The sequence below is a fragment of the Kitasatospora sp. NPDC056273 genome, assembly GCF_042268845.1.
GTDB lineage: Bacteria > Actinomycetota > Actinomycetes > Streptomycetales > Streptomycetaceae > Kitasatospora.
Genome location: NZ_JBHJSJ010000015.1, coordinates 1 through 55664 on the forward strand (window position 1 = coordinate 1; position 55664 = coordinate 55664).

General features: G+C 73.6%; 51 protein-coding genes and 1 pseudogene. 24 read left to right on the top strand and 28 right to left on the bottom strand.

Annotation, left to right across the window (positions count from 1 at the left end; all coding sequences use genetic code 11):
• The 7 genes from ACFCY1_RS15845 to ACFCY1_RS15875 form a co-directional block, all read right to left on the bottom strand.
• On the bottom strand, positions 1 to 413 hold a 413-nt coding region (locus tag ACFCY1_RS15845; RefSeq protein ID WP_375874912.1), incomplete at its 3' end, for a hypothetical protein.
• A gap of 64 nt (positions 414 to 477) precedes the next feature.
• Positions 478 to 1179, bottom strand: a complete 702-nt coding sequence (locus ACFCY1_RS15850; RefSeq protein ID WP_375874913.1) for a DUF402 domain-containing protein — start codon at positions 1177 to 1179, stop codon at positions 478 to 480.
• Positions 1176 to 2018: a hypothetical protein gene (locus ACFCY1_RS15855; protein ID WP_049652491.1), complete on the bottom strand. Its 843-nt coding sequence runs from the start codon at positions 2016 to 2018 to the stop codon at positions 1176 to 1178. Before ACFCY1_RS15855 ends, ACFCY1_RS15850 begins: the two co-directional genes overlap by 4 nt.
• The gene (locus tag ACFCY1_RS15860) at positions 2015 to 3883 is read right to left on the bottom strand and encodes a GMC family oxidoreductase (RefSeq protein WP_375874914.1); all 1869 of its coding nucleotides are present in this window, start codon (positions 3881 to 3883) and stop codon (positions 2015 to 2017) included. The genes ACFCY1_RS15855 and ACFCY1_RS15860 overlap by 4 nt, the downstream gene beginning before the upstream one ends.
• On the bottom strand, positions 3880 to 4374 hold the full coding sequence (locus tag ACFCY1_RS15865; protein WP_074003538.1) for a hypothetical protein: 495 nt from the start codon (positions 4372 to 4374) through the stop codon (positions 3880 to 3882). The genes ACFCY1_RS15860 and ACFCY1_RS15865 overlap by 4 nt, the downstream gene beginning before the upstream one ends.
• 233 nt (positions 4375 to 4607) lie before the next feature.
• Positions 4608 to 5690, bottom strand: coding sequence for a TIGR03617 family F420-dependent LLM class oxidoreductase (locus tag ACFCY1_RS15870; RefSeq protein ID WP_375874915.1), 1083 nt, complete (start codon positions 5688 to 5690; stop codon positions 4608 to 4610).
• A gap of 91 nt (positions 5691 to 5781) precedes the next feature.
• Positions 5782 to 6411 carry a TetR/AcrR family transcriptional regulator gene (locus tag ACFCY1_RS15875; protein ID WP_375874916.1) on the bottom strand — a complete coding sequence of 210 codons (630 nt, stop codon included), beginning with the start codon at positions 6409 to 6411 and terminating at the stop codon, positions 5782 to 5784.
• A 128-nt stretch (positions 6412 to 6539) separates the two neighbouring features.
• Here ACFCY1_RS15875 and ACFCY1_RS15880 point away from each other — a divergent pair, with 128 nt between their 5' ends.
• Positions 6540 to 8081 (top strand): carboxylesterase/lipase family protein, encoded by a 1542-nt coding sequence (locus tag ACFCY1_RS15880; RefSeq protein WP_375874917.1) that lies wholly within the window; start codon positions 6540 to 6542, stop codon positions 8079 to 8081.
• A gap of 159 nt (positions 8082 to 8240) precedes the next feature.
• On the opposite strand, the gene ACFCY1_RS15885 is transcribed toward ACFCY1_RS15880, so the two are convergent.
• On the bottom strand, positions 8241 to 8921 hold the full coding sequence (locus ACFCY1_RS15885) for a type 1 glutamine amidotransferase domain-containing protein (protein WP_375874918.1): 681 nt from the start codon (positions 8919 to 8921) through the stop codon (positions 8241 to 8243).
• 237 nt (positions 8922 to 9158) lie between these two features.
• Between ACFCY1_RS15885 and ACFCY1_RS15890 the strand changes: the two genes are divergently transcribed.
• Positions 9159 to 10070 carry a LysR family transcriptional regulator gene (locus tag ACFCY1_RS15890; RefSeq protein WP_375874919.1) on the top strand — a complete coding sequence of 304 codons (912 nt, stop codon included), beginning with the start codon at positions 9159 to 9161 and terminating at the stop codon, positions 10068 to 10070.
• A gap of 54 nt (positions 10071 to 10124) precedes the next feature.
• Here ACFCY1_RS15890 and ACFCY1_RS15895 read toward each other — a convergent pair whose 3' ends face one another.
• The 4 genes from ACFCY1_RS15895 to ACFCY1_RS15910 all read right to left on the bottom strand — a co-directional run bounded on the left by ACFCY1_RS15895 (position 10125) and on the right by ACFCY1_RS15910 (position 14038).
• On the bottom strand, positions 10125 to 10958 hold the full coding sequence (locus tag ACFCY1_RS15895; protein ID WP_375874920.1) for an ABC transporter permease subunit: 834 nt from the start codon (positions 10956 to 10958) through the stop codon (positions 10125 to 10127).
• On the bottom strand, positions 10955 to 11950 hold the full coding sequence (locus ACFCY1_RS15900) for an ABC transporter ATP-binding protein (RefSeq protein WP_375874921.1): 996 nt from the start codon (positions 11948 to 11950) through the stop codon (positions 10955 to 10957). The genes ACFCY1_RS15895 and ACFCY1_RS15900 overlap by 4 nt, the downstream gene beginning before the upstream one ends.
• Positions 11951 to 12105: 155 nt before the next feature.
• A complete protein-coding gene (locus tag ACFCY1_RS15905; RefSeq protein ID WP_375874922.1) occupies positions 12106 to 13533 on the bottom strand; it encodes an RtcB family protein in 1428 nt (475 codons plus the stop codon).
• A 49-nt stretch (positions 13534 to 13582) separates the two neighbouring features.
• A complete protein-coding gene (locus ACFCY1_RS15910) occupies positions 13583 to 14038 on the bottom strand; it encodes an archease (protein WP_375874923.1) in 456 nt (151 codons plus the stop codon).
• Between the two features lie 266 nt (positions 14039 to 14304).
• Between ACFCY1_RS15910 and ACFCY1_RS15915 the strand changes: the two genes are divergently transcribed.
• Complete coding sequence (locus ACFCY1_RS15915; protein ID WP_375874924.1) at positions 14305 to 16077, top strand: DUF4157 domain-containing protein; 1773 nt, start codon at positions 14305 to 14307, stop codon at positions 16075 to 16077.
• A gap of 58 nt (positions 16078 to 16135) precedes the next feature.
• On the opposite strand, the gene ACFCY1_RS15920 is transcribed toward ACFCY1_RS15915, so the two are convergent.
• Positions 16136 to 17326 carry an ATP-binding protein gene (locus ACFCY1_RS15920; RefSeq protein ID WP_375874925.1) on the bottom strand — a complete coding sequence of 397 codons (1191 nt, stop codon included), beginning with the start codon at positions 17324 to 17326 and terminating at the stop codon, positions 16136 to 16138.
• Positions 17327 to 17448: 122 nt separating this feature from the next.
• The gene (locus ACFCY1_RS15925) at positions 17449 to 18114 is read right to left on the bottom strand and encodes a response regulator transcription factor (protein WP_117486477.1); all 666 of its coding nucleotides are present in this window, start codon (positions 18112 to 18114) and stop codon (positions 17449 to 17451) included.
• Positions 18115 to 18288: 174 nt separating this feature from the next.
• Here ACFCY1_RS15925 and ACFCY1_RS15930 point away from each other — a divergent pair, with 174 nt between their 5' ends.
• The 8 genes from ACFCY1_RS15930 (at position 18289) to ACFCY1_RS15965 (ending at position 27344) form a co-directional block, all read left to right on the top strand.
• Positions 18289 to 18780: a hypothetical protein gene (locus ACFCY1_RS15930; RefSeq protein WP_241852966.1), complete on the top strand. Its 492-nt coding sequence runs from the start codon at positions 18289 to 18291 to the stop codon at positions 18778 to 18780.
• Positions 18770 to 19861: an efflux RND transporter periplasmic adaptor subunit gene (locus ACFCY1_RS15935; RefSeq protein ID WP_375874926.1), complete on the top strand. Its 1092-nt coding sequence runs from the start codon at positions 18770 to 18772 to the stop codon at positions 19859 to 19861. Before ACFCY1_RS15930 ends, ACFCY1_RS15935 begins: the two co-directional genes overlap by 11 nt.
• A complete protein-coding gene (locus ACFCY1_RS15940) occupies positions 19858 to 20568 on the top strand; it encodes an ABC transporter ATP-binding protein (protein ID WP_074003550.1) in 711 nt (236 codons plus the stop codon). Before ACFCY1_RS15935 ends, ACFCY1_RS15940 begins: the two co-directional genes overlap by 4 nt.
• Positions 20565 to 21761 (top strand): ABC transporter permease, encoded by a 1197-nt coding sequence (locus ACFCY1_RS15945; RefSeq protein WP_074003551.1) that lies wholly within the window; start codon positions 20565 to 20567, stop codon positions 21759 to 21761. Before ACFCY1_RS15940 ends, ACFCY1_RS15945 begins: the two co-directional genes overlap by 4 nt.
• A gap of 146 nt (positions 21762 to 21907) precedes the next feature.
• Entirely contained in the window at positions 21908 to 22300 is a 393-nt protein-coding gene (locus ACFCY1_RS15950) for a hypothetical protein (protein WP_074003552.1), read from the top strand.
• 5 nt (positions 22301 to 22305) lie between these two features.
• On the top strand, positions 22306 to 24762 hold the full coding sequence (locus ACFCY1_RS15955) for a DUF4132 domain-containing protein (protein WP_375875027.1): 2457 nt from the start codon (positions 22306 to 22308) through the stop codon (positions 24760 to 24762).
• Positions 24763 to 25271: 509 nt separating this feature from the next.
• A complete protein-coding gene (locus ACFCY1_RS15960) occupies positions 25272 to 25604 on the top strand; it encodes a hypothetical protein (protein ID WP_375874927.1) in 333 nt (110 codons plus the stop codon).
• 594 nt (positions 25605 to 26198) lie between these two features.
• On the top strand, positions 26199 to 27344 hold the full coding sequence (locus ACFCY1_RS15965; protein ID WP_375874928.1) for a hypothetical protein: 1146 nt from the start codon (positions 26199 to 26201) through the stop codon (positions 27342 to 27344).
• A gap of 119 nt (positions 27345 to 27463) precedes the next feature.
• Here the strand turns inward: ACFCY1_RS15965 and ACFCY1_RS15970 are convergent, their stop codons facing one another.
• Entirely contained in the window at positions 27464 to 27898 is a 435-nt protein-coding gene (locus ACFCY1_RS15970; RefSeq protein WP_375874929.1) for an SMI1/KNR4 family protein, read from the bottom strand.
• 37 nt (positions 27899 to 27935) lie between these two features.
• The gene (locus tag ACFCY1_RS15975) at positions 27936 to 28601 is read right to left on the bottom strand and encodes a TetR/AcrR family transcriptional regulator C-terminal domain-containing protein (protein ID WP_375874930.1); all 666 of its coding nucleotides are present in this window, start codon (positions 28599 to 28601) and stop codon (positions 27936 to 27938) included.
• Between the two features lie 68 nt (positions 28602 to 28669).
• Here ACFCY1_RS15975 and ACFCY1_RS15980 point away from each other — a divergent pair, with 68 nt between their 5' ends.
• The gene (locus ACFCY1_RS15980) at positions 28670 to 29932 is read left to right on the top strand and encodes a beta-ketoacyl-[acyl-carrier-protein] synthase family protein (RefSeq protein ID WP_375874931.1); all 1263 of its coding nucleotides are present in this window, start codon (positions 28670 to 28672) and stop codon (positions 29930 to 29932) included.
• 43 nt (positions 29933 to 29975) lie between these two features.
• Here ACFCY1_RS15980 and ACFCY1_RS15985 read toward each other — a convergent pair whose 3' ends face one another.
• Complete coding sequence (locus ACFCY1_RS15985) at positions 29976 to 30881, bottom strand: S41 family peptidase (RefSeq protein WP_375874932.1); 906 nt, start codon at positions 30879 to 30881, stop codon at positions 29976 to 29978.
• 386 nt (positions 30882 to 31267) lie between these two features.
• On the opposite strand from ACFCY1_RS15985, the gene ACFCY1_RS15990 reads away from it, so the two are divergent.
• Positions 31268 to 31909 carry a hypothetical protein gene (locus tag ACFCY1_RS15990; protein ID WP_143204585.1) on the top strand — a complete coding sequence of 214 codons (642 nt, stop codon included), beginning with the start codon at positions 31268 to 31270 and terminating at the stop codon, positions 31907 to 31909.
• Between the two features lie 33 nt (positions 31910 to 31942).
• Positions 31943 to 32518 (top strand): RICIN domain-containing protein, encoded by a 576-nt coding sequence (locus ACFCY1_RS15995; protein ID WP_049653595.1) that lies wholly within the window; start codon positions 31943 to 31945, stop codon positions 32516 to 32518.
• A 215-nt stretch (positions 32519 to 32733) separates the two neighbouring features.
• Here ACFCY1_RS15995 and ACFCY1_RS16000 read toward each other — a convergent pair whose 3' ends face one another.
• Entirely contained in the window at positions 32734 to 33270 is a 537-nt protein-coding gene (locus ACFCY1_RS16000; RefSeq protein WP_375874933.1) for a DUF4240 domain-containing protein, read from the bottom strand.
• A 324-nt stretch (positions 33271 to 33594) separates the two neighbouring features.
• Positions 33595 to 34242: a transglycosylase family protein gene (locus ACFCY1_RS16005; RefSeq protein ID WP_375874934.1), complete on the bottom strand. Its 648-nt coding sequence runs from the start codon at positions 34240 to 34242 to the stop codon at positions 33595 to 33597.
• Positions 34243 to 34717: 475 nt separating this feature from the next.
• Here ACFCY1_RS16005 and ACFCY1_RS16010 point away from each other — a divergent pair, with 475 nt between their 5' ends.
• From ACFCY1_RS16010 to ACFCY1_RS16020, 3 genes are read left to right on the top strand one after another with little or no spacing between them, the layout of a single operon-like run.
• Positions 34718 to 35044, top strand: coding sequence for a hypothetical protein (locus tag ACFCY1_RS16010; RefSeq protein ID WP_375874935.1), 327 nt, complete (start codon positions 34718 to 34720; stop codon positions 35042 to 35044).
• Positions 35045 to 35061: 17 nt separating this feature from the next.
• Complete coding sequence (locus tag ACFCY1_RS16015; RefSeq protein WP_375874936.1) at positions 35062 to 36468, top strand: hypothetical protein; 1407 nt, start codon at positions 35062 to 35064, stop codon at positions 36466 to 36468.
• A 52-nt stretch (positions 36469 to 36520) separates the two neighbouring features.
• Positions 36521 to 37093 (top strand): hypothetical protein, encoded by a 573-nt coding sequence (locus tag ACFCY1_RS16020; protein ID WP_375874937.1) that lies wholly within the window; start codon positions 36521 to 36523, stop codon positions 37091 to 37093.
• A 246-nt stretch (positions 37094 to 37339) separates the two neighbouring features.
• Here ACFCY1_RS16020 and ACFCY1_RS16025 read toward each other — a convergent pair whose 3' ends face one another.
• On the bottom strand, positions 37340 to 38128 hold the full coding sequence (locus tag ACFCY1_RS16025) for a TIGR04222 domain-containing membrane protein (protein ID WP_375874938.1): 789 nt from the start codon (positions 38126 to 38128) through the stop codon (positions 37340 to 37342).
• Positions 38129 to 38648: 520 nt separating this feature from the next.
• Between ACFCY1_RS16025 and ACFCY1_RS16030 the strand changes: the two genes are divergently transcribed.
• Both ACFCY1_RS16030 and secD read left to right on the top strand, forming a co-directional pair.
• Positions 38649 to 39083 (top strand): hypothetical protein, encoded by a 435-nt coding sequence (locus tag ACFCY1_RS16030; RefSeq protein WP_375874939.1) that lies wholly within the window; start codon positions 38649 to 38651, stop codon positions 39081 to 39083.
• Positions 39084 to 39260: 177 nt separating this feature from the next.
• The gene (gene secD, locus ACFCY1_RS16035) at positions 39261 to 41594 is read left to right on the top strand and encodes a protein translocase subunit SecD (protein WP_375874940.1); all 2334 of its coding nucleotides are present in this window, start codon (positions 39261 to 39263) and stop codon (positions 41592 to 41594) included.
• Positions 41595 to 41908: 314 nt separating this feature from the next.
• On the opposite strand, the gene ACFCY1_RS16040 is transcribed toward secD, so the two are convergent.
• Together ACFCY1_RS16040 and ACFCY1_RS16045 are read right to left on the bottom strand one after the other, a co-directional pair.
• Positions 41909 to 43057, bottom strand: a complete 1149-nt coding sequence (locus ACFCY1_RS16040) for a protein-L-isoaspartate(D-aspartate) O-methyltransferase (RefSeq protein ID WP_375874941.1) — start codon at positions 43055 to 43057, stop codon at positions 41909 to 41911.
• A 1037-nt stretch (positions 43058 to 44094) separates the two neighbouring features.
• A complete protein-coding gene (locus tag ACFCY1_RS16045) occupies positions 44095 to 45159 on the bottom strand; it encodes an aldo/keto reductase (RefSeq protein ID WP_375874942.1) in 1065 nt (354 codons plus the stop codon).
• Between the two features lie 117 nt (positions 45160 to 45276).
• Here ACFCY1_RS16045 and ACFCY1_RS16050 point away from each other — a divergent pair, with 117 nt between their 5' ends.
• Complete coding sequence (locus ACFCY1_RS16050; protein ID WP_375874943.1) at positions 45277 to 46179, top strand: helix-turn-helix domain-containing protein; 903 nt, start codon at positions 45277 to 45279, stop codon at positions 46177 to 46179.
• A 49-nt stretch (positions 46180 to 46228) separates the two neighbouring features.
• Here ACFCY1_RS16050 and ACFCY1_RS16055 read toward each other — a convergent pair whose 3' ends face one another.
• From ACFCY1_RS16055 to ACFCY1_RS16065, 3 genes are all read right to left on the bottom strand, one after another.
• A complete protein-coding gene (locus ACFCY1_RS16055; protein ID WP_375874944.1) occupies positions 46229 to 46867 on the bottom strand; it encodes a hypothetical protein in 639 nt (212 codons plus the stop codon).
• 69 nt (positions 46868 to 46936) lie between these two features.
• Positions 46937 to 48517, bottom strand: coding sequence for an alpha/beta fold hydrolase (locus ACFCY1_RS16060; protein ID WP_375874945.1), 1581 nt, complete (start codon positions 48515 to 48517; stop codon positions 46937 to 46939).
• A 284-nt stretch (positions 48518 to 48801) separates the two neighbouring features.
• On the bottom strand, positions 48802 to 49911 hold the full coding sequence (locus ACFCY1_RS16065) for an FAD-dependent oxidoreductase (RefSeq protein WP_375874946.1): 1110 nt from the start codon (positions 49909 to 49911) through the stop codon (positions 48802 to 48804).
• Positions 49912 to 50035: 124 nt separating this feature from the next.
• Between ACFCY1_RS16065 and ACFCY1_RS16070 the strand changes: the two genes are divergently transcribed.
• A complete protein-coding gene (locus tag ACFCY1_RS16070) occupies positions 50036 to 50629 on the top strand; it encodes a TetR/AcrR family transcriptional regulator (protein WP_375874947.1) in 594 nt (197 codons plus the stop codon).
• 156 nt (positions 50630 to 50785) lie between these two features.
• Entirely contained in the window at positions 50786 to 51334 is a 549-nt protein-coding gene (locus ACFCY1_RS16075) for a hypothetical protein (RefSeq protein ID WP_375874948.1), read from the top strand.
• Positions 51335 to 51641: 307 nt separating this feature from the next.
• Here ACFCY1_RS16075 and ACFCY1_RS16080 read toward each other — a convergent pair whose 3' ends face one another.
• Entirely contained in the window at positions 51642 to 52139 is a 498-nt protein-coding gene (locus ACFCY1_RS16080; RefSeq protein ID WP_049651192.1) for a phosphoribosyltransferase, read from the bottom strand.
• Positions 52140 to 52278: 139 nt separating this feature from the next.
• Positions 52279 to 53274, bottom strand: a complete 996-nt coding sequence (locus tag ACFCY1_RS16085; protein ID WP_375874949.1) for a helix-turn-helix transcriptional regulator — start codon at positions 53272 to 53274, stop codon at positions 52279 to 52281.
• Between the two features lie 135 nt (positions 53275 to 53409).
• Here ACFCY1_RS16085 and ACFCY1_RS16090 point away from each other — a divergent pair, with 135 nt between their 5' ends.
• Positions 53410 to 53808 (top strand): VOC family protein, encoded by a 399-nt coding sequence (locus ACFCY1_RS16090; RefSeq protein ID WP_074003579.1) that lies wholly within the window; start codon positions 53410 to 53412, stop codon positions 53806 to 53808.
• 15 nt (positions 53809 to 53823) lie between these two features.
• Here ACFCY1_RS16090 and ACFCY1_RS16095 read toward each other — a convergent pair whose 3' ends face one another.
• Positions 53824 to 54714 carry a helix-turn-helix transcriptional regulator gene (locus ACFCY1_RS16095; protein WP_375874950.1) on the bottom strand — a complete coding sequence of 297 codons (891 nt, stop codon included), beginning with the start codon at positions 54712 to 54714 and terminating at the stop codon, positions 53824 to 53826.
• A 161-nt stretch (positions 54715 to 54875) separates the two neighbouring features.
• On the opposite strand from ACFCY1_RS16095, the pseudogene ACFCY1_RS16100 reads away from it, so the two are divergent.
• Positions 54876 to 55654 (top strand): annotated as a pseudogene (locus ACFCY1_RS16100) (NAD(P)H-dependent oxidoreductase).
• Positions 55655 to 55664 lie beyond the last annotated feature (10 nt).

Below are 55664 nucleotides of genomic sequence, written 5' to 3' on the forward strand. Positions count from 1 at the left end.
TCCCGGCCCCCGCCCCCGGGCTTTGCCCCGCGGGGGCCCAGCCTCCCGGCCGACAGCTCCGGTCGGCGGGCCAGCTCCAGGACGGCCGCGTACGGGCGGTCGCCCTCCCGCAGGCGGTCCCCGACGAGATCGACCAGGCCGTCCAACGCCTCGCCCGTGAGGGCGGGGTGAGCCGCGAGCAAGCGAAGGAGGCGATTGTCGTTCCACACCTGCTGCCGGCGCCCGGCCAAGGCCGCCAGCAGGTCGGTGGGGGCGGCCGGGTTGTCGGCGATCGCGTGCCAGACGAACGGGTACTCGCCGATGGCCAATCGGCGCAGGACGTCGGGATTCGAGGTCCGTTCGGCGAGCCGCCGGTAGTCGCCGCCGTCATGCAGGTGCTTGAGCGCCTCCATGTCGTCCGTCGGGTCCGTCATGCCCATCGTGTCCGCCGCGGCCGTCACGTCTGCCCCTCGCCGTCCTTCGTGCAGGGGCGCGACCCTAACAGTCCACTGATCCGCCCTCATCCCACTTTCCGGCGGGGGTGCTGAGGGCGGTGGCCGGGAGGGTGGGCAGCGGTCCCTCCGGCGGGAGCGTCCAGGCGTCCGGGTCGGCGGCGAACGGGCCGCTGCGGTCCCGGAGCTGGGCGAGGGCGAGCTCCCGGGCCCGGTCCAGCTGCCGGTGGGTGGCCTCGTCAACGACGCCGAGGCGCCGGGCCTGGGCGTACTCGTCCTCGTCCTTCCAGCTGTACGACGACAGATCGGGGGTGATCACGAGGTCCAGGAAGAGGTCGAGGGTGTCGATGCCGATGGCCGTCCGGCGGTACGGGCGCTCGAAGTTGACGTACCAGCGCAGCGGCCGGCCGTCGGGTGTCAGAAAACGGTGCACGCTGAACGGCACTCCGGCGGTGAAGCGGCTGAGCACCACGGTGTCGCGCCAGGTCCAGTGGTCGAGTTCCCACCGGCCGGAGGCGAGGTCGTGAACGCAGTCCAGGCGCAGGGCGTCGTCTCCGGCGTGCGCGGCGACGGTCCAGCTGGCCGGGGCCAGGCTCTCCGTCCCCGGGCGGGCGGTGAGGGTCAGGACGTCACCGTCGTCCGCGAGCACGGTGTAGGGCATGGCCGACCAGACCCGGCCGTGGGCGACGTCCCGCCGTACGGCGGTGCCGCTCGGGGCGAAGACGGGAGCCGAGCCCGGGGCCGTCACCGGACGTAGTAGGCGCGGTTGTGGGCGGCGACGGGCGGGGACTGGTAGGTCCAGACCCCGGCGGCCGGGGCGTCGGCGATCAGGTGGGCGAGGTCGCGGGCGGACTCCTCGGCGGGGTTGCCGAGGTCGAGCCGGACGCGGTCGGCGGTGCGGTCGTCCAGCGCGTAGTAGCGGTAGGGCTGGTAGACGTTGAGCGGTCCGGCCAGCAGCTTGCCCTCGTCGTCGGTGCCGTAGCCGGTGATCGGGGTGTTGTTGACGGACTCGGGGGTGAGGCCCACCAGGTTCACGTCCAGGGCGAGGAGTTCCTCGTCGTGGCGGCTCAGCCCGTCCGGCCCGAGGGCGGCCCGACGGCAGGAGACCGACCAGCGTTCGCGCACGTCGGGCGCGTTGAGGGAGGGCAGGGTGGTCTCGAACCAGCCCGGGTGCTTGGGCTCGGCGTACAGCCGGCGCCCGGCGTCGATGGCGAGCGGGTTGTCGCAGAGCACGTGCAGCCGCGCGATGCCGAGCAGCTTGGTCTGGTCGTAACCCCGGGCGTACTGGCCGTAGTTGACCACCGGCATCCGCTCCTCGGCGAAGACCGGGTGGGCGATCAGGTTGATCTCCAGCTCCTGGGTGATGCCGCCGCCGTTCGGATACTGGGCGAAGTAGAGCTGGAAGTTGAGCGAGACGCAGGCCCCGCCGTCGAAGGCGGCGACGCTCAGCCCGGGGTGGCGCTTGGCGAGCAGTTCACTCGCCCGCGCACGGTCGACCAGGTAGTCGACACCGACGTTGTGCAACGCACCGTAGTGGAAGGGCAGGTGGTACGGCTCCGGTACGGGCGGCAGCGGCAGGCCGGTCATGAGGGCTCCGAGGACGAGGGGGACGAGGAGGACGGCGAGGAGAACGGTGAAGGGGACGACGACGGGGACAACGCGGGTGAGAACACGGGCGCTACGGGGACACGGCTGGCGGCCGGGGGCGCCACCGCCGCCGGGCGGTGCAGCTCCAGCAGGTCGCGGTGCATCCGCTCAGCGCTGCGCAGCGCGAGGGCGGCCATGGTGAGCGAGGGGTTGGAGGTGCCGAGAGAGGGCATCGACCCGCAGCCGACGGCGTACAGGTTGGGGTGCTCCCAGCACCGCTGCCAGTGGTCGACCACCGAGTTCGCGGGCGAGGAGCCCATGATGTGGGTGCCACCGGCGTGGCCGGCGCCCCGGTAGCCGTGGACGGTTCCCCGGTGTTCGAGCCGTCCCGGCCATCCGGCCGCCGGGTAGGCGGTGTGGTCCTCGGCGCCGAGCAGCGCGAACAGCTGGTCGGAGACGGCCCGGGCCGAGGCCATGCCCTCGCGGACGTACTCGGAGACGTCGTAGCGGATGGCCGGGCTCGGCAGGCCGAGCGGGTCGCGCCGGTCCCGGTCGAGGGTGACCCGGTTGGCCGGGTCGGCGGGCTGCTCCAGCTCGAACTGGAGCGAGAACTGACGGCCCAGCCGGTCGCCGAGCCGCTCCCGGAGCTCCTTGCCCCGGAGGCCCGCCGCGAGCAGCGACGCCGCCTCGGCCTCCGGCGCGCCGCCCGCCCAGGACCAGCCCCAGTTGCCGATCTCGATCCGGAACGGCGCCCGGCGGTCCCGCCCGGGTCCGAAGCGGAACGCCTCCAGGCCGCTGGTGGAGCCGGGCCCCCGGTAGGGGCCGACCGGTCGGGGCATCAGCCCCCAGGTGAGCAGGGCCGGGTGGTCCATCAGGTTCCGGCCGACCTGATCGCTGCGGTCGGCCAGACCGGAGAGGAGCAGCAGCCGGGCGTTCTCGATCGCGTGCGCGGCGAGGACGACCAGGTCCGCCGTCACCCGGTGGGTCGTGCCGCCCGCGAGGTACTCAACTTCCCGGGCCCGCCCGGTCTCCGGGTCGGCCAGCACCCGGCTGACGACGGCCTCCGTGCGCAGTTCGACCCCGGCCGCCCAGCGGGCCTGGGTACGCATCGGGGTGTACTTGGCCCCGCTCGGGCAGGCCGGGACACAGCTGGAACTGCCCGCGCAGAGCGGCCCGTCGGCGGAGCCGGGCCTGGTCGGCACGCCGTTGCGGGCGTGCGGGGTGGCGGTGACGGCGAGCCGGGCGGGGCCGGGCACGGCGGGGTCGCGGACGGTCCGGCCGTCGAGGGCCCGGGCCAGCTGCCGGTCGAGGTAGCTGGCCGGGATGGCCCGCATCGGGAAGTCGTAGCCGTCCGGGATGGGCAGTCCGACGGCACGGCGCTGCTCCTCGGCGTCGGCGGCGACGCCGAGTTCCCGTTCGGCCTCGCGGTAGTGGGGTTCCAGGTCGTGGTAGCCGATCGGCCAGTTGCGGCCGTGGCCGAGGTCGCCGGTGCGGAAGTCCTCGGGGTGCATGCGCGGGGTGAGTCCGGTCCAGAGCAGCCCGGTGCCGCCGTTGGCGCGCAGGTAGCCGCTGGCGTAGGGCAGCGGCCCGTACTGGCGGAGGTGGCCGGTGGCGGTGAAGCCGCCGTCCGGGTTCCCGGTGAGGTCGGTGACGTCGGGTGACGGCGCCTCGGGGCTGTGCGGGTAGGGCGAGGTGGGCGGTCCGCCGCCGGCCGCGCGGTGGGCGGTGGCGGCCTCGGCGCCGGTGGGCGCGGCCCGGCCGGCCTCCAGGACGAGGACCCGCCAGCCCTGTACGCCCAGGCGGTGGGCGACCAGTGTCCCGGCGAAGCCCGCGCCGACCACGACGGCGTCCCAACGGGCGGTCACCGGCCCTCACCGCCGTTCTCCGGTGCCACTGCCCCGGTGCCCCGCGATGCGGTGCCTCCCGACGTCGCGGCCCCGCCCAGGATCTCCGCCCCTCCCCGGACCTCGGGGCCCGGAACCTCGGCGCCCCGGGGCGCGCCGGCCCAGCTGCCGTGCCCGGGGGCGGCGGCGCCGGGCGGGACGGCGTGGAAGGTCCGCCAGACCAGCCCCTGGTCGTGGGCGCGGGCGGAGGAGGGCGCCTCGCCGGGCCAGGCGCCGACGTACCAGAGGTGGACCAGGGCGTGCTCGTCGCGGACCCGGTGGGCCAGCGTGGTGCGGTGGTGCTCGTCCGCCATGCCGGTGGAGCGCAGTTCGGGCACGTCGAAGCCGGTCAGCTCGGCGCAGACGCGGAGGAACTCGTCCGGGTCTGCCAGGGCGTCGACGTACGCCTTCGCTCCGGGGTCCCAGCGCTCCGCCAGGTCGTAGTCGGCCGGACGGTTGTCGGACACGGACACGCGGACACCCCCACGATCGGCAACGGGTGGCCGAGGCATGACAGGCCGTACGGCGCAACGGTCCGTACGGCACGACAGGCCCCGCACAACGCGGCAGGTCCGGGGCCGCCGGTCCTCGCGGGGACGGCCCTGCCTGCCACCGCGATCCTGCCGCCCGCCCTCACCACCGGAAACACGTTGCACGAATCTGCCCGGACTTCATCATCCTGTGCCCGGTCGGCCGTCCATCCCGATCATCCGGCGTCCGCTTCCGGTCGGCCCAGCGCCCGCACCGCCGCCAGGACGTCCAGGCCCAGCTCCGGGTCGGCGTCCTCGGGGAGGCTGACGGACAGCCGGGTGACCAGCCCCGCGTAGCGGCGGTGGATCTCCCCCGCGACCTCCTCGACCGGACCGCAGACCGCGAAGGCGTCGAACACCTCGTCGTCGATCAGCGCGGCCATCTCCGCCCAGCGCCCGCGCACCGAGTGGGTGTGCAGCTCCTCCTGGAGCCCCTCCCAGCCGTGCTGCGCCAGCACCGGGCGGTAGGCCGGCGTGGAGGCGTAGAACGCGAGCCGCTCGCGGGTGGCGGCCCGGTTGGCCGCCAGCTCCTCCTCGGTGCGGCCGGTGGCGGTGAGCACGTTGCCGACGATCTCGAACGGCCGCTTCGTCCACGCGGCGCCCTCCGCCTCGGCCCGGGCCCGTTCCTCGGTCAGGCCCGGCAGCACCTGCTCGGCCAGGTAGGCGGTGGAGGAGAACGGGTGGCTCAGGAAGCCGTCGGCCACCGCCCCGGCGGTCCGGGTCATCAGCGGCCCGACGCCCGCCAACAGGATGCGCGGCACCCCGGACGGGACCGGGTCCGGCGAGAACACCGGCGTCATCACCGTGTGGGTGTAGAACTCGCCCCGGAAGCGCAGCCGTTCGCCGGTCTGCCAGCTGTGCCAGATCGCCCGCACCGCGTGCACGTACTCGCGCATCCGGGCGGCCGGGCGGTCCCAAGGCATCCCGAAGCGCTTCTCGATGTGCGGCTTGACCTGCGAGCCCAGCCCGATGACGGCCCGTCCGCCGGAGGCCGCGTGCAGCCCCCAGGCCTGGTAGGCGAGCGTCATCGGGGTCCGCGCGAAGGCCACCGCGATGCCGGTGGCCAGCTCGATCGACTCGGTCCGGTCCGCCGCCCGGGCGAGCTGGAGGAACGGGTCGTACGCGGTCTCGGCGACCACCAGCCGGTCCATGCCCCGGTGTTCGGCCCGCTCGGCGGCGGCCAGGATGCCCGCCGGGTGTCCGGAGGCGGTGGCGTCGAGGCGCAGGGCGGGGGGTCGGAGGGCGGCGGGTCGGTCCATGGCGGTGCTCCTGGTCGCGGGCGGCGGTGCTACCCGGGTAGCCTGCCACGCCTCGCCCAGGGCCCCGGGCCCTGGACCGACCGCCGCCCCCTCACCGACCGCCGACGGCACCGCCCGCACCATCCGGCGCCGCGAACAGCCGGTCCAGGTGCCGGTCGACGGCCGTGAGCACGGCGGCGGGCTCGACCACGTCCAGCTCCAGCAGCGTGGTGAACCCGGTGAGCGCGAGCAGCAGGTCCGTCTCCACCACCGGGTCGCGGTCGGCCGCGAGCTGCCCGTCGGCGATCGCCTGCCGGACGATCCGCTCGACCATCGCCCGCCCCTGGAGCAGTCCGCCGCGCGCCCGCGCGTGGACCTCCTCGTCGTGCAGCGCCTCCAGCACGTAGGCGGCGCTCATCCGGCTGGTCGCCCGCGCGTCGGCGTGCAGGGGCAGCAGCTCGACCAGCATCGCCCGCAGCACGTCGCGCGGGTGCGGCCGTTCGCCGAGCTCCGCCAGTGCCCGGCCGACCCGCAACCCGCTCTGCTCGCCGGCGAAATCCATCGCGAAGGTGAGCATCTGCGCCCGGGAGCCGAAGTAGTGCTGGAGCTGCCCGAGCGAGATGCCCGCCTCCTGGGCGACCTCGCGCATCGTCAGGTGCGTGGCGCCGCGCCGCTCCACGACCCGCCACAGCGCACGGGCGATCGTCTCGCGGCGTTCCCGGTGGTCGACCTGCTTGGGCATCGGCGGCGGCTCCTCGGATTCTCCCCGCGGGCCGCGGAGGCCGCGGACCCTGCGGGATCTTTTCCATACGCTTGACATAATACAGCTGACCTATAACGTGGGAAGCCTTCCGAGGGAGGAGCGTCCACATGTCGGAGCAGCCCGTCATCCGCACCACCGAAGGACTCGTCCGCGGCCGCTGGGAGCCGCGGCGCGAGCCGGAACAGCACCCGGAGCAGCACCACGAGCAGCGAGGCGGCCGGGAACTCGCCGTCTTCCGCGGCATCCGCTACGCCCAGCCGCCCGTCGGAGCCCTCCGCTTCGCCGCCCCCGCCGCCCCCGAGCCGTGGGACGGCGTCCGCGAGGCCGTCGCCTTCGGCCCCGTCGTCCCCCAGTCCGGGCCGATGCCCGCCGGGTCCGGCGAGTCGTCCGAGGACACCGACTGGCTGACGCTCGACGTCTGCACGCCCGATCCGGGCGCGGCCGGGCTGCCGGTCCTGGTCTGGATCCACGGCGGCGGGTTCATGTCCGGCACCGCCGGCGACCCGCTGTACGACCCGACCGCCCTAGCCTCCGCCGGGCTGGTCGTGGTGGCCGTCAACTACCGCGTGGGCGCCGAGGGCTTCGCCCTGCTGGAGGGCGCCCCGGCCAACCGGGCCTTCCTGGACCAGATCGCCGCCCTGCACTGGGTGCGGCGCAACATCGCCCGGTTCGGCGGGGACCCGGCCCGGGTGACCGTCGCCGGGCAGTCCGCGGGCGCCGGCTCGGTCGCCGCCCTGCTGGCGATGGACCCGGCCCGCGGCCTGTTCCGGCGGGCCGTCGCCCACTCGGTGCCGGGCAACCACTGCACGCCCGCGCTGGCCGCCGAGGTCACCGCCGAGCTCGCGAAACTGCTCGGCACCGTCCCCACCGCCGCCGCGCTGGCCGAGGTGCACCCCTGGCGCCTGGCCTCGGCGGTCACCGAGCTGAATGCCGCGCTGCCGGACCACGTCGCACGCTGGGGCCGACTGGCACGGAGCGGCATCGCCACCGTCCCGGTGGTCGACGGCGAGGTCCTGCCGGGCTCCCCGTGGTCGGCGCTGACCGCCGGCGTGGACCTGCTGGTCGGTCACACCCGGGACGAGTTCCGGCTGTTCAGCGTCCTCAGCGGCCGACACGGCGGCTTCACCGAGGAGGAGGCGCGGCGCATGCTGAAGGCGTTCGCGCCGACGCCGGGCGGCCCGGACGCCTACCGGTCCGCCCTCCCCGGCGCGACGCCCTCCGAACTCCTCGAAGCCGTCGGCTCCGACGCCCTGTTCCGGGTGCCGTCCCTCCGGCTGGCCGAGGCCAACGCGGCCGCCGGCGGCACATCGTACCTCTTCGAGCTCGCCCTGCCCGCCCCCGCCCTCGGCGGCGTCCTCGGCGCCTGCCACGGCCTGGACGTACCGCTCGCGTTCGGCAGCCTGGACAGCCCGACGGCGCGGCAGTCGCTCGGCGACCCGCCCCCGCCGGAGGCCGTCCGGGTGTCGGCGGAGCTGCGCCGGGCCTGGGTCCGGTTCGCCACCACCGGCGACCCGGGGTGGCCCGCCTTCGATCCGGACCAGCAGCTCACCCGCGTCCTGGACGCCCGCTCGGAGACCGTCCGCTACCCGGAACAGGCCGCCCGCCGGATCTGGGCGGGGCACCCCCTCACCGCCTACGACCTGCACTGACGGCGGCCCGGCCGGGCGGGGAGCCCGAGGGCGGGCACCGAGGACGGCCGTACGGCGCGGGCACCCGCCCGCGCCGTACCCGCCGTGGGCTCCTCACCCGTTCAGACAGCTCCCGTGCACGGGCGACCGCACAGACCGGCCGTTCCGCCGCTACTTCCCCTACTTCCCCGCGTCCTTCAGCAGCCGCAGCAGCCCGGTCGCCACCAGGGCCGAGGAGGCCGGGTTCTGACCGGTCACCAGGTTGCGGTCGACCACCGCGTGCGGCGCCCAGGGCTCGCCCTCCTCGAAGTCCACGCCGAGCCCGACCAGCCGGTCCTGGAGCAGCCACGGCGCGCGGTCCGCCAGGCCGGCCTGGGTCTCCTCGGCGTTGGTGAAGCCGGTCACCCGGTACCCGGCGAAGGGCGAGCCGCCGTCCTCGGTCCGCGCCGCGAGCAGCGCGGCCGGGCCGTGGCAGACCACTCCGAGCGGGCGCCCGGAGGCGAGCACCCGGGTGAGCAGCCGGCCGGAGTCGGCGTCGACCGCCAGGTCCTCCATCGGGCCGTGGCCGCCGGGGTAGAACACGGCGTCGTAGTCGGCCGGGTCGACCTCGGCCAGCACCAGCGGCTGCCGGAACTCGGCGATCCCCGCCAGTTCCTCGGCCATCGCCGGGTCGGTCAGACTGGCCCGGTCCGCGACCGGGACGACACCGCCGGGGGTGGCGACGGCGACCCGGTGGCCGGCCTCGGTGAAGGCGCGGTACGGGACGACCGCCTCCTCCGCCCAGAAGCCGGTCGGGTGCTCGGTGCCGTCGTTCAGGGTCCAGACCTTCGAACCGGTCAGGACGAACAGGATGTCGGCCATGGGGTGTGCCTCCGGGGGTGCCGCGGTCTCCGCCACGACGGTCCGCCGCGGCGCTCACGCGGTCGACGCTAGACGCGCCCGGCCCGCGGGAACCAATGGGCCACGCGATGCGAGGCATCGGGATTCCGATACCTCACCCGGACCGTCGAGCCGGTCGCCGCGCTCAGCGCCGAACCCACCATCGGGGCCACCATCGGGCCCACCGCCGAGCCATCGGAATCCCGTACGCTCACGGGCATGAGCGATCGCCCGGCCACCGGCTCCGGCCCGCTGGACCTCAACCAGCTGCGGACCTTCCTCGCCGTACACCGGGCGGGCTCCTTCACCGCGGCCGCGCACCTGCTGGGCCTCTCCCAGTCCACGGTGACCGCGCAGATCCGGGCACTGGAGCAGCGGCTCGGCCGGGAGCTGTTCGAACGCCGGGCCCGCGGGGTCAGCCCGCTGCCGTACGCCGACGACCTCGCCGCCCGCCTGGCCGGGCCCCTGGACCGGCTCGCGGACCTCGCCGACGGGCGCGGCGGCGGCACACCGGAGCCGGTGCACCTGGCCGGGCCGGCCGAGTTCCTCGGCACCGTCCTGCTGGCCGAGCTGGCCCCGCTGGTCGCGCAGGGCGTCCAGCTGCGGGTGACCGGCGGGCTCACCGACCCGCTGCTGGCGGAACTGCGCGCCGGGCAGCACGACCTGGTGGTCGCCACCCGGCGTCCGCGCGGCCGGACGCTGCTCGCCGAACCGCTCGCCGACGAGGAGTTCGTCCTGGTCGCGGCCCCGGTCTGGGCCGAGCGGCTGGCCGGCCGGGAGCTGCCCGACGCGCTGGCCGAGGCACCGCTGCTCAGCTACGCCGAGGACCTGCCGATCGCCCGCCGCTACTGGCGGCACGTCTTCGACCGGCGGCTGCACGCCCGGGCCGCGGTCACCGTGCCGGACCTGCGGGCGCTGCTCTCGGCGGTGACCGCGGGCGCGGGCTGGAGCGTGCTGCCCGGCTACCTGTGCCGGGCCGAACTCGCCTCCGGGGCCCTGCGGTTGCTGCACGAGCCGGCCGATCCGCCGATCAACACCGCCTACCTGGTGCGCCGCCCGGCCGGCTCGGCCAACCCGCACGTGGCCCTGGTCCGCGAACACCTGCTGGCCGCGGCCCGCACCTGGGGCTGACCGGCCGCACCCCCGCCGACCAGCCGCCCACCAGCCACACACCGCGCCCCGGGATCAGACCGCCAGGTCCCGCCGCTCCAGCAGCCGGAAGGCCGCCACCAGCCCGAGCAGCCCCACCCCGAGCAGCACGCCGAACGCCGCCCACGGCACCCCTCCGTGGCCGAGCACGTCGCCCGGCGCGTAGTAGTGGAACGGGCTGAGGTAGCGCAACGACCGGGCCGGGGACCAGGCCAGCGCGACGAAGTTGAGCGCGAAGCCGACCGCGCCGAAGGCGACGGCCGCGCCGACCACATGGGCCCGCCGCCGGCTGACCGCGGAGACCGCCAGCACCGGTCCGGTCAGGCAGAACGCGAGGGCGCAGCCGAGCAGTCCGGCGGTGAACACCGCGCCCTCCGGGACGGCCTCGCGCAGCGGCGCGGAGGCGGCCACCCCGAGCGCGAGGGTCAGCGTGGCGGCGGCGTTGAGCAGCACCGAGGCGGCGACCAGGGCGCCGGTCCGCTCGGCGAGCAGTCGGCGGCGGGAGACCGGGCGGGTCATCAGCAGCTCGATGGTGCCGGACTCGACGTCGGCCGCGACGGCGGCGGCGCCGAGCGAGCCGATCACGGTCAGCTGGAGGGCGATCCAGAACGGGTGGGTGAGTCCGGCGCCGAGCAGGCCGGGGTAACTGGCGATGGAGACGTCGCCGTTGGAACCGCTGAAGGCCTTGAACGCGCCGGGCGGGGTGCGGCCGCCGCCGAACAGGTCGCCGGGCGGGATGGTCCCGGCGATCACCACGATCAGGGCCTCGAAGACGACCATGCCGAACAGCAGGGAGAGCAACATCCGGCGCCGCCGGTGCAGGGCGAGCCAGACCAGCGGGAGGCGGCGGTTGACGGTGCCCGGGTTCACGGCCGCTCCTCCGGTTCCGGCCGGCTGCCGCCGGTCGAAGGCTCCTCGGCCCCGACGGACCGGTAGAGGTCGAGGAAGGCCTCGTCCAGGCCCGCCTCCTCCACCGTCAGGTCGGCGACCGGCAGTTCGGCGAGCAGGGTGCGCACCGCCGCGACCACCTCGTCCGGCGGCACCAGCAGCTCGACCCGCGGGCCGTCCCAGCGCGGGGACCACCGCTCGGCGGCGCCCAGCGGCCGGGCGCCCCGCCCGTCGTCGAGGAGCAGCCGGACCCGGCGGGCCCGGGCCTGGCGCAGTTCGGCCACCGAGCGGACGGTGACCAGCCGGCCGTGGCGGACGATGGCGACCCGGCCGCAGGTCCGCTGCACCTCGGGCAGCACGTGGCTGGAGAGCAGGACGGTCCGCCCGGCCGCGGCCTCCTCGGCGAGCAGTTCGTAGAAGGTCTCCTGGACGAGCGGGTCGAGCCCCTCGCTCGGCTCGTCCAGCACCACCACCGGCGGCCGGTGCTGGAGCGACTGGACGAGTCCGAGCTTCTGCTTCATGCCGCGCGAGTACTGCCCCACCGGCCGGGCCAGGTCGGCCCGGGAGAGCTTCAGCCGCTCGCACAGCTCGCGCTGGCGCGGGACCGGGGCGCCCTGGAGGGCGGCGAGCAGGTCGAGAGTCTGCTGCCCGGTGAGTTCGGGGTAGAGCCGCAGTTCGCCGGGCAGGTAGCCGATCAAGGGGGCGAGCAGGCCGTGGTCGGCCACCGGGTCCAGACCGAGCACCCGCACCTGCCCGTCGCTGGGGCCGAGCAGGCCGACCAGGCAGCGCAGCGTGGTGGTCTTGCCGGCGCCGTTGGGGCCGAGCAGGCCGAACACCTCGCCGGCCTCGACCGACACGTCCAGCTGTTCGATGCCGACCGTACTGCCGTAGCGCTTGGTGAGCGCCCGCAGTTCGATCACCGGACCGCCTCCGGTGCCCCGCCGGTCGACGGCTGGATCCGGACTTCCCGGCATGACCACCTCCTGTGAGGGACGCGCCCGACGGTGCCGGACGGGCTCCAGCGACGGGATGCGATCCGTCGCCGGACGCGCCCCGGTGACGGACGCGTCCGACATCCAAGCGCGCCCGGCCGGGCGAGTCGAGGGACGCGGCCGAAACGGAGGGTGTCTCACCCCTTGCACACCCCCAGCGGCACCAGCCGGGCGACCTGCCGGGCGAGCCCCGCCGCCTCGGTCACGGCGGCCACCGCGTCGACGTCCTTGTACGCCTCGGGGGTCTCCTCGGCCAGCGCCCGCCAGGAGGCCGGCCGCACCGCGATCCCCCGCGCCTCCAGCTCGCTCTTCAACCGCTCGCCGCGCACGGTGCGCAGCGCCTGGTGGCGACTCAGCACCCGCCCGGCGCCGTGGCAGGCGGAGCGGAAGGCCTCGTTGCCGGGCAGGCCGACCATGACGTACGAGGCGGTGCCCATGGTGCCCGGCACCAGCACCGGCTGCCCGGCCCCCACCAGGTCGGCGGGCAGGTCGGGGTCGCCCGGCGGCAGCGCCCGGGTGGCGCCCTTGCGGTGCACGCACAGCGTCCGGAGCTCGCCGTCCACCTCGTGGGTCTCCAGCTTGGCGAGGTTGTGCGAGACGTCGTAGACCAGCTCCAGCCCGACGCCGAGCACGGTGGCGAAGGCGCGGCGGGCCGCCTCGGCGAGCAGCTGCCGGTTGGCCCGGCCGTAGTTGGCGGCCGCGGTCATGGCGCCCAGGTAGGCACGGCCGCGCGGGGAGTCGACCGGGGTGCAGGCGAGCTGGCGGTCCGGGAGCTCGATCCGGTAGCGGTGCAGTTCGCGGTCCATGGCGCGGACGTGGTCGGTGCAGATCTGGTGGCCGAGGCCGCGCGAACCGCAGTGGATCATGACGCAGACCTGGCCCGGCCGCAGTCCGAAGGCGGCGGCGGTCCGCGGGTCGTGCACCCGGTCGACGGCCTGCACCTCCAGGAAGTGGTTGGCCGAGCCGAGGCTGCCGACCTGCTGCAGCCCGCGCTCGACGGCCCGGGTGCTCACCTCCCCGGGAGCCTCGCCGGCCAGCACGCCGCGGTCCTCGCAGCGTTCCAGGTCGCGCGGCACACCGTGGCCGTGCTCGACGGCGTAGCGGGCACCGCCGATCAGCAGCTCGTCCAGTTCCTCCGGTCCGCCGAGCCGCCACAGGCCGCCCCGGCCCAGGCCGCGCGGGACGGTGCGGTCCAGCAGGTCCATCAGGCGGCCGATCCGCTCCGGGTCGAGTTCGTCCCGGCCGACCCCGGCCGCCAGCAGCCGGACCCCGCAGGAGATGTCGAAGCCCACCCCGCCCGGCGAGACCACCCCGCCCCGCTCAACGTCGGTCGCGGCGACCCCGCCGATCGGGAAGCCGTAGCCCCAGTGCACGTCCGGCATCGCGTAGGAGGCGCGGACGATCCCGGGCAGCGTCGCCACGTTCGCCACCTGCTCCAGCGCCTTGTCCCCGGCGGCCTGCGGCAGCAGCGCGGCGCTCGCGAACACCACCCCGGGCACCCGCATCGGCGGGCGCGGCTCGATCCGCCAGCGGTACCGGCCGGCCTCGGTCAGTGCGATCTCCACCTCGCTCACCCCGCTCCCGCGGCTCCGGCCCACCGCGCCGGGACCGGGCTCAGACGTCCACCGTGGCCTGGCAGGTCCAGCCGTCCGGCCCGGCGCTCAGGTCCAGGTCGTGCAGTGAGACGGCCTTCGGCACGGCGCCGACCAGGACGGCCGTGGCGGCGTCGGCCATCCGGAACCGGACCGCCACCCGACGGGCGCCGTCCAGGCCCTCGATCGGGCCGACCGCCACCGCCACCGGCAGCTCGCCGTCGACGTCCATCCGGTAGACGACCTCCTCCAGGACGCCCGCCAGCAGGTCCGGATCGCTCACCGCGAGGACCGTGCAGCCGCGCTCACCGACGATCCGCGCGCCGGCCAGGTCGGCGAAACTGCCGACGACGCCGTACACCAGCTCGCCGATACAGCCCTCCGCCGTCGGCGCCCAGGCCTCGACCCGCAGGTCGGCCGTGTGCGGCACACTCCGGTGCCCGCCGGCGGACCGGCCGACAGGCTCGTCTCCGTCCACGAGCGACGCCTCCCGCACCCGTTTCCCTCTCCCCTCCAGCCTCGTCCCGCAGCCCACCCGGGGGCAAGCGCGGCCGATCCGGCGGCCGGGTGCCGCAGCAGGCCCGCGCGCAGGGCGATGGCGTACGGCCGAACGGTGGCCGTGCCTGCGCGACGGGCAGCGCGTCGTGCCCGATCAGGCAGCCCGGACTGCCTTCACGCCTCTGGTGGAGCCCCTGCCCGTCTGTTAGTCAGGAGGGTGACCGCCTGCCGTGCGAGAGGGAGACCATGCACGCCCAGCACAGCGCGAAGACCGATGAGGCCGAGCGCAGCCGTCCACCGGCGAGCAAGCCCGCGATCGGGGGCGCGCCGCCTCTCCTGGCCCTCCAGCGCAGCGTCGGCAACGCGGCGGTCGTCCGGATGCTCCGCCGGACCGGACGGCCAGGGGCTCAGGAAGAGCCCCGGCAGGGCGGCGAATTCGACTACGGGCAGGCCGAACACGCCGTTCAGCGCTCCACCGTCCAGGACGTCCTGCGCTCCCCGGGGCGTCCGCTCGACCACGGCACGCGCACCGAGATGGAAGGCCGGCTCGGCGCGGACTTCTCGGACGTCCGCATCCACACGGACGCCGCCGCGCGGGCCTCGGCAGTGGACGTGGGCGCCCGCGCCTACACCTCCGGCCACCACGTCGTCATCGGCGAGGGCGGAGGCGACAAGCACACCCTCGCCCACGAACTCACCCACGTCATCCAGCAGCGCCAGGGCCCCGTCGCCGGAACGGACGACGGCACCGGGCTGAAGGTCTCCGACCCCTCCGACCGCTTCGAACGCGAGGCCGAGGCCAACGCCGTTCGCGTCATGCGGCGGTCGGTGCATCCGCCGGCGCGGACCGAGGGCGGAGCCGCCGTCGGCACCCGTACCGACGTAGCGGTGCAGCGCGCGACGGCGGAGGAGGACCGCGAGGTCGCGGCGAACCTCGCGGAGGCCGCCGGCGGGCGCCTCGGGAGCACCGAGCCGTGGGCGCGCGAGACGTTCGATCCCCATGACACGGAGATCGGCGCGGACAGGACCGGTGTCCACATCGCCAGCGTCCAGGCCCCCACGGACAAGGTGATGAAAGCGGGTGCGCAGTGGTCGGCCGTCGAGCTGGATAAGAAGAAGAAGCTCCTGGGCGAGGCGCTGGACACCGCGTTCCTCGAATGGAGCAAGCGGTACGACCCCGAGCAGGTGTACATCTTCACCGCGCCGGAGTACTACTTCAGCGGCCAGGGCACCCACTTCCTGAGCGGGGACCAGGCGGCCGGCGTGGACGAGTGGCTCGCCGACCGCCTGGCGATCCTGCCCAGCAACTACCTGGTGGTGCCGGGAACCATCGGCCGCCGACGTTCCCTCGACGCGCACGAATCGGACCAGGCGCGCGCCGACCAGCAGGAGGGCCGGAAGCGGCTCAAGGAGAACATGGGTGCCGACAACGGATACGCCAAGGACTCGGTAGCGGAGCTGGAGGAGATCTGGGAGCAAGGCCCTGACCCCGACGGGTCGGGCAACGTGACCGTGTTCGACAACTACGCGCGTGTCTTCCAGGGCGGCCAGGATCCGAAGACCTACACGAAGCGTTTCGAGGCGCCGGACTGGGGAGGAGCTCCGGACCGTTCACAGGAGGAGATGGAGCAAGGCTTCTTCGCCATCGGGCAGGAGAACTTCGAGACCACGGTGAAGGGCGTTCAGGTCCGCCTCCAAATTTGCTCGGACAACGCCGCGGAGAGCCTCTGGAACGAACCGTACGAAGGCGTCCACATCCTGGTGGCGGCGAACTTCGGCGACGCGGGCGAGAGCCAGGCCAACATGCACGGGGACACCTTCGTCGTGGCCGACTCGGGACATTCCCAGCTCTTCGAGGCCGACAATCCGGTCCCGCCGGCGGACAGCGTCAAGGACCTCCGGTACCACGCTGCCGAGAAGCGGAAGATGACGGGCAAGAGCCCGGAGGCGACCAGCACGAAGGGACCGGTCTCGCTGAACTTCTACCGCACGGCGACCCGGGAACCCACCACCCAGTAGGCGCTGGGGCGGTGGGCGAGGCCGACCGCGTGCCCTGCGGGTGCCCCTGGCCGCCGGGTCAGGCCGTGGGGAACTCGACCCGGACGCGCAGTCCGCCCGTGCTGCCGGGGTCGGCGGTGACGGTGGCGTGGTGGGCGCGCGCGATGGAGGCGACGATGGACAGGCCCAGGCCCGCGCCCTCACGCGGGCTGTGCCGACGCTCCTGGAGGCGGCGGAAGGGCTCGAAGAGATAGGGGACCGTCTCCGGCGGCACCTGGGGGCCGGAGTTGGCGACCTCCAGGACGCCGTCGCGCACGTCGACGTCGACCCGGCCGCCGTCGTGGTTGTAGCGCAGGGCGTTGCCGACCAGGTTGCGTACCAGGTGTGCCAGCAGCACCGGATCACCGTCGACGGACACGGGGGCGGTGTCCGTCCGGACGGTGACGCCGTTCGCCCGGGCTTCCTCCGGGGCGGCGCACTCGGCGGCCACCGCGCGGGCCAGCTGGTCCAGTGCGACCGGTTCGCGGTGGTCCAGCCTCTGGTCGGAGACGGACAGCAACAGCAGGCCCTCGATGAGCCGTTCGCTGCTCTCGGAGACCTCGATCAGTTTGCGGCGGACCCGGGCGACGGCGGCCGGGTCCCCGGTGGCCAGCCCGATCTCGGCCGCGGCCCGCTGCACCGCGAGCGGAGTGCGCAGTTCGTGTGCGGCGTTGGCCGCGAACCGCTGCTGCGCACCGACCAGTTGCTCCATGCGGTCGAGCATGTCGTCGAAGGTGTCGGCGAGCTGTTTGAGTTCGCCCGGGGGTGCGTCGAGGGCGATCCGCTCGTGCAGGTTCTCGCCCGAGAGCCGCCGCGCCGTGTTGGTGATCACCGCCACCGGGCGCAGCACCCGTCCCGACATCCACCAGGCCAGTGCCATCGAGATGACGGCGAAGGCGGCCAGGGCGATCAGGGAGACGGTCAGCAGCTGGTTCTGGGCGGCCTGCTCGGCGGCCTGGGTGACGACCTTGACGGCCTGGAAGTGGGACTGTCCGCCGTCGGCGGGGTCGGTTCCGGCGGGGGCGCTCCCGGGTGGGGCGTTCGCGGGCGCGGCGGTTCCCACCGTGAGGGTCTTCGCCGCCGCGGCGGGGTCCGGGGTCGCCAGTGTGGCCAGTCGCGGTTCGACGGCGACGGCCGTGCTGATCGAGGTGTACAGCCCCTCCCGGACCAGGAAGTTGACCAGGACGATGAGCATGGCCCCGGCGAGGACGAGCAGCCCGCCGTAGAGCATGGTCAGCCGGCCCCGCTCCCCGCCCGGCAGCCGCGGGCGTGCTCTGCCCGGTAGCCGCCGGCGTGCTCTGCCCGGCAGCGGAAGCAGCGGAAGGCGGTTCGGGCCGACCGGGGCGGAGCGCCTCACGCCGGGACGCCGATGCGGTAGCCGTGGCCGGGCACGGTGTCGATGACCGAGGGCTCGCCGAGCTTGGCGCGGAGCTTGCTGAGGGCGACCCGGACCGCGTTGGTGCGGTATCCCATGTTCCGCTCCCACACCTGGTCGATCAGTTCCTCACCGCTGACCACGGCGCCCTCGGCCTGCATCAGCACCTCCAGGACGCCGAACTCCTTGCGGGACAGGGCGAGGTAGCGGCCCTCCCGGAAGGCCTGGCGGCGGGCGGTGTCGAGGGTGATGCCGGCACGTTCGATGACCGGCGGAAGGGCGGGGTGGGTGCGGCGGCCGAGGGCCAGGACCCGGGCCAGCAGTTCCTCGTAGGCGAACGGCTTGGTGAGGTAGTCGTCCGCGCCCAGGTCCAGGCCGTCGACGCGGTCGCGGACGGTGCCGGCGGCGGTGAGCATCAGCACCCGGGTCAGCAGCCGCTGCTCGACGACGCTCCGGCACACCTCGTCGCCGTGCGCTCCGGGCAGGTCGCGGTCGAGTACGAGCACGTCGTAGTCGGTGAGGCGCAGCCGTTCCAGCGCGTCGGCGCCGTTGTACACGACGTCGACGGCCAGGGCGTCGCGCCGCAATCCCTCGGCGATCATGTCCGCCAGGAATTCCTCGTCCTCCACGATCAGTACACGCATGACATCAGGTGTACCTGAAAGCCACCTTTCGTCGCCGTAAAGGTCTCGGCTGACAGCGGCGAAACGCGGGTGCGTGCCAGCCTCTGCGTCGTCGGTCACCCGGTATCGGAGACGTATCGGACACGGTGGCCGGCCACTCGCAATCGGACACGGAGGAATTCCATGCGGAACCACATGCGGAACCACAGGTACGGCGCGGCGGCCGTGCTGGTGGCGGGGATGGCGCTGTTCACCGCGGCCTGTGGCGGAGGCGCCACGGGCTCCGGCGGGGGCGCCGGCTCGGACTCGTCGGGCAGGGGCGCGGCGGCGGACCAGGCCTACGAGCACCGTAAGTGCCTGCGCGAACACGGCGCCCAGGTGAAGGAGCCGGAGCCGGGCCAGGACCCGCGGGGCCTGGTCCTCGAGGGCGGCCAGGACAAGATGGCGGAAGCCCTCAAGGCCTGCGGTGGAGCCGGTGGCGCGGGCGGCGCGAAGATGTCCCAGGCCGACAAGGACAGGGCGCTCAAGTTCGCCCAGTGCATGCGCGGTAACGGTGTGGACATGCCGGACCCGAAGTTCGACGGCGACTCGGCGATGTCGGGACAGGCGATGAAGGTCCCGGAGGGCCCCGACAAGGACAGGTTCGACAAGGCGAACAAGGCGTGCAGTGGTCAGAATGCGGAGTGAGCGCGGGCGGAGCCGCCGAACGTACCTGATCGCCGCGCTGGTCACCTCGGTCTCGCTGGTGGGCGGGGTCACGGCCCTGTCGCAGACCGGCGGCGGCGCGAGCGCCGGCACGGACCGCACGGACGGGCTGCCGCCGAGCACGGGCTCGGTGGAACGACAGGACCTGAGCAGCCGGACCCAGGTGGACGGGACCCTCGGGTACGCCGAGGAGCGCCGGTTCAACGCCGGTGTGACGGGCACCCTCACCTGGCTCCCGGAGGCCGGCGCGGTGGTGGAACGCGACGGGGTCCTCTACGAGGTCGACGGCCGGAAGGTCCGGCTCCTGGTCGGCGAGCGCCCCGTGTACCGGACGCTGAAGGCCGGCGACAAGGGGCCGGACGTCAGACAGCTGAAGGAGAACCTCCGCGCCCTGGGCCACGGCAAGGGGCTGGCCGCGGACGAGGAGTTCACCCCCGGCACCGTGGAGGCGGTCAAGCGCTGGCAGAAGGCCCACGGTCTGGCCCAGACCGGCGAGATCGGCCCCGAGCAGATCGCCTTCTCGCCCGGTCCGGTGCGGATCAAGAAGAACGACGCGGCCGTCGGCGACCAGGTCGCTCCCGGCAAGCCGGTCCTCACCACCACCGGCTCCGAACGGCAGGTGCAGATCAGGATCGAGGTCTCCCGGGCCGACCTCGCCAAGCCCGGTACCAGGGTCGAGGTCGCTCTGCCCGGCGGCGGCAGGGCCAAGGGCAAGGTCGCCTCCGTCGACCGCACCATCGGTGAGGACGCCAAGGAGCAGGGCTCCCAGGACAAGCCCGCCAAGATCACCGCCCGGGTGGTCTTCGACGACCCGGGGCAGGCGGAGGGCTTCGACCAGGCGCCGGTCACCGTCGAGCTCGAGGGCGAGGTCCGCGAGGGCGTGCTGACGGTACCGGTCAACGCCCTGCTCGCGCTGACCGGCGGGGGCTTCGGCATCCAGGTCGTGGAGAACGGGAAGGTGCGCGAAGTCCCGGTCGAGCTCGGCATGTTCGGACAGGGCCGGGTCGAGGTCAGCGGGACCGGCCTGGCCGAGGGAATGAAGGTCGGGGTGCCCACGTCATGAGCGCGGTGGTCGAGTTGAACCAGGTCACCAAGGAGTATCCGGGCGGGGTCGTGGCGCTGCAGGGGGTGGACCTGCGCATCGGAAGCGGCGAACTGCTCGCCATCGTCGGCCCTTCGGGGTCGGGCAAGTCCACCCTGCTGCACATCGTCGGCACCCTGGACCGGCCCAGCGCCGGATCCGTCACCCTGGCGGGCCACGACGTCGCCGCCCTCTCCGACCGCCGGCTGTCCGCCCTGCGCGCCCGGCACATCGGCTTCGTCTTCCAGTCCTTCCACCTGGTGGCCGGGGTCAGCGCCCGGGACAACGTCGCCGAGGGCCTGCTCTACTCGGGCCTGCCGCGCGCCCAGCGCCGCAGGCGCGCGGCCCTGGCCCTGGAGCGGGTCGGGCTCGCGGACCGCATGCACCACCGGCCGCACGAGCTGTCGGGCGGCCAGCGGCAGCGGGTGGCGATCGCCCGGGCGGTGGTCGGCGAGCCGGACCTGCTGCTGGCCGACGAGCCGACCGGCGCGCTGGACTCCGCCTCGAGCGAAGCGGTGATGGAGCTGCTGCACGACCTCAACGCCGACGGTGCCACCATCGCGGTGATCACCCACGACGGCGAGATCGCCGACAGCCTGCCCCGCCAGGTCCGGATCCGCGACGGCCGCGTCGTGGCGGACCTGCGCACCGGCGCCGCCGTCCCGGCCGATCGGGGTGGGGAGCGATGAGCCGCACACGGCTCTCCCCGGCCCGGCTCGGCCCCCGTGACGTCCTCCACGTCGGCTCGGCCGGCCTGCGCACCCGGCCGCTGCGGGTGGTGCTGTCCGCGCTGGGCATCGCCATCGGCATCGCCACCATGATCGCGGTGGTCGGCATCTCCTCCTCCAGCAAGGCCCAACTCCTGCGTCAGCTCGACCGGTTGGGAACCAACCTGCTGGTGGCCTCCCCCGGCCAGGGGCTGTTCGGCGAGAAGGTGAAGCTGCCCGAGGAGTCGGTCGGCATGCTGAGCCGCGTCCCCGGGGTCGAGCAGGTCGGCGCGACCGGTGACCTGGCGCAGTCCGTCCGGCGCAGCGAGAAGATCCCCGACGACGAGACCGGCGGCATCACCGTGAAGGCCGCCACCGAAGGACTGCTGGACGTCGTACGCGGCGCGGTCGGCTCGGGCACCTGGCTCAACGAGGCCAACGGGCGCTACCCGTCGACGGTGCTCGGACACGTCGCGGCCCAGCGCCTGGGCATCACCGCCCCCGGGCAGCAGGTCCACATCGGCGACCGGTACTTCACCGTCATCGGCATCCTCGACCCGCTGCCGCTGGCTCCCGAGATCGAGCGGGCCGCCCTGGTCGGCTGGGACGGCGCCGGCACGCTGCTGGGCTTCGACGGCCACCCGACCCAGATCTACGAACGGTCGACGGACCGGACGGTCAGCGCGGTCCGCGAGCTGATCCCCCGCACCGTCGATCCGCAGAACCCGCACAACGTGCAGGTCACCGACCCCTCCTCGGCGCTCCAGGCCAAGGCCGCCACCGAGGGGGCGTTCACCGACCTCCTGCTCGGGCTGGGCGGGGTGGCGCTCCTGGTCGGCGGCGTCGGGGTCGCCAACACGATGATCATCTCGGTGCTGGAGAGGCGCCACGAGATCGGACTGCGCCGCTCCCTGGGCGCCACCAGGGGCCAGATCCGCCTCCAGTTCGTGACGGAGTCCCTCCTGCTCTCCGGACTGGGCGGACTGGCCGGCGTGGCCCTGGGCGCGGCCGCCACCTACGCCTTCGCCGCCTCGGGCGGCCTGCCCTGGGTGGTCCCCCCGTGGGCCGTCACCGGGGGCTTCGCCGCCACCCTGCTCATCGGCACGGTCGCCGGCCTCTACCCGGCCGTCCGGGCCGCCCGCCTCTCCCCGACCCTCGCCCTCCACGCCGGCTAGCGGGCCGCACGGGTGGGGCACCCCTCCGGGTGCCCCACCCTCCGGTCCGGTCGGCCTGCCGGCCAAGGCACGGGTGGCTCGGCTCCAGCAGTCCCGCACCACTCTGTCGAACGTCAGTGTCAGGGTGGGCCCGTACTGTTCACGGCATGGCAATCGTGATGTTCGTCGACGAGACGACGGCTGGGGACCGGAGCGACGGGTGGGAACTGGAGGTTCTCGAGGAGAGGCTCACCGTGCGTGAGCTGATCCGGCGCAGAGTATTCCAGGAGGTCGCCGAGTACAACGCGAAGGCACCGCAGGTGTTCCAGGGGCTGGTGCGGCCGCACGATGCCGAGCGGGTGCTGAACGGGTACGCCCTGCGCACGCCGCGCCGGATCGATCCGGAGGCGCAGAGCGAGCTGGCGCTCCGGGCGTTCGCGGGCAACGGCTTCCTGGTGCTGGTGGGGGAACGCCAGGTCACCGACGCGGAGGAGGAGGTCGAGCTCGGCCTCGGCACCGAGGTCACGTTCCTGAAGCTCGTTCCGCTGGTGGGGGGATGACGGTGATGGACTTCCAGGAGATCACGGAGCTGGTCCGGCAGTACGCAGGAGAGGCGGATGACCTCGCCGTCGAGCTGCTGAAGCTGGGAACAGGGAGGCACAGCGGCTACTGGGAGGGACGGTGGGATGGCGCCTTCGCCGAGTTGCGCGCGCTGCCGTCCGAGGCCCGGACCGCGCTCGCCGACGCGCTGGTCGGGCAGTACCACTCGGCCGAGGCCGGCCCGGTCGCCCGCGGGAACGTTCTCATCCTGCTGGCTGTCGTCGCGCACGGTCTGCCCGGCGACCGGCTCACGGCGGAGCGCACGGAGAAGCTCGACGAGCTCGGCCACGAGAACTCCGTGGTGCACAGCGGCCGTCACCTGCTCCTCGCCGAGGCCGAGCTCGGGGCCGGCCGCCCCCTCACTCCCGAGGTCGTGGCCGTCTTCCGGCGCTCGGCCCTGGACACCTACGGCAGGAAGCCGCTCGTCGAGTTCGCCGGCACGCTCACCGAGCCCGTCCTCAACGTCGGTGAGGAATGGGCCGAGCAGGCCCTGCGGGACACCCTGGACGACCCCGACTGGCAGGCACTCCTGCGGCACGCGACGACCGCCACAGCCGCCAAGCCCTCCCGCCCGTGGGAGCAGCGGGCCGAACGCCTGATCCTCCCCCTCGGTGCCGACCGCGTCCGGACCACCCTGCTGCCCTGGCTCGCCCTCGTCGGCCGCCGCACCTTCGCGCTGAACCATGAACTCCTCGGGTCCGACGGACACAGCGCCTACGACCCGTACAACGCCAACGCCCTGCGCGGACTGACCTGGATGCTCGCCCTGCTGCCGGCCCATCCGGACACCGCCCGCGCCCTCGGCGCGCTGGTCGAGACCTCCCTCAGGAAGATCCCCGGGCTCGGCCCGCGCAACCCGAAGGTCGCCAACGCCGCCACGACCGCGCTCTCCCGCATCGACGGCGAAGCGGCCCTCGCCGAACTCGCCCGCCTGGCCACCCGCGTGACGTACAAGGGCACGCTCAAGCTGCTCGACACCGCGCTCCGGACCCGGGCCGAGGCGCTGGGCCTGTCCCGCGAGGAGGTCGAGGAGATCGCCGTCCCCGCCTACGGGCTGACCGGGGTCGGCCGGGCCGAGCTACGTCTGGGCGAGGCCACGGCAGTCCTGGAGGTCCGGGGCACCAGGGTGTTCCTCGGCTGGCGCAACGCCGCGGGCAAGGAGGTCAAGAGCGTGCCCGCCGCCGTCAAGCGCGACCACGCCGAGCAGCTCAAGGAGCTGAAGACGGCGGTCAAGGACATCGACAAGATGCTCTCCGCCCAGAGCGAGCGTCTGGACCGGCAGTTCCTCGGCCGCCGCACCTGGCCGTACACCGCCTGGCGCGAGCGGTACCTCGACCACCCCCTGGTCGGCACCTTGGCCCGACGGCTGCTGTGGACGGTCGACGGCACGACCGTCGGATTCGCGGACGGCGAGCTGCGCACCCTCGCCGACGACCCGGTGCGCGAAGGGGCCGAGGTCCGGCTCTGGCACCCGGTGGGCCACGAGCCCGCCCAGGTCGTGGCCTGGCGTGACTGGCTGGAGCGGCACGAGATCACCCAGCCGTTCAAGCAGGCCCACCGCGAGGTGTACCTGCTGACCGACGCCGAGCGCGCGACGGGGACGTACTCCAACCGTTTCGCCGCGCACGTCCTGCGCCAGCACCAGTTCCACTCCCTGACGTCGGCCCGGGGGTGGCGCAACAAGCTGCGCCTGATGGTCGACGACTCGGCCCCGCCCGCCACCCGTGCGCTGCCGCAGTGGGGGTTGCGCGCCGAGTACTGGATCCACGGGGAGGGCGACGAGTACGGGGACGACACCACCGAGTCGGGCAGTTACCTGCGTCTGGCCACCGACCAGGTCCGCTTCTACCCGATCGACGCGCCGGAGAACGCGGCGGACTGCTACGGCAGTGAGTACCGCATGTGGTCGGCGGCCGGCGCCGGGCCGGTGGAGCCCGTCCAGCTCGCCGAGGTCCCGCCGCTCGTGCTGTCCGAAGTCCTGCGCGACGTGGACCTGTTCGTGGGCGTGGCCAGCATCGGCAACGACCCGGCCTGGCAGGACGGCGGACCGGAGGGCCGCTTCAGGGACTACTGGAGGTCGTACGGCTTCGGTGAGCTCGGCCAGGGTGCCGAGACTCGCCGCATGCTGCTGGAGCGGCTCGTGCCCCGGCTGGCGATAGCCGACCGCTGCACCCTCGAGGGCCGCTTTCTCCACGTGAAGGGCGAGCGCCACACGTACAAGATCCACCTCGGCTCGGGGAACATCCTGATGACGCCGAACGACCAGTACCTGTGCATCGTCCCGAAGTCCGCCGCGGCCGCCCCGCAGACCGGCTACCTCCCCTTCGAGGGCGACCGCCTGCTGGCCGTGATCCTCAGCAAGGCGATGATGCTGGCCGAGGACACGAAGATCACGGACCCGACGATCCTGAGCCAGCTCTAGCACTGCGAGTTCGTTCGCCGGATTGCTTGATCACGCGGCGAGGAAGGGCCTGCCGCCCCGGCGCAGGCCCTTCTCGCCGCGGATGCGGGCTCGCCCCTTGCGTTTGGGCGGCCGGGACGTCGTGGTGGCGGGCGTTGGCGTCGCGCCACCGTAGACAGGCGGGCAGCACACGGCTCCGGACCGTGTGGTTCGGGTGACTGGAGTTCACCAGGGCGAACTGACGCAGTGCGCCCTCACCGGATGATCGGCGGCGTGCGGCGCCACCACGTGTGCCGGGGTCCAACGGGGTCTACTCAGGGCGCTGATCGCGCGCCACGCATACGGCTGCCGCCTGCACCGCCTCTTACTCCCGCTGGTTCGGTCCACTGGACCTCGGGTGCCCCGGCGACACCTGTTGAAGCGACCGCGTGAGTGTTTCACGATCGAGCCGCCCGTACCAGGCCCACATCTGACCATGCAGAAGGCCCAGCCGCCCTGGCCCCGATCTGGCCGCGGCGGGAATGGTTGCGGTGTCCTCGGTCGGGCTGCTGTCCGCTCCGGCCCAGGCGGAGTCCATGCAGTGCACCGAACTGGTGTGTCTGTTCGTCACCGGCGGCCCTGACGAGTACGCAACGCATGCCTACAAGCGCAGTTCGGCCGCCGGCGCCTCCACCTTCGAGGGCTTCTTCGCTTTCAGCGGCCCGGGGCTCCACGCCGACACCGAGACCAAGCGGTGGTACGACTTCGAGAACACGAGTACCTTCGGCGGCCGTGGCGCTGGCCTCGTGTGCGTCCAGATGATGTACAAGCATCCGGACGGGAGCTTCGGCTACGGCTCCCAGCGGTGCGACCGGGTCTACTGAGCCTCGGGGCCCAGGTGCTCGCCCGGCGTCCCGCAGGGAGGCGCCGGGCGCGCGCATTCCGGAACCGTTGGCGTCGAAACTCGACCCGGTCATCGATGAGGCGCAGAGACCGGAGGAGGCTCCGGTGCTCCGGCTGACATAGGACCTCCATACGGCGGTGGGGCGCGGTGAAGGTGACAGCCTGCCCGTCGCCCCGGGTGCCGGGGGCGCCGAAGGTGAACTCACCGCCCTGCTTGGGCGGATGGCCCCCGGCAGGGTTGGTCAGGGCGAACTCGCACAGGCTGTTGGATGGCGGTGGCGGCAGCCGGGTCGGCGCCGGGCTCCGCTCACACCGCGTCCAGGACCTGCGCGAACGCGTCGCGGGCCGGGGAGTTGGACGCCGCCCTCGGTCCAGGGGCGGGGGCGAGCGCGGGGCCGGGAAAAATTTCTTCGAACCCGGCTGCAACCCCCCGGCGGGATGGACGTCTATCAGGGTGAGAGGCGGGGAGAGCGAGCCGGCGGAGCCGGGGGGCTCGGGCCGACTCCTCGGGGCGCGACAGTAGGCGCCCGCTCATCCGATCACCACCATCACCATGTCCTTGGGGGGACTGTCACATGAACGCGTCCGTTATCGCCCGTATTACGAAGATCATCCCGCTGGCCGTTGTCGCCGCCGTCGGCGTCACCGCCTGCGGCCCGACCGAGGGCGGGGCCTCCGTCGCCGCCTCCGCTCCCGCCTCCGCCCCGGCCACCACCTCCTCGGCCACCCCCGGTGCGGGCGCCGTCCCGGCCGCCGCCACCCCGGCCGGGCAGGCCCCCGCCGCTGGGGCCGCAACGGCCAAGACCGACGTCAAGGCCGCCGCGAAGGCCGCGGCCAAGCCCGCCGCGCCGAAGGCCCCCGCCCCGTCCGGCGGAAGCGGTATCGGCATCACCTTCGGCGGCCTGAACGAGGGCGGGAAGATCGGGCTGAACGACCTGGTCCCCTTCACCGTCACCTGGAAGAACAACGACGCCACCGGCACCCGCAGCGTGGCCCCGGTGGTGGCCACCCAGCAGTACGAGGGCGCGCCCTGCACCATGGTGCTCGCGATGGCGGACGGCACCCTGGAGCGCAAGGACGCCTCCGGCTGGAAGACGCTGGACCACCTCAGCCAGGGCGGCGGGATGGACTACGCGGGTACCGCCGACGACGCGGCCTTCACCCTGGCCGCCGGCGAGAGCCGGACCATCGAGTTCCGGATGCGGTTGTCCCTGGCTAACCGCCCGGGGCAGATCACGATCGAGGCGGACGCCCCCGTGCCGCACTCCAAGAACTACCTGGACATGGCGAAGGCCGAGCTGAACGCCACGGTCGTCGACAGCCACAGCCCGGAGATGCTCTCGGTGATGCCGCCGGCCAAGGGCGTGATCACCACGGACCCGATCCCGTTCAGCTTCCGCGTCTCCTCGCCGGACGGCACCGCGGGCCTGCGCCCCCGGGTGACCGTCTGGAGCTCCGAGGGGCCGACCCCGAACGACGTCACGGTGGAGGCCCGGGTCGGCGACGTGTGGAAGCCGGTCGAGCTGAAGGACGAGTGCGGCCTGGTCACGGTCGACCCGAACGTGCCGGGCGTCCGCGACGGCAACACGGTCGAGTACACCTTCCGGGCCACGTTCAAGGAGGCCCCGAAGTACGGCGCCGACGTGGACATCCGGGTGAGCGCGGAGTCGAACGGCCACCAGTCCGTCCAGCGGTCCGTCTTCCTGCGCGACGCGCGCTGACACCGCACACCCGCGCACCCGCACCGCACCACCGCCCCGGCCTCCCACCACTCGGGAGGCCGGGGCGGTGGCGTTGGGGAAGAGGCGCCGGGACGCCGATGCCCCGGTGAGCCGGAGGGCTACCGGTACCAGTCGTCTCCGCCGTCGGCGAGTGAGCGTCCGAGGTAGTCCCGGAGACCGCCGGCCACCCAGCGGCGACTGTCGGTCTCGTGCTCCCAGACGAAGACGTCCGGCCTCCGCGGCGTCCGCACGAAGGCGAACTGGTCGCCGCCACCGTTGTCCCCGAAGAACAGGAGTGCGTCGAACGGCATGTACAGCCGGGCGAAGGAACCGTCCGTACGGAAGTGGAGGTTCTGCTCGGCGATCTGCTCGACGGTCCAGACGGTGTCCACGCTGGTCCGCCCGACGATTCCGTTGCTCTCCAGCAGCAACTGCCTGAGCTCGGACGGTAGTTCCTCCCCCAGCTTGCGCTCGGCCGCCGCCAGGACCGACTCGTCGGCGGGCTCCGCGAAACCGGCGTCGGGGAACGCCTCGCGGGCTGCTTGTCTCCACATGGTCCGGAAGCGTAGCCGTCCCGGCCGACACGCCCGCTCAGCCGGGACCGGGTTCGTCGTGGATCGTCAGTGATCCGGCGAGGTCGAGGTCGGCGACGGTGCCGTGCGCGCCGGCGCGGACGAGCAGCACGGCGCCGAGCGCGGTGCTCCAGAACGTCCTGGCCTCCACGGCGAGCGGCCGGCGGGCCGCCCAGCCGCGGCTGTCGACGAGCTGGCCGACGAAGCGTTCGGACTGCCGGAACAGCAGCTGGAGGTGCCGGTCGACCACGGGGGCGAGTTCGGGCTTGGAGATCCCGGCGGCGAGTGCCCGCGTGACGGACGGGAGCGAGGGCATGGCCAGGACGGCGCGGGCGATGTTGCGCCGGAACGTCGCCGCGTCGGGGGCCTGGCGGCCGATGCGCTCGATCCGTCGGGCGTCGTGCAGCAGGCCGAGGAAGGCGGCGTGCACGAGCAGTGAGTCCTTGGAACCAAAGTGGTAGGTGACCTGGTTGGGGAAGACGCCTGCCGCGCCCGCGATCTCCGCGACGCTCAGCTCGGCGCCGGGCCGCTCCTTGCAGAGCTCCGCGGTCGCCTCGATCAGCCGGATCCTCGTCGCGCGACCGCGGTCCCGCGAGCGGCCCGGGGCCGGTCGGGCTCCGGTTCGCTTCTTCTCCACGCGCCCCGTCTCCTCCACGCGCTCCTTCTCCACTCGCTCGTTCTCCATCCCGGAATTGTATGTGATACAACTTGCCCCGCGTTCACTTGTATCGCATACAAGAAAGGCTGAGGAGCATGCACCGGACCGAAGTCGTCGTGACCGGACTCGGCGCGATCACCCCGCTCGGGGCCGACGTGGCGTCCACCTGGGAGGCCCTGCTCGCCGGAGAGTCGGGCATCCGCGGGGGCGTCCTGCGCGCCCACGAGGGACTCGGCCTCCCCGACACCGTCGCGGGGACGATGGCGGTCGACCCCGCCACGTTGCTGCCGCCGGTACAGGCGAGGCGGCTCGACCGCTCGCAGCAGGCAGCCCTCGCCGCGGCGGCCCAGGCCTGGGCCGCCGCCGGAGCCCCGGAGGTGGACCCGGACCGGCTCGCCTCCGCGATCGGCACGGGCATCGGCGGCGTGGGCACGCTGCTGAGGGAGGACGACGTCCTGGAGACGGCCGGAGCCCGGCGCGTCTCACCCCGCACGGTGCCGATGCTCATGCCCAATGCGGCGGCGGCACTGATCAGCATCGAGTACGGCGCGCGGGCCGGGGTCTTCACGCCCGTCTCGGCGTGCTCCTCCGGGGCCGAGGCGATCGCCCTGGCGGCCCGTCTCATCCGGGCCGGCGAGGCGGACGTGGTCATCGCGGGCGGGACCGAGGCCGCGACCACCCCGATCACCGTCGCCGGGTTCGCCCGGGCCCAGGCACTGTCGGGGCACACCGCCGATCCCGCCTCGGCGTCCCGGCCGTTCGCGGCGGACCGCAGCGGATTCGTCCTCAGCGAAGGCGCCGCCGTCCTGGTGCTCGAAAGCGCCGAGCACGCCGCCGCCCGGGGCGCGCGCGTCCACGCGGTGCTCGCGGGTGCCGGCATCGCCGCCGACGCCCACCACATCACGGCGCCCGCCCCCGACGGCGCCGGTCAGGTCTCCGCCATGCGCAAGGCCCTCGCCCAGGCCGGTCTGGCCCCCGGGCAGATCGGTCACATCAACGCCCACGCCACCGGAACGCCGGTCGGCGACGCCGCCGAGGCGCGCGCGATCAGGGAGGTCTTCGGCCGCGCCACCGTCACGGCCCCCAAGGCCGCGCTCGGCCACCTCTTCGGCGCCGCCGGCGCGATCGAGGCGCTCATCGCCGTCCTCAGCGTGGAGCACGGCGTCATCCCGCCGACCCGCAACCTCACCGCGGCCGGCATCGGCCCCGACATCGGCCTCGACGTCGTCGCGGAGCGACGGGACGTCCCCCAGGAGGCCGTGCTCAGCAACTCCTTCGGCTTCGGCGGGCAGAACGTCTCCCTCGTCGTCACCGGCGCACGGCACCGCGCGTCCCGTACGGCCCCGGCCGCACCATGACGGACACGGACGATCGCTCCGGCTGCCACGGGACAACGGGGTACTACGGGGTGCTCCGGCAGGACGCCTGCCGCCCGAGCCAGCCGGTCGCGGCGGCGAGTGACGGATCCCCCTCCTTACGGGTGTCCACGGGCTCGTCCGGCTCGATCGGCCCCGCGTGGATCCGGCCCGTGCGGTCCGCCTCGGCGGCGCCCGTGAGCAGGACGACCGCACCGTCCGACAACCGGTGCGCGGCGTTGCCGGTGGGCACCCCGTAGGTGCGCGCGCCGAAGCTGCGGGTGTCCGGGCGGCCGATGAACGCGATGGCGACGGCCTCGCCCGCGCTGCCCGTCCCCGGGCCGGTGAGCACGGCGACGGGCGCGCTCGGCCACGCGTCCGCGCCGTCCCCGGGGGGCTCCGCCTGCGGGGACCCGTCCAGGAACGGCACGCCCCCGCGCACCGACCAGACGCTGCGGGTGCCGTCCGCCGTGACGAAGGCCCCCACTGGACCGTCCCCGAGCAGCGGAGCCGCCACGGCCAGCGGCGCCCACATCCCGCCGCCGCTCTCCCGGCGGAGGTCCACCACCCAGCCGCAGGCGCTCGCCCCGGCGACGGCGGAGCGGCCGCGGGCGACGTACTCGGCGTAGGTGCGCTCCGAGCCGTTCACCGCCGGAAGGTTCAACCTGGCGATGCCGCCGGGAAGTTGTTCGACCGTCGGGGCGTCGACCGTCACGGGGTCGGCGTCCATGGCCGCCGCCTCACCGGGCGGGTAGAACCGGCTGTGGCCGTCCCCGAGCGCCGCCACCGCGCCGCCGACCGCCCGATGGGTGTCGGCCGCCGTCCGCGCTCCGGCCGCCCGCGCGAACGCCTCGCCCCGCAGCTTCGGCCAGTCCACCGTCCCGGTGTTCAACGACTCCCGCTGCAACAGGTCCAACGCCTCCGACAGGTAGCCGTGCGCCTGCGCCGACATCCCCCCGGACTCCCCGGATCCCCCGGAACCTCCCGAACCTCCCGAAGCGCACCCCGCGACCAGCGCCACCGCGCCCGCCACCACCACGGCGATTCGCGCCGCTCTCATCCGCACCCCTCCCCCGGTTCGTACAGCTCCCATTCCTACCCCACGAACCGGCGAGCGGCGACGGCCGGGAGCCGCCCACGACAGCCGCTGCCTGGGACCCGCTGCCGCCCCTGCCGATCCCCGATGCCGTCCCGCAGGCCCGCCGGGTCCCGCCCGGCCGAAAACCATCGTGTGCGCAGGACCCCCCTAGATATCTCGGATGGACAGGGCGTCAGGCCGCACGCGAGGCTTCCGGGAGGTCGGACCGGAACCATTCCCCCTACCGGAGGGATCCCCTCATGACAGCATCACCCAGGCGTCGACGGACCGTCTTCACCTCGGGGTTGGCCGCCCTCTTCGCCGTCGCCGGGTTGGGCCTCACCGCCGCCCCCGCGCAGGCCGACGCACCGCCACGCGCCACCTGCAACCCCGAGATCGAGCCGGTCTGGGACGACATCGTGACGGCCACCGTCACCCCGGTGGTCACCGAGTTCACGTCCTTCAACGTCGTCCCCGGGACGACGGGGCAGCAGCAGCAACGGCTCTCCCAGGTGACGATGATCACCACCAAGATCAACAACAGTGCCGATTTCAACCTCAGCTACAGCTCCGCCCTGGCGCAGGTCAGCTTCAAGACCGGATTCCAGGTCGAGACCAGCCGGGCCAACACCCGGACCACGGACACCTCCCGGACGGTGAACATCAACGCGCCGGGCAACTACGGGATCTTCCGCGGGTTCCTGCGCGTCGACGGCGAGTGGACCCGCTACCTGTGCGCCCGCTCGGGCCAGGGCACCGGGTACTGGATCAAAGCCAACCCGAACGGCACCGGCTACTACACGACGTACGGGGCGGCGAGCGAGGGCGTGGTGCTCTGCTCGTACCCCGAGCCGGCGGGGACCGTCCGCGAGGCGGCCCGCCTCGAACTCTGCAAGCACTGACCCGTGACCGCGTCCCACCCAGGAGGGAAGAACATGGCGAAGTCCGGCAAGCGCTCCACCCACCGACTCGGAGCCGTGCTCGGCAGCGTCGCCTTCGTCGGCTCACTGCTGACCGTAGCGGCGCCGGCCGCGCACGCGGCGAATCCGCTGGACGGCTTCACCTGCGAGAGCGGCGGGTACCGCATCTTCACCCCGTACACCTATGCGAGCGACCGGATGGTGCTCGGCTGGTCCCAGGCGTCGTGGGACAACGGCTCGATCATCCAGGAGCCGTGGCAGGACGCCGCCGACCGGCAGTGGACACTGTGCGAAGAGAACAATCCGACCCGGACCGACGGCAAGTACTACAAGCTGATGGACCATGCGCGCCACTGGTGCCTCGGCATCGACCGGGCCATGACCGACGACGGCAACTGGCTGATCGACGAGCCCTGCAACTACTCGCAGAGCGAGATCTTCTTCATCCAGCCGGTGCCGGGCACCAACCTGAAGGCGATCATGGCCAAGCACAGCAACCGCTGGCTCTCGGTGGACGGCTCCAACTCCGGATCCCACGTCACCCAGGGCTCCTTCAAGGCCGACCTGTTCGAGCTCCACAAGGTCTGGTAGGCACCCGCCCGAGCGCCCGTGGGGGCCTTCCGGCAACGGAACCCAGCCGGAAGGCCCCCACGGGCTGCACCGGAATCACCGTCGGCCGATTCGGCGAGCTCAACATCTTTGCCTGCCCGAACGATCCCGGACATCCGCACCGCTGGAGCATCCAGTAGCCCACGGGAGGCGGCCCGTCGGCCCGGACCTCGAGCGGCGCCGCGCTGTCTGCTCTGTCAGTCCGGATACAGCGCCGCCAGGCGTGGCAGCCGTCGGCTCAGCTGGTCACCGTCGCCGAAGTCGAAGTTCCAGGCCGGGTCCAGCGGCGGGTACGGAACGGTGAGGGCCTCGTCGGGGAGGTTCTCACCGGTGGCTTCCCGGTAGGCGCTCCAGGCGATGCTCAGGGCTTCTTCACATTCGATGTCGATCCCGTCGGCGGCGTACGCCTGTACGGCCGGGAGCGCGGCGAGCCGGTCCGGGTCGGTGATGACGCTGTCGAAGGTCGTGCGGCCCTGTGTGATCAGCCAACCCCGGAAGTAGTCGAAACCGTCGTCGGAGCAACCGCCGTTGATCAGGTAGGCGGCGCCCCACAGCGGAGCCCGGTACGAGTCGGCCATCAGGTTCCGCAGGACCTGCTCGGCGGCGACGATCTCCCCGGCGGGGCGGAGCGCGAGTAGCGCGCCGGCCCGGATCGCGACCGCGTGGCCGTTGTCCGGGGCCGGCGCCTGCGAGCGGGCTTCCTCGATCAGGTTCCAGAACTGCTGGGTGTCCATGGTGGTTGAGCATCGCACCGGACACTGACAACACGGCTAGGAGACGGACCGTGCCCGCCGCGACGGACCGCCCGACCAGGAGCGGGCGCCTCTCCAAGGGCTGGAAGCCGTCCGGCCGGGCGTCCGGCTCCCGACGTCACGGGAGGCTGGTTCGTGAATCTCCGTCCGGTCCTGAGTCGTTGGCGACTCCACACCAGTGCCGCGTTGGAACGCTCCTTCACAGGCGGGGTGATGATGGCATGGCGCGTGTGGCGAGGTGGACCATGAGGTGCCCGGGCTACGGATCGAGCCGCCGCTCGTACGAGCCCGCTCCGCCGGCGGGCGTCAGCGCAGTGCGAGGACCTGGCCGGGCAGGAGCAGGTCGGGGTCGTCGCCGATGGTGTCCTGGTTGAGTTCGTAGAGGGCGGGCCAGCCGCCGTCCGTGGCGAAGGCCTCGGCGATGCCGCCGAGGGTGTCGCCGGGTTCCACGGTCCAGGTGTCCGGGCAGTCCTCGTCGTCGTCCGTGCAGACCGGAGCGGGGGCATCGGCGTGGGATGGCGGGGTGGCGGAGGCATGGGGCCGGGTGTGCGCCGGCCGGTTGCTGCCGGTGTGAGCGGCCGGGTGGTCGCCGCTGTGTGCGGCACGGGCTCCGCAGGCCGGCCACGGGGTCAGGCCGCGGCGCTCGGCGAGGTGTTCGGCCACGGCGATCTGCTGTTCGCGGGTCGCCCGGTCCGCGCGCGGCGCGTAGGCGAGGCCGCCGTTCGAGCGCCAGGTCCCGCTGTCGAACTGCAGCCCCCCGTAGTAGCCGTTGCCGGTGTCGGCCTGCCAGCGCCCTCCGCTCTCGCACCTGGCGACGGCATCCCAGTCCACTCCCGTTCGGACCCCCGCGCTCGCCGCGGCGGCGGACGCTGTTGCCGTACCGCCGGCGATGGCGACGGCGAGCAGGGACAGCAGAACGACGACCAGGCGACGGGCCACGGACAGCGGTGACATGAACGCTCCGTACTCCGGGAACAGGGACCGGGCACCGAAGTGCCCCTCCCACCCATGCACCTGACGCCCTCGACGAGCAGGAGCGCAGCGCCGATCTCGCTCTACCGGCGGCTCGACACCACTCGAACGCGCGACCGGGCTACCGGGCTACCGGGCTACCGGGCTACCGGGCTACCGGGCCGAGCGATCGCCCGAGGGGGGCCCGGAACGCCTCCTCGGGCCGTCCGGGTGGGCCACTCGTGATCCACGGCGGGGCTCCGACCCGCGGCCGCGCCCTTGGGGCCAAGGACGGGGGCAGCGGTCGGGAGCCGGGCGCCGCCCGGGGCTCGGCTCTGCGGTCGGGCCCCGGGAGCGGTGGATAGCACTTTTGCTGGCTATCCGTCAAAACCCTGACGCATTGGGCTTGTTCGGGCTCGTCGTTTACGCTGGGCGGCGGTTCGATCACGCAACTGGTGTGTCTGAGGGGGCTGAGACGATGGCAGGGTTCCGAGTGAATCCGCAGGACCTGCGCGACGCGTCGAAGAGCGGCTACGCGGTGGCGAAGGGCATCCAGCAGGACTGGGCGGAGGCGTTCGGCCACGCGCCGCCGGCCCTGGGCCTGCCGAACTGGTCTTTCGAAGGAGCGGCCCAGGCCGCCCTCCACGACCTGGGCGAGCACATCGACCGCATCACCACCAGAACCCTGGCGGAGGCGGCCGGCAACCTGTCCATCATCGCCAGGAGTTACGAGAACACGGACAACGGCGCCGCCTTGACGGTCGATGGCGCCGGGGCGCAGACCGGGACAGGGGGGCAGGACTGATGCCGCACTACTGGGGAATGATCAAGGAAGCCGATGTCGGCACGCTCAGGACGGCCGTCCAGGTCCTGACGACCTTCGAGGGCAGGTACAAGCAGCAGGTCACCGCCTGGCAGACGATGCAGCGCACCCTCGCCTCCTCGTCCTGGCACGGCCAGGCCTCGGACGCGACCACCACCGCGCTCCAGAACCGCACCAACCAACTGCTGCTCGTCGACCAGTTCATCGAGGACCTGCGCCGGATGCTGACCGACGGCATCGACAGCGTCCTCCTCCTGCAGGCACGCCAGCAGACGCTCATCACACGGGCGACCGGCAACTGCCTGGAGATCGTCGCCGCCGACGTGAACGCCACACCGGTGGTGCGCGTCCTGCCGCCCGACCAGCACTCCCGCAACGACCCCGAGTGGCGCAAGGAGGTGGAGGCCGCCCGGGACCGCCTCGTGACGGACATCGACGCCCTGTGCACCTCCGCCCGGGGCGACGACGACCGCCTCGCCCGTGCCCTGGCCGCCTTCGACTACATCGCCAAGCAGGACGGGGACTACTACCCGGAGAAGGTCGCCGAGATCGCCAAGGCCGTCGCCGAACTCGACCGGATGCCGGGCGGCGGCGTAGGGAGCGGCGGCGGCAACCCCGAATCCAACCGGGCGTGGTGGGACTCCCTGCCCGAGGCCACCCGGCAGCAGCTCATCCAGGACCGCCCCGGCTGGATCGGGTCCCTGGACGGCGTGCCCGCCGAGGTCCGTGACCAGGCCAACCGGGCCTGGCTGCCCCAGCTCCGCGAGGAGATGGCGCGAGAACTCACCGGCCCCCCTTCGCAGAACATCACCCAGGCGAACCTGAACGGCCTCGACGCCCTCCAGAAGCAGATCGACACCCCCGGTGTTCCGCCCCAGCTCCTGCTCAGCGTGGACGACCCCCGCTCGGTGTCCCACGTCCCGGGCGCCGTCCTCGCCTACGGCAACCCCGACACCGCCACCCACATCGCCGCCTACGTCCCGCCCAACCCGGCGGTGGGGACCCTTCCCGCGGACGCCGCCGCCGCACGCAACCTGGCCGTCGCAGCCGGGAAGGCGGACCCGACGAAACCGACCGCGAGCATCGTCTTCACGAACCTCGGCCCGGCCGGCGACCCGTACCAGACCCCCACCGCCTCACTCAGCCCGCTGCGCGACGGCGGCCAGACCATCCACGGCACGTACAACGGACTGCGGGCCTCCCACCGCGACGGCAACGCCACCCTGAGCGAGGTCGCCGCCCCCGCCGACGGCTCCGGGTTCGCCGTCGCCAGCACTCCCCTCGCCGACACGGGCAAGCCCGGGTGGAGCTTCACCCCCGACTCCATCGTCGTCAGGACACCGGGCGGCCCCGACGACCCGTCCTCCCGCCACACCGCCGCCAACGCCATCGTCGGCCGCCGCTAACGGCCCCCGGAACACCGGCCCGGGTGTCACACGGTCCGCCTATCCTCGCGGTATGAGCTTCAGGGGGTACTGGGTCGTGATGCCGGTGCCCGTCGACGTGGTCGCCGACGTGGCCCCGGTGTTCACGCCCCTGATCGACGCCCAGGCGGCGGCAGGCCGCAAGGGGCTGGAGCGGTGGCGCCACGAAAGCCCGGGACGACCGGACGTGACGGAGCTCCACGACCTGGCCGCCCCCTACCTCCTCGACGACCACCTCGACGTGCTCTTCGGGATCTGGGGCACCCACGAGGCGGCCGGACCGTTCCTGAAGTCCTCCTGCCGCAAGGGCTACCCCGCCGTCGGCCTCGCCCACGCGCTCCGAGCCGAGCGGTTCCTCGCCCTGCCCGGCTGGTTCGGCCACTTCGTCCTCACCCCGCAGGAGGTCCGCGCCACGCTCCCCGCCGTCCAGGCCGCACTCGACCTGACACCCGACCAGCGCAGCACCGTGGAGCAGCGCCTGTACGACATCCTGGACGAAGTCTCGGAAGAGGACGCCGCCGCCCTGCTCGACGACCTCGTACCGGTCTGGCAAAGAGCCGCCGCCACCGGCCAGGGCCTCATCGGCGCCCAGGCCGTCCCCTGCTGAACACACCTGCCACCACCGGCTGTTGACAGGATCGGGCCGCATGAGCCACATGCGGTGCGGAGAAGGCCGCAGGAAAGCCTCCGCACTGGCGGGGCTGATGGGGCGTCGTGGTCGGTGCGGTGTGCGGACCGGCGGGCCACAGGTCCGCGCTGGCGCGCACCGCGGCGGGAGGGCCCGGCAGCGGTGCTGAGCCGCAGTCCGCCGACGGGCGCCTGTACCGGCAGCGGCATTCGGGGTCACCCGAGATCAGAGGTCGCCGCCGTAGATCGCGGCGTCGCCGGACCCCTCGTACGGGCCGTAGTCGCTGCCGGTGCGGGCGACGGTCTCCCGGGCCCCGCGCCCGCCGAGGAGCGCGGCCCGCGCGGCGAAGTCCGGCAGCAGCAGGCGCAGCGCCCGGCGTCCGTACAGCGCGGTCAGCAGTCCTGCCCCGTCAGGCTCCGATGGTGTGCCACCTGATGCCGCCGCCCCGTTCAGGGGGTGCCGGCGGCGCAGCTCGCGCAGCAGCCTGTGTCCGGCGAGGGTGCGGGCCGGAGCGCAGAGCAGCATCAGCGGGAGTACGGTCATGGGCAGTCCTGTCCACCAGGCGCCCCGGGCGGTGGCGAACGCGCCCGTGGCGCACGTGGCCGCAGCCAGCACGCTGGATGCGGCCAGCCGGGCCGGACCGCAGCACAGGCCGCGGCGGACCAGGTCGGTGCGGGTCTCCTCGCGGGCCCGCCGCACGGGTGGGGTGGTCACGGCGTCGGCCCAGGACAGGTCCCGGCCGAACGCCGTCCGCGCTGCCCGGTGCAGTGGAGTCGCGTCCTGCCCTGAGTGGGCGTGCACCACCCGCCGCAGGCGGCCGCGTCGGTCGGTGTCGAGCACCCCCGCGAGGTGCAGTTCGACGACGACCACCACCAGTGCGGCCTTCGATCCCCCACGGACCCCCGCGATCGCCGCGGCTGTCAGGCCGTCAGTCCTCCCCCGGGCCGGGTGCCATCGCAGCAGCCCCGCCCCGAGGAGCGCGGCCACCGCGCACACCACACCGACCGATCCCATCAAACCCCCTGAAGCACGGACCACCCGACGGCCCTCCCCCGGCCACCGTTCCCGCAGGATGACAGAGCGGGAAGGCGACGCCAAGCGGCCGACCAGCCCGACCGCCATGCCACCGGAGCGCGATGAGAGCGCGGACGGCGATCCCGTCGAGCGTGCCGACGGCCTTCGTCTGTCCATGGGCGAGGCGGACGCGTGGAAGTCCCAGGGGTCGACGTCCTCGGTTCGGGCCTCCCCGCGCAGGCGGAGCGAGCGATCGTACGGCGGGTGCACGCTGGAGATCGGCTACTTCCTCGGCCAGCGGCACCGATCCGCGGACGCCGGGTCAAGGGCGCCGGATCGAGGGCGCCGTCCTTCGGGAGGGCGCCCTCACGCCACCGCGCAGGTCCCCGCCGGACCGTGCCCCCGGCCTCGGCCGGTCCGCTCCGCCGCCCTGACGTCCCCGCACGACGGTGTCGTCGCCTACAGTGAGAGCTTCTTGCGGGCGGGGCCTGGTGGCGGCACGAGCGGGGAGGGGGCCGGAATGGAGCGACGCGTACGTCGGACCGCGGCGGCCGCGCTGTCCTGGGCGTTCCTCACGGCCTGGGCCGTCTGCCAGGTCCTCCTCGGCACGACGACGGCCACGGCGACGGGCGCGGCGCAGCCGGCCCCCGGCACGCCGCCCGCCGTCGCCGCCCCGGTGGCCCCCGCCGTCGTACGGCTCGGCCCGGCGGGCGCGGAGGTCCGGCGCGCTGCGGACCGCCCCCGCCACGACGTCGCCCAGCGGCAGACGGCCGCCGCCGAGGCCGGTGTCCGGCTGCCCGCGCTGCCGCCGGTCGCGCTCCCGTCCGGCCGGACGGACGCCCCCCGGCCCCGGCCCGGGATGTACGCCCCGGGGCCGCGCCAGGAGCGGGCGCCGCCGTCCGATCGCTACGACCCCCGCCACACCCGCGGTCCCCCTTCCACCCGGTCCAGCTGACGTTCCACCGCGCCCGCCGACCCGGGTGCCGCGGCCTGCCCGCGGCCCGGACGGAAGGGCTCCGGCCACCGTGCCCGGAGCGTTCCCGGCGGCGCGCCGTCCCCTCGCGTCCGCCCGTCCCGGGTGCGGCGTCCCCCTGCGGACGCCCGGCTCCCGCGGACCGCCCGTGGAGTACCCATGCCTATTCACCGTGCCGCGTTCTGGCGCGCGCTCGTCGCGCTCGCCGTCGTCGGCGTCTCGTTCTACGTCGCCCTGACCACCCCGCCCCGCCTCGGGCTCGACCTGCGCGGCGGCACCCGGATCGTCCTGGAGACCCAGGACTCGCCCACTGTCCGCGCCGACGCGGACGCCACCGACCGGGCGCTGGAGGTGCTGCGCCGCCGGGTCGACGGTCTCGGGGTCGCCGAACCCTCGCTCGCCCGCGCCGGGGAGCGGCGCATCGTCGTCGAACTCCCCGGCGTCCAGGACCCCCGCGAGGCCGCCGGGGTCATCGGCCGCACCGCCCAGCTCACCTTCCACGCCGTCACCGCGACCGCCGACGGCCCGGCCGGCCCCCCGGCGGCGGACGGCTCCCGGGTCCTCGCCGACCCCGGCCTCCCCGGCGGCCACCTGCGGCTGGGGCCGCCGGTACTGACCGGCGACGGCGTCAAGGACGCCTCGGCCGTCCTCGACACCCGGACGGGCCTCGGCTGGAGCATCGACCTCTCCTTCCGCGGCTCGGCCGGCGACGCCTGGGCCCGGCTCACCGGGGAAGCCGCGTGCGCCGCGTCGGCCGACCCCGCCCGCCGGGTCGCCATCGTGCTCGACGACCGCGTCCTGTCCGCCCCCGGTGTCCAGGACAGCGTGCCCTGCGGGCAGGGGATCACCGGTGGTTCGACCCAGATCACCGGCGGCTTCTCGGCCGACGAGGCCCGCGATCTCGCCGCCCTGGTCAAGGGCGGTGCCCTGCCCGTACCGGTGACGGTGATCGAGCAGAGCACCGTCGGCCCCACCCTCGGCGCCGAGGCGATTCGGGCCAGCGCCCTGGCCGCGGCCATCGGCCTGCTCTGCACCGGGGCCTTCGTCATCGCGGTGTACCGCCTGCTCGGTGTGCTGGCCACCGTCGCCCTCGCCCTCTACGGACTGATCTCGTACGCCGCCGTGGTCGCGCTCGGCGCGACGCTCACCCTGCCCGGGCTGGCCGGCTTCGTGCTCGCCATCGGCATGGCGGTGGACGCCAACGTGCTGGTCTTCGAACGGGCCAGGGAGGAGTACACCGCTCCTCGGGCGGCCGGCCCCGGCAGGGAGCGGGACCTTCGGCGCCCGCTGCGCGTCGGGTTCGCGAAGGCATGGAGCGCGGTGGCCGACTCCAACGTGACGACGCTGCTCGCCGCCGGTCTGCTCTTCGTGTTCGCCACCGGCCCGGTCAAGGGCTTCGGGGTGACGCTCTCGATCGGCGTGCTGGCCTCGATGTTCTCGGCCATGCTGATCACCCGGCTGCTCGCCGAGTGGGCGGTGCGCCGGCCCGCCGTCGCCCGGCGGCCCGCCCTGACCGGCATGGCCACCGTCGGCCGGCTCCGGACCCGGCTGACCCGGCGGCCGCCCCGGCTGATGCGCCACCGGCGGCGCTGGCTGGGCGCCTGCGCCGGCCTGCTGCTGCTCGCCGTGGCCGGGATCGGCGGGCGCGGCCTGGACTTCGGCATCGAGTTCACCGGCGGTCGGGTGGCGCAGTACACCGCCGCGCAGCGGGTCGACGCGGACGCCGCCCGCGCGGCGGTGGTCGGCGCCGGGTTCCCCCAGGCCGTGGTCCAGACCACCGGCGACACCGGGGTGTCCGTCCGCACCAAGGAGACCGGCGACGACCAGCAGCAGCGCATCCGGGAGGCGCTCACCGGCGTCACCGGCGAGCTGTCCGTGGAGCGCGACGAGCTGATCGGGCCGAGCCTCGGCAGCGAGCTGCGCGGCTACGCGCTGGCCGCGCTCGGGCTCGCGGTCGCCGCCCAACTGCTCTACCTCACGATCCGCTTCCGGTGGGCCTTCGCGGCCGCAGCGGTGATCGCGATGGCGCAGGACCTGCTGCTCGTCCTCGGCCTCTTCGCCTGGCTGGGCAAGCCGGTGGACAGCGTCTTCCTCGCCGCGCTGCTCACCATCGTCGGGTACTCGGTCAACGACACGGTGGTGGTCCTGGACCGGCTGCGCGAGCTGCGCCGGACCGGGACGAAGGCGAGCTGGGCGGATCTCGCGGACCGCGCCGTGGCGCAGACCCTCCCCCGGACGGTGAACACCGGCATGGGGGCGCTGTTCGTCCTGGTGGCCCTGGCGGCCTTCGGCGGCGACTCGCTCGCCGACTTCTCGGTGGCGCTGCTGGCCGGGGTCCTGCTGGGCACCGCGTCGACGGTGTTCACCGCGATGCCGGTGGTCGTCCTGCTCCAGGAACGGTTCCCGGACCGGCCGCAGGAGGCCGAGGAGGCACCGGCACCTCACGCGGCGGGCGCGGCGCGGGCGCGCGACCACAACGGGGCGGTGGTCTGAGCGGCGCCGGTTCGACGGGGAGGCCGTACGTTCCGCGGTCGGCCGGCCAGCGGGCGAGCAGGTGCTGGTGCTGGACGTCAGCGCCATCGGACGGCGGAGCGCCCGTCCTGACGCGCGATGAGACGCCGACCTGCTGGTCAACGACCGCCGTACAGCGGGACGTTCGGGCGCCGCAGGACGCGGGGGACGGCGGCCCGCCGGATCGTCCGGCGCGCCGCCGAGGAGCACGGGAGGTCTCGTCTCCCGGCCGATCCGGCACCGGGAGACGTGCCGGCCGGACCGCGGGGGAAGCCGCTGTCCGGCCGGGCTCAGCCTTACCCCCGTACGGACGGCAGCGGGTTGGCCGGCTCGTCCAGCCACGCCCGGTGCCCGCCGTCCGTGTCCACGGTCAGCCCGAACCGGTCGAAGCCCGGGCGGCCCTGCTTCTCCCACCAGCGGACGACGTCCTCGACCTCCGACCACATCCGGCGAGGACCCGACTGGCGGACCTCGTACCGTTCCGCGCCGTCCACGAAGTCGACCGTGGCCCAGGACGTGACGCCGGTGTCGAACAGCCACAGGGTGGTCATCCCGTCGCCGTCGCTGCGCCGGTAGTACGCATCGGGCACAGCCAGGCCCACGACGAAGGACGCCAGCCAGTCGTCCACGACATCGAGCGGGCTGAGGGGCGTGTACTCCTGCGCGGCGTCGCCGGGCCAGTCACCGGGCAGGTAGTCGTCGACCGGCGGGCCCTGGTAGCGCTGTTGACGCATGCGCATGAACGCCGAGGACCCCGTGAACGGCCCCTCGGCGGTGCGGCCGGCGGCGGTGAGGCGGGCGACGGCCCCGCCGCCGAGGAGCGGCGCGAAGGGCAGTACCAGCACTCCCTGCGGCCGGATCTGCCCGATCACGGCCGCGGGGACCTCCCGTACCGAGCAGGTGAGGATCCCCCGGTCGTACGGGGCCCGTGGCGGGTACCCGTCGGCGGCGTCGCCCACTACCGCGGTCGGGGCGTCGTCGAGGGCCCGGAGATTCGCCTCGGCCTGGGCGGCGACCTCCCGGTCCAGTTCCACGGTCACCACGGCATCCGCGCCTTGGCGCCGGGCCAGCAGTGCGGCGTTCCAGCCCGGGCCGGTCCCGCCCTCCCAGACCGTGTGGCCCTCGTGGACGTCCAGGTCGCGCAGCATGGAGGCCACCATCGTCGGCATGGAGACCGACGACGTCGGCTCCCGCTGCCCGCCGTCCGCGTCGTCCTCCCACTGCGTCACGATCGCCACGTCGGAGTACGCGAGCTCCAGCCACCTCCCGGGGTTCTCCGTCCGGTCGCAGCGCTCGTAGCCGTCGCTGGTGCTCGCCCAGACGACGTCCGGGAGGAACAGGTGGCGCCCGACGTCGAGGAAGGCCTGACGCCAGCCCGGGGTCAGCGCACCCGAGGCCTCCAACCGGTCGACGAGCCGGCCCTGGAGGTCGGCGATCGCCGTCACTTGTGCTTCGGATCGGGAGTCGGGCCCTGTCCGTCGGGATTCGGCTTGGGGCCGATCTGCGGGCCACCGGGCTTGGCGTGGGAGCCGCCCCTACCGTCGTTCGGGCCGCCCTTGTTCTCGTCACCCACGGGTGATTCCCCCTTCTGTGCGACGCTCCGAGAATTTCAGAGCAGAGCGTAGGTGAACGAACACCCAAAGTAAATGGCGGTCCCACCGCTCCTCCTCGCGGGACAGGCACGGCTGGCCGACCATCCCGGGCGGGCCAACGCTTCGGGTGGTACAGCGCACAGGAGCAGCCGGGGAGCGCGCGCGGCGCCACCCACGCCGACGCCGGGCGCCTTGCCGAGGAGTGGGAGCGATACGACAACCTGGCGAGGGAGCAGTTCGTCGGGAAGTGCTGGAATTCGCATGCAGTGGATTCCTACGGCAACCAAGGCCGCACCGTGGTTCGAACAATCCGGAGGCGTCACTCAGTTCTCCCTTGAAAAGCCCGTCAAGGTACTCTGCGCCGCGGAATACCTTGTCTTCGAGAATGGAAAATCCTGCTGATGGATCGTCACCAACTTCTGACGCGCCTCACCGAGGCAGGTGTGAGCGACCGCTTTTACGGGATCAGCACGCGGGGTCTCTCGACGTCCAACCATCTACACGAGGCGGCCCCCACCCTCACCGAGGGCCGTGACGGTCGATGGACGATCGACGTCTATGAGCGGGGCGAGCACTGGGAGGAAGCGAGTTTCGACTCGGAGGAAGAGGCGTGCTCCTACCTCTACGCAGGGGTCATGAGGCAGTGGGAGCTCTACGGGTCTCAGTGAGGTGAACAATCGAGCACAGAGCCGCCGGGTCCTGGTGGTGCAGGACGACGTGGACGTCCACGATCGGGAGCGGGGTGAGACTGGTTTCGGTGGTGCCCATGTCCTCTCTAACTTCCCTACGGGGTTTGGGTGTTGATCGTCCGGTGCGGTACCGCTTCCAGGATGGCCTGTGCGGTCTGCTCGGGGAGTCAGGTGGGTGGCGTCTCGGGGCGCTGTCGGGTCTCAGGGGCGGGGGGCGATCTTCAGGTCGCCCCGGGTGACCTGGCGGATGTGGGGGCCGGCCAGCAGGTCGTGCGGGTAGCCGAGTTCGATGCGGCCGGCCTCGTCGAGGCGGTCCGACTGGGCGGCGCTGAGTTCGACCTCCAGGGCGCCCAGGTTGTCCTCCAGCTGCGTGAGCGTGCGGGCGCCGACGACGGGCGCCGTCACGCCCGGCCGGTGCAGCGTCCAGGCGAGCGCGACCTGCGCGGGTGTGCGGCCCAGTTCGGCGGCGACCTCCTTCACGACCTCGGCGACGGCGAGGGCGCGTTCGGTGACCATGCCCAGTCCGGCGTTGAAGCTCCTCCGGGTGCCCTCCCCGGGGCCGGCGGCCGCCGCGGTCAGGTCGGCGCGGCCGTACGTGCCGGTGAGCAGGCCGCCCGCCAGCGGGGAGTACGGCAGCACGCCCAGGCCCATCTCCCGTGCCATCGGGACGAGATCGCGTTCCGCCGCCCGGTTGAGGAGGTTGTACTCGATCTGCAGGGCGACCAGCGGGGACCAGCCGCGCAGGTCGGCGACCGCCTGCATGCGCGAGACCTCCCAGGCCGGGACGTTGGAGACCGCCACGTACAGGACCTTGCCCTGCCGGACCAGGTCGTCCATGGCGCGCAGGATCTCCTCGATCGGCGTCGTGAAGTCCCACACGTGCAGGTACAGCAGGTCGAGGTAGTCCGTGCCCAGCCGCCGGAGGCTGGACTCCACCGAGGCGAACATGCTCTTGCGGTGGCTCCCCGCGGAGTTCGGGTCGCCCGGCCGGCGCAGCGTGGTGTACTTCGTCGCCAGCACCAGGCCTTCGCGGCCGCCCCGGGTGAACTCGCCCAGCTGGCGCTCGGAACTGCCGTCGGTGTACGTGCTGGCAGTGTCGATGAAGTTGCCGCCGCGCTCGACGTAGGCGTCGAACAGCCTGCGCGCCTCTGCCTTCTCCGCGCCCCAGCCGAACTCGGTGCCGAACGTGGCCGTGCCCAGCGCGAGCGGTGAGACCCGCAGTCCGGAACGGCCCAGCAGCCGGTAGCTGTCGAGGGTGAGTGCCATGGTGACCTCCCGTGTTCGTGATCCGTCGTCGACAGCGAGTCTGCGGCGGCGACGGGGCACGGATAAGGGAGGGGACTTCCTGGGAACATCTGTCCTACCCTGGCTGTTGCGCCGGTCATGACGACCTCCGCGCCGGACAGGACCCAGACCCAGGAGCTGGCCGCGTTCCTGCGCAGCCGGCGCGAACGCCTGGATCCCCGGGACGTCGGCCTGCCGGCGCGCCTCCGGAACCGCCGCACCCCGGGGCTGCGCCGTGAGGAGGTCGCCGAACTGGCCGGGGTCAGCGTCGACTACGTCGTCCGGCTGGAACAGGCCCGCGGGCTGCGCCCCTCCCCCGACGTGCTCCAGGCCCTGGCCGGGGCACTGCGCCTGGCCCCCGACGAGCGCGCCTACCTCTTCGACCTGGCCCTGCGGCGGCCCCCCGGCGCCGACCGGCCCGCCACCGCCGCCGCGCCGCCGCTGGCCCGGCTGGTCGCCGACCTCGCACCGCTGCCCGCCATGCTCCTGAACCACCGCTACGACATCCTGGCCTGGAACGCCGAAATGGCGGGACTGATGGTGGACTTCGACGCCCTGCCGCCCCCGCAGCGCAACGCGATGTGGCTGTGCCTCATGCATCCGCGGGTGCGGGAGTTCTACCTCGACCGCGAACGCGTGGTGCGGGAGGGGATCGCCCACCTGCGCGCCGCGTGGGCCGCCCACCCGGAAGACCGGGCCCTGAGCGGCCTCATCGCCGAATTCACCGCCGGTGACGAGGAGTTCGCGCGCCTGTGGGCCGAGCGGGACGTCCGGGTCAACGGCCGCGGCCACAAGGCGCTGCGACACCCCGAGGCCGGCGTGCTCACCGTGCAGTTCGAGACCCTCAGGCCGCTCCAGGACCCGGACCAACTACTGGTGATCTACCGTGCGGCGGACGCGGAGAGCCAGGCGGCCCTGGACCGGCTGCGCGTAGCTGCCGCCGGGCCGCGGCAGGGACCTGACGGGCTCTCGCACGCGCCCGGCTCCTCGCACCGGCCCTGACCGTCGGCCACTCACCACGGAGCGGCAGAGGCGGCACCTGTACGTGGAGTCAGCCGAGGTCGAACTGCCAGTACGCGGTGTCGCGGAACCCGGGCGACTTCGGGGCGACCTCCACCGTGACCGGGCCTCCCGCCTTGTCGGGCTTCACCCGCACCGGCACGGTGCGCTTCTGCTCCGTGCCGAGGGGCGGTGTGAGGGCGGTGACGGTCGTGGCCTGGTCCAGGAAGGTCATGCTCGCAGCAGGGGCGGGAGCGGAGCCGAAGGCGGAAGGGGTGGACAGCGGGCCGGAGTCGATGGCCTTCCCCGCCCGGACCACGACGGCGGCGGAGCCACCGGTCGTGCCGACGCCGGTGTCGGGGGACGTCCCACCGGGGCGCAACTCCTCACCCGTGCCGTTGTCGTAGGTGATCGTGAAGCTGTAGCTGCCGTCGGGTTCCCGGCGGGGAGGGCCCACGGTGATCCCCAGGCCGTCGTCGTAGCGGGCGGTCCCGCCGGCCCGCAGGGGCTCGACGACGGTTCCGGGGCCTTTGACGTACCCGTGCTGGGTCAGGGAGTCCTCGAACTTGGCCAGCGCCATGGCTCCCAGGACGACCAGGGCGGTGAGGACCGCCAGCGCTGCCCCGAGGACGGTGGCCCAGCGCGGGGTGTCGGAGGGCCGGGGGCAGGCGGGAGCCGCGTTCGTGTCCATGCGGGTCACGGTAGGGAAACAGCTGGTCGGAACGCATGAGCGGACGTACTCAAGGGCCCCTGAGTAGGCCTACGCGGTGCAGGTGCGGTCGCGGGCGGGGAGGTGCCCGGTGGCGAGATAGGCGTTGACGGTGGTGTCGACGCAGGAGCTGCCGTGGACGCCGTAGTTGGCGTGCTGGTTGGCGCCCGCGAGGGTGAGCAGGCGGGAGCTGGGGAGGCGGTCGTGCAGGGCACTGCTTCGGGTGTAGGGGACACGGGGGTCGCCGGTGGAGGCGACGATCAGGGCCGGGGTGTCGTGGCGGACCTGGACGGGGGCTTCGCGGGGGCGGTCCCAGAAGGCGCAGGGGGTGATGTTCTCGGTCAGTGGGGCGAACAGCGGGTGGGCGGCGCGGGCGCGTTCGATGTCGTTCCAGTACGTCTCGGGGTCGTGCGGGGCGGGTGCGTCTCCGCACAGGATGGCGGTCTGGGCGCTGCCGGTGCTGGAGCCGGCGGGGGTGAACACGGAGCGCAGGAGGTCGGCGAAGGCGGGCGGCAGGGTGGAGGGGTGGCCCTGGGCGGCCCGGGCGAGCAGGGACATCTGCTCGGCCAGGGAGGCGCGCGCCGGGTCGGTGTCGTCGGCCATCCCCGTGAAGAGCAGGGCGGGGACCTGGCTGTCGTCGAGGCGGAAGGCGTCGGGGGCGGTCCCCACGGTGAGCGGTTCGCGGGAGGAGGCGGCGATGACGCCGTCGAGGGTGGCGCGTACCTCCTCCCGGGTGCGGCCGAGGCCGTAGGTGCTGTCGCGGGCGGCGGTCCAGTCGGCCCAGTCGTCGTACGCCTTCTCGTTCTCGGCCTCGGTTCCCTTCATGAGGCGGGGGTTGTAGCGGTCGGGGTCCAGGGCGCTGTCGAGGACCACCCGGTCGTAGCGGGTGGGGAACATCTGGGTGTAGGCCGTGCCCAGGTAGGTGCCGTAGGAGTAGCCCAGGTAGGAGATCCGCCGTTCGCCGAGCGCGCCGCGCACGACGTCGATGTCCCGGGCGGTGTTGCGTGTCGTGACGTGCGGCAGGACGTCGGCGTTGGTGGCCCGGCAGCGATCCGCGACGTCTCTGGCCCGGGCGGTCTGGCGGTCGAAGCCGGCCCGGCCGGGGCCGGCCGACAGCAGGCCGGGTCCGGAGGGCAGGCCGCAGTCCAGGGGGGTGCTGCGGCCGGTGAAGCGCGGGTCCATGCCGATCACGTCGTAGCGGGCGCCGGTTTCCTTCATCACGGGGCGCACGGTGAGCCCGATGCCGAGGCCTGGGCCGCCCGGGCCTCCGGGGTTGACCAGGAGGGAGCCGATCCGGTGGCGGGTGTCGGTGGCCTTCAGGCGGGACACGGCGACGGTGATGGTCCTGCCGCCGGGGTCGCCGTAGTCGAGGGGTACGGTCACGTCCGCGCAGCGCGCGCCGGCGGCGTCGAGGGCGCTGCCCGTCCGGTCGTCCCCGCCCCGAGCGCAGCCGTGCCAGTCCAGGGGCTGCTGGTAGTAGCGGCCGAGTCCGGCGGCAGGGGCCGCGTCGACGGCGACGGCCGGCGTCGCGGCGAGGGCGGCGGGTGCGACGGCCAGGCAGGTGGTGAGGCCCGTGGCGAGGACGAGCCCCGCCGCCGAGGCGCGCCGGACGGTGGTGCCGGTGATGGTCATGCTGCTCTCTCCCAGGGGGGTGACGGACGCGTCCGGCCCGGAGGACGTCCGGGCCGTGCCGGTCGAGCCTCTCAACGCACCTGCTCCGAAGGCATCGCCCTGCGACACGAACTGGCGGTACGTCAGACGCACCACGGCGGGCCATCGGTATACGACCGGCGTACCACCCGCCCGTACCTTCCTCAGGGCGGGCGCGGTACCGGAACGCGTCGAGGGGGCCGTCGGAGTCGATCCCCTGGACGACTTCGGCGCCTTCGGCATCGTCGAGCGGTGGTGGAGTCGACTCAGCGGGCCGTCGCGGGAACGAGGTGGTCGAGGCCCTGGGCACTTCCCGTCGCCGCCTTGATCGAGCGGGGCAGCATGACGCGCTCGTAGGCGCGGACGGCGGCGCCGACGCTGGATTCGGTGACGAGGGCGTGGGCGAGGTCGGCGCCGTCGAGCATGGCGAGGTTGGCGCCCAGTCCGACCGGGGGCATCAGGTGTGCGGCATCGCCGAGCAGCGTCACTCCGGGCACGTGCGTCCAGGCGTGCGGGGCGGGCAGCACGTGCAGGGGCCGGTTGACGAAGCCGTGGTCGCTGTCGCGCAGGATCCGCAGCAGGCTGTCGTCCCAGCCGTCGAACAGCTCCGACAGGTGCTCCCGCACGGCCCGTTGGTCGCCGAGGTCGAGTCCGGCGGCCGTGTGCCAGTCCTGCGGCTCGCGCAGCGCGAGGTAGCCGCGGATGTGACCGTTGCTGTTGCGCTGGGCGACCAGGGTCCGGCCGACGCCCTTCGCCAGCAGCGATCCGTTGCCGACCAGTCGGGCGAGTTCGGGGTGGCGGGTGTCGCACTGGTCGAAGCCGGTCTCGACGAAGGTGACACCGGTGTAGTGGGGTACGACGGGTGACAGCGCCGGGCGGACCCGTGACCAGGCGCCGTCGGCACCGACCACCAGGTCGAACTCCTCGGACGTACCGTCGCCCAGGAGCAGCCGGCATGTGCCGCCCGTCAGCGGGGTGACCCCGGCGGCGGCACGGTCCCACCGCACCGTGTCCGGGGCGAGCGAGTCCAGCAGCAGGCCGCGCAGTTGGCCGCGGTCGATCTCCGGCCGGCCCCCGCCCGCGGTCGGCCCCCGCTGCGCGAGGAGGGCGCCGGTGGCATGGTCGAGCACCCGCCACTCGTCGCCCTCGGGGCGGGCGAGGGCATGGAACCGGTCGAGCAGGCCTGCCGACCGCAGGGCGGCCTGGCCGGTGTCGGCGTGCAGGTCGAGGGAGCCGCCCTGCGGGCGGGCGTCGGCGTCGGCTTCACGTTCGAACACCGTGACGGCGCGGCCGTGTTGCTGCAGGATCCGGGCGCAGGTCAGGCCGCCGGGGCCGGCGCCGACGATCGCGATGCGGGGGGCACGGGCAGTGGGCATGGGTGCGTCCTTCCGGTGGTGGGCGGGTCGCCGGGCGGCCCGACACCACCAAGAAAGCACACCCGCTAAATAAGTGCAATGACTACACTTTCAGAGTGGATGCACTTCGGGCTATGGTGGTCGGGTGACCGAAGCGATTGGGCGCCGCGAGCGCAAGAAGGCCCAGACCCGCCAGTCCCTGGCCGACGCCGCACTCGAACTCTTCCTCGAACACGGCTACGACCAGGTCGGTGTCAAGGACGTCGCCGACGCCGCGGACGTCTCGGTGACCACCCTGTTCAAGCACTTCACCAGCAAGGAGGCGCTGGTCTTCGACCAGGACGTCGACCTGGAGGCGGCCCTCGTCGCGGCCGTGCGCGAGCGGCCCCCGGGCCGGTCGGTCCCACAGGCGCTGCGCGAGCACCTGCTGCTGAACCAGACCCGGTTCGCCATTCACACCGCCGACCCGCGGTTCGCCGACTTCACCCGCCTGGTGCAGGACACCCCCGCGCTGCGCGACTACTCCCAACGGATGTGGACCCGCCACGAAACGGCCCTGGCGCGGGCCATCGCGCAGGCCGTGGACGCGCCCGACGACGACGTCAGCTGCGTCGCCCTGGCCCGGTTCGCCCTGGCGGCCCGCAGCCTGATCCTGCAGCACCCCGAACCGCGCCGGGCCGCCGACGAGGCCTTCGCCCTGCTCGAACACGGCTGGGCGGCCTCCCATCCGAGCAGCTGACCCGATCCGCGAGAGCCCCGATGCGCGCGCAGGCGCCGCGTGCTCCCGGCCGCGGCCCCCGTGATCCGCGGATCGCACCGATTGTCGCGAAGCCTTGACACTGCGCCACGGGCTGAGAACCCTGGTGCTGTACTCCAGGGACGCGAGGGACACGGCATGCCATGGGTTGACGAGAGCAAACGCCACCGGGGTTTCCCGGCGGCGGTGTTGGCGGACGGCAGCGAGCCGGAGCCGCTGCCGGACGGGCGCACCACCTGGTGGCTCTACAACGGTGCGGACGGTCCCCGGGCCACCGCGGTGCGCGGTGGTTGCAGCTGCGGCTGGCGGGGCGAGCAGGTGCACCGGTTGGACTTCGGCGACGACTCGGCGACCGAGGCGGTGGGCAAGGACACCGGGCCGTTCGCGGACTGGGAGTCGCACGTCGACCTGACCGAGGGTGTGGTGCCGCGCGAGGTCGAGGACCTGATCGCGGCGCTGGTCGACCGGATCTGCGACCTGACGGAGAGCAGGCCGTACGCCGCCGCCCGTGCGGCCGGCCGGTTCCAGCGCGCCGCCGCTTCGACCGCGCTGCTGGCCGGCCGCAGGGCCCACCGCAACCTGATGACCTGGGAGTACATCGGCCGCGCCTTCGGCTGCGGGCCGGCGGAGGCGCAGGAGCGGTTCGGCGAGACGCCGCAGGACGGCGACCGGGACGACGAGGTGTAGGTCGTCGGTCGTCACGCATCGGGCGGGCTGTGCGAGCACCGGTGCCGGCTGCGAGCACCGGTATCAGCGAGGACACCGCCAAGCGGGTGCCCGCGTCACCACGACGGGCACCCGCTCCTCAACCACCCCCGGTCCTGCCAGGACCGGGCTCCCGCCCCCGATGCTGCCGCACCGCTGCCCGCGCGCGCCAGCTCCACCCCCCGAAGGGGTGACAGGTCCCAACCCTTCCGATTTTTTCTGCTCCGCGGGAGTCCGCCCTGGGGGTGTCCCGGCGTGCGGCGCGGACCGCTTCCGGTCAGGCCTCCGGTCAGGCGTCGAGGACCTGGCCTTCGCGCTTGACGACCGGTCCTTCCGTCGACCACGGGAACTCGATCCAGTCGTCGGTCCGCTTCCACACGTACTCGCACTTCACCAGGGAGTGCGACTTCTCGTAGATGACGGCGGACCGGACCTCGGCGACGTGGTCGAGGCAGAAGTCGTGCACGAGCCGCAGGGTCTTGCCCGTGTCGGCGACGTCGTCGGTGATCAGGACCTTCTTGTCGGTGAAGTCGATCGCGGCGGGAACGGGCGCCAGCATGACGGGCATCTCGAGGGTGGTGCCCACGCCCGTGTAGAACTCGACGTTCACCAGGTGGATGTTCTTGCAGTCCAGCGCGTACGCCAGACCGCCCGCCACGAACACCCCGCCGCGGGCGATGCTCAGGACGAGGTCGGGCTCGTAGCCGTCGTCGGCGATCGTCTGCGCGAGTTCGCGCACCGCCCGCCCGAAGGTCTGGTAATCCAGGGTCTCACGCACATCAGTCACGACGATCAGTGTCCTTGGCCGTCGGCCGGGCCGCGAGTTCCGGCACGCTCTGGACCGGAAGTGTGGTGCTTCACACGTCGGCCGAACGCTCCGGTTCCCGGGCACGACGGCCGGCCCGCGGGGAGCCGGGCGGGTGCCGTCAGGTCCGGCGGGCGTGGGAGGCCAGGCGGTCGGCGAGGGCGGTGACGAGGGTGCGCAGTTCCTCCGGGCGCTCGATGACGAACGGCCGGTCGATCGCGGCGAGGAGCGGCGGCAGCCAGTCGAGGCGCTCCGCCCGTAGCTCGACGCGCAGCCAGCGCTCGGCGGTCGGGTCCCCGTCCGGTGCCGGTGCCGGGTCGTGGTCCTCCAGTGTCGCGACGCCGGCGGGCAGGTGGGCCCGGATCTGCTCGGCCGTGCCGTGGATGCGCAGCGTCACCTCGTGCCGGTAGTCGGCCGTGGCGAAGCCCGACAGCAGGCGGTCGGCCGGGTCGGGGCCGGCGGGCGCGTCGAACGTGCCGGGCAGGGCCCTCGCGTCCGCGACGCGGTCGAGCCGGAAGGTCCGGTCCTCGCCGATCCCGGGGTCCGCACCCGTGACGTACCAGCGGTTCGCGTGGGCGACGATCCCGTACGGGTGCAGCGTGCGTTCGCTGGGCCGGCCGTCGCGGTCGGTGTACCTGAGGGAGACCGGCCGGCGGTGGCGCACCGCGTCGGCGAGGGTGAGCAGGATCCCGGCGTCCGGGGCGGCGTCCCCGCCGGAGCCGTCCGTGAAGGAGAGGGCGTCCAGGAGCGTGTCGAGCCGGGCCGCCACGTGCCGGGGCAGCACCCGGCGGATCTTGGCGGCAGCAGTCTCGCCCGCCGTGCGCTCGGCCGTCGCCAGTCCCGTCCGGCGTCCGGCGAGCAGTCCGAGCAGCACGGCGAGCGCCTCGTCCTCGCCGAGCATGAGCGGGGGAAGGCGGTAGCCCGGGGAGATCCGGTAGCCGCCGTACCGGCCGCGCACCGACTCCACGGGCACGTCGAGGTCGATCAGGTGGTCCACGTAGCGCCGCACGGTGCGCCCGTCGACGCCGAGGCGGTCGGCCAGTTCGGCCAGCGTCCGGGTACCGCCCGACTGCAGCAGCTCCAGGAGGGTCAGCACACGGCCGGTGGGTCGGGACATGTCCACAGCCTAGGCGGATAGTGGACAGGTTCTGTCCACTATCCCTCCTAGTCTGCGGAGCGCACGGCCGCTCAGCGGCACCAGCACTCAGCCGCGCGACCGCGGCCGGCTCCGACCCCGTCCCAGGAGGACACCATGGACTTCGTTTCGATCCGCATCATCACCGGCGACGTCGCACGCCTGGTCGAGTTCTACGAACGCGCCACGCAGGTACGGGCGGAGTGGGCCACCGAGGACTTCGCCGAGCTCCGGACCCCGGGAGCCACCCTCGCGATCGCGGGCACCCGCACCGTCCCGCTGTTCGCCCCGGGCTCCGCCCGCCCGGCCGCCAACCAGAGCGTCATCACCGAGTTCCTCGTCGACGACGTGGACCGCGTCCACCGCGACCTGACCGGGTTCGTCACGGACTTCGTCACCGAGCCGACCACGATGCCCTGGGGCAACCGCTCCCTGCTGCTCCGCGACCCCGACGGCAACCTCGTCAACTTCTTCACGCCCGTCACCCCGGCGGCCATCGCGAAGTTCACCCGCTGACGGGGCACCCCGCCGCTACGCCTTCCCCGCCCGCCGAAGCAGGTCTTCGTCACCCGCGGCGCCCGCAGCACCGACGGCCGCCGCGCCGCGGGGCTCGCCGGTGTCCGTGCCCAGTCCCGCGAGCAGGCGCAGTCCGTCCTCGGCGGGGCTGCCGGGGGCCGCGGACAGCACCAGCAGCTCGATGCCCGGCTCGTCCGGCAGTGCGAAGTTCTCCTGGTGCAGTTCCAGCGGTCCGACCAGGGGGTGCCGGTACGCCTTGCGCCCGTGGGTGCGGGCGCGGACGTCCGCGCGGGCCCAGAGGCGACGGAAGCGCTCGCTGCCCATCGCCAACTCGCCGATGAGCGAGGCCAGTCGGGGGTCGTCGGGGTACTGGCCGGCGGCCAGCCGCAGGTGCCCGACCACGTCGAGGGTGCAGTTCTCCCAGTCGGCGTAGAGGCCGCGGTCGGCCTCCTCCAGGAAGATGTGCCGGGCGGTGTTCAGGCCCGGCATCGGGCGGCCGAGGAGGAGTCCGGCGAGGCGGTTCCCGGCGAGGACGTCCAGGCGGTGGTTCATGATCAGCGCGGGTGCGCCGGCCACCAGGTCGAGGACGCGCAGCAGTTCCGGCCGGACCCGGCTGCCCGGCGCCGTCGCACGGCGGCGGCGCTGCCGCGCGAGGCGGTAGAGGTGCCCGCGTTCGGTCTCGTCGAGGTCGAGGACGCGGGCGAGCGCGTCGAGGACCTGCTCGGAGGGCTGGGTCGCGCGGCCCTGCTCCAGGCGTACGTAGTAGTCGACGCTGACGCCGGACAGGTGCGCCACCTCCTCGCGGCGTAGCCCCGCGACCCGGCGGCGGCTGTCGGTGGGGATGCCGACGGTGGCCGGATCGACCCGGGAACGCCTGGTCCGTAGGAAGCCCGCGAGATCGTCCATGCCCCTCAGTATGGCCGCGGCGGGCGCCCGTTCGGCCGGCTCGGGTGCCCGTGAGGGTGGCCCTGCCGGTACCAGGAAGTCCGGTCCGACGGAAGCGGCGCCCCTGAACGCCGGGCGCCGCGGCGTCCAGGATCGGAGCATCCGATCCGAAGGAGTCCCCCGTGAAGACGCTGATCGTCCACGCCCACCCGGAGCCGAAGTCGCTCAACAGCTCGCTGAAGGACCTCGCGGTGTCCACCCTGGAGACCGCCGGGCACGAGGTACGGGTGAGCGACCTGTACGCGATGAACTGGAAGGCGGTCGTGGATGCCGCGGACTACGGCCCCGAGGCCTCGAGTCCGCTGAGGTCGCTCTGGACTCGGGCCGGGCCTTCGAGGCCGGCACGCTCTCCCCGGACGTCCGCGCCGAGCAGGAGAAGCTGCTGTGGGCCGACACGATCGTCTTCCAGTTCCCGCTGTGGTGGTACACGATGCCCGCGATCCTCAAGGGGTGGGTGGACCGGGTGTTCACCTACCGCTTCGCGTACGGCGTCGGCGAGCACAGCGCCACCAGGTACGGCGAGCGCTTCGGCGAGGGCACCCTCGCGGGCCGGCGGGCACTGCTGTCGGTGACCGTCGGCGGCCCGGAGTCGCACTACGCCGCTCGCGGGATCAGCGGCCCCATCGACGATCTGCTGTTCCCGTTCCAGCACGGCGTCCTCTACTACCCGGGCATCGAGGTGCTGCCGCCGTTCGTGCTGTACGGCAGCGACCGGATGACCGACGAGGACTACCCGGCCGTCGCCCGGGCCTGGGAGCGGCGCCTGCTCACCCTGGAGTCGACCGAGCCGATCGCGTTCCGGCGGCAGAACTTCGGCGACTACGAGATCCCCTCGCTGCACCTGAAGGAGGGGCTGGAGCCCGCGGGCCGCACGGGGTTCGGGCTGCACGTGCGCGGCTGAGGGCGGTCGA

Coding starts and splice junctions, on each gene's coding strand:
- ACFCY1_RS15855 (WP_049652491.1), bottom strand. CDS start 2,018: ATGACCGGCCTGCCGCTGCCGCCCGTACCGGAGCCGTACCACCTGCCC.
- ACFCY1_RS15870 (WP_375874915.1), bottom strand. CDS start 5,690: ATGGACCGACCCGCCGCCCTCCGACCCCCCGCCCTGCGCCTCGACGCC.
- ACFCY1_RS15875 (WP_375874916.1), bottom strand. CDS start 6,411: ATGCCCAAGCAGGTCGACCACCGGGAACGCCGCGAGACGATCGCCCGT.
- ACFCY1_RS15880 (WP_375874917.1), top strand. CDS start 6,540: ATGTCGGAGCAGCCCGTCATCCGCACCACCGAAGGACTCGTCCGCGGC.
- ACFCY1_RS15885 (WP_375874918.1), bottom strand. CDS start 8,921: ATGGCCGACATCCTGTTCGTCCTGACCGGTTCGAAGGTCTGGACCCTG.
- ACFCY1_RS15890 (WP_375874919.1), top strand. CDS start 9,159: ATGAGCGATCGCCCGGCCACCGGCTCCGGCCCGCTGGACCTCAACCAG.
- ACFCY1_RS15900 (WP_375874921.1), bottom strand. CDS start 11,950: ATGCCGGGAAGTCCGGATCCAGCCGTCGACCGGCGGGGCACCGGAGGC.
- ACFCY1_RS15915 (WP_375874924.1), top strand. CDS start 14,305: ATGCACGCCCAGCACAGCGCGAAGACCGATGAGGCCGAGCGCAGCCGT.
- ACFCY1_RS15920 (WP_375874925.1), bottom strand. CDS start 17,326: ATGCTCTACGGCGGGCTGCTCGTCCTCGCCGGGGCCATGCTCATCGTC.
- ACFCY1_RS15925 (WP_117486477.1), bottom strand. CDS start 18,114: ATGCGTGTACTGATCGTGGAGGACGAGGAATTCCTGGCGGACATGATC.
- ACFCY1_RS15930 (WP_241852966.1), top strand. CDS start 18,289: ATGCGGAACCACAGGTACGGCGCGGCGGCCGTGCTGGTGGCGGGGATG.
- ACFCY1_RS15935 (WP_375874926.1), top strand. CDS start 18,770: ATGCGGAGTGAGCGCGGGCGGAGCCGCCGAACGTACCTGATCGCCGCG.
- ACFCY1_RS15940 (WP_074003550.1), top strand. CDS start 19,858: ATGAGCGCGGTGGTCGAGTTGAACCAGGTCACCAAGGAGTATCCGGGC.
- ACFCY1_RS15945 (WP_074003551.1), top strand. CDS start 20,565: ATGAGCCGCACACGGCTCTCCCCGGCCCGGCTCGGCCCCCGTGACGTC.
- ACFCY1_RS15950 (WP_074003552.1), top strand. CDS start 21,908: ATGGCAATCGTGATGTTCGTCGACGAGACGACGGCTGGGGACCGGAGC.
- ACFCY1_RS15955 (WP_375875027.1), top strand. CDS start 22,306: ATGGACTTCCAGGAGATCACGGAGCTGGTCCGGCAGTACGCAGGAGAG.
- ACFCY1_RS15965 (WP_375874928.1), top strand. CDS start 26,199: ATGAACGCGTCCGTTATCGCCCGTATTACGAAGATCATCCCGCTGGCC.
- ACFCY1_RS15970 (WP_375874929.1), bottom strand. CDS start 27,898: ATGTGGAGACAAGCAGCCCGCGAGGCGTTCCCCGACGCCGGTTTCGCG.
- ACFCY1_RS15975 (WP_375874930.1), bottom strand. CDS start 28,601: ATGGAGAACGAGCGAGTGGAGAAGGAGCGCGTGGAGGAGACGGGGCGC.
- ACFCY1_RS15980 (WP_375874931.1), top strand. CDS start 28,670: ATGCACCGGACCGAAGTCGTCGTGACCGGACTCGGCGCGATCACCCCG.
- ACFCY1_RS15985 (WP_375874932.1), bottom strand. CDS start 30,881: ATGTCGGCGCAGGCGCACGGCTACCTGTCGGAGGCGTTGGACCTGTTG.
- ACFCY1_RS15990 (WP_143204585.1), top strand. CDS start 31,268: ATGACAGCATCACCCAGGCGTCGACGGACCGTCTTCACCTCGGGGTTG.
- ACFCY1_RS15995 (WP_049653595.1), top strand. CDS start 31,943: ATGGCGAAGTCCGGCAAGCGCTCCACCCACCGACTCGGAGCCGTGCTC.
- ACFCY1_RS16000 (WP_375874933.1), bottom strand. CDS start 33,270: ATGGACACCCAGCAGTTCTGGAACCTGATCGAGGAAGCCCGCTCGCAG.
- ACFCY1_RS16005 (WP_375874934.1), bottom strand. CDS start 34,242: ATGTCACCGCTGTCCGTGGCCCGTCGCCTGGTCGTCGTTCTGCTGTCC.
- ACFCY1_RS16010 (WP_375874935.1), top strand. CDS start 34,718: ATGGCAGGGTTCCGAGTGAATCCGCAGGACCTGCGCGACGCGTCGAAG.
- ACFCY1_RS16015 (WP_375874936.1), top strand. CDS start 35,062: ATGATCAAGGAAGCCGATGTCGGCACGCTCAGGACGGCCGTCCAGGTC.
- ACFCY1_RS16020 (WP_375874937.1), top strand. CDS start 36,521: ATGAGCTTCAGGGGGTACTGGGTCGTGATGCCGGTGCCCGTCGACGTG.
- ACFCY1_RS16025 (WP_375874938.1), bottom strand. CDS start 38,128: ATGGGATCGGTCGGTGTGGTGTGCGCGGTGGCCGCGCTCCTCGGGGCG.
- ACFCY1_RS16030 (WP_375874939.1), top strand. CDS start 38,649: ATGGAGCGACGCGTACGTCGGACCGCGGCGGCCGCGCTGTCCTGGGCG.
- secD (WP_375874940.1), top strand. CDS start 39,261: ATGCCTATTCACCGTGCCGCGTTCTGGCGCGCGCTCGTCGCGCTCGCC.
- ACFCY1_RS16045 (WP_375874942.1), bottom strand. CDS start 45,159: ATGGCACTCACCCTCGACAGCTACCGGCTGCTGGGCCGTTCCGGACTG.
- ACFCY1_RS16050 (WP_375874943.1), top strand. CDS start 45,277: ATGACGACCTCCGCGCCGGACAGGACCCAGACCCAGGAGCTGGCCGCG.
- ACFCY1_RS16055 (WP_375874944.1), bottom strand. CDS start 46,867: ATGGACACGAACGCGGCTCCCGCCTGCCCCCGGCCCTCCGACACCCCG.
- ACFCY1_RS16060 (WP_375874945.1), bottom strand. CDS start 48,517: ATGACCATCACCGGCACCACCGTCCGGCGCGCCTCGGCGGCGGGGCTC.
- ACFCY1_RS16065 (WP_375874946.1), bottom strand. CDS start 49,911: ATGCCCACTGCCCGTGCCCCCCGCATCGCGATCGTCGGCGCCGGCCCC.
- ACFCY1_RS16075 (WP_375874948.1), top strand. CDS start 50,786: ATGCCATGGGTTGACGAGAGCAAACGCCACCGGGGTTTCCCGGCGGCG.
- ACFCY1_RS16085 (WP_375874949.1), bottom strand. CDS start 53,274: ATGTCCCGACCCACCGGCCGTGTGCTGACCCTCCTGGAGCTGCTGCAG.
- ACFCY1_RS16090 (WP_074003579.1), top strand. CDS start 53,410: ATGGACTTCGTTTCGATCCGCATCATCACCGGCGACGTCGCACGCCTG.
- ACFCY1_RS16095 (WP_375874950.1), bottom strand. CDS start 54,714: ATGGACGATCTCGCGGGCTTCCTACGGACCAGGCGTTCCCGGGTCGAT.